Here is a 57,671-nt window from a genome sequence, read left to right as displayed (position 1 = left end):
CGAGTTAAATTTTGTACTATAATCCCTTCAAAAAATCTGTTAATTCGTGTTTTAAAAGCATCGGTTTTTGAAATTGGCTTTACCAACACACTCATAACTCCAAGACTTTTTGCACCAAATACATCGGTTAAAACTTGGTCTCCTAAAATAATTGCTTCTTCAGGTTTTCTGTTTAACTTGCTAAGTGCCTTTTTAAAACCATGTGTTAACGGCTTTTTAGCATCTGCAACATATTGAAGATTCAATTGTTTACAAAATTCTTCTACACGTTCTTCATTATTATTTGACACAACGATAATATCAAAACCAGCTCGTTTCATTTTCTTTAACCAACGATTAAGCTCCTTCGTATCTTTTTTGCTATCCCATGAAATAAGAGTATTATCTAAATCTGAAATAATAACCTTCTTATTGTGCATATTCATATATTCAACATCTATAAACTCATACTTTTCTACAAAATCATCTGGTGAAAAAAACTTCTTTAATAACATAACTTACCTACTTAAAAATAGCTTACAACACTGTAGCTATTTTTTCTCCCATCTTGATTTCTCTGTTTTCTAAATTTTCTTCAAGAAGAATGTTATCTTTCTCAAATAATAATACAACTGTAGAACCAAACTCAAAATATCCTAACTCTTCTCCTTTTTTCACATAGATATTATCATAAGTCGGTACTATTGAATTTACATTTTGTGCCCCCACAGGTATTAGTGTATAGTTAATTTTTCCTGTTAGCTTATACACTTGACGATAATTGTAGCTCAAAATATTATCCCCTAATTCTAATCCTAAATTATTAACTGGATAAGAATATTTCCCAAGACTATATGCATCTTTTATTTGTGAATTCATTGGAAAATGAATACGATGATAATTTTTAGGACTCAAGTAAATAATAATATATGTACCCTCTTTGTATTTGTCAGCTAAGTCGCTATCACCAACTAATGTTTGAATATTATACGTTTGACCTTTTACTACAAAAGTTCTATCTTCCTTAATAGTTCCTACTTCCGAAATAACACCGTCAGTTGGGCTTACAAGACTATCCTCACCTTGGTCTATTGGTCGTGCTCCTGGACGCAATTTTCTTATAAAAAAGTCATTTAGGTTTTTAAAATCATCTATCTCATCTAAAATTTCATCAGTGTTTATATTATAAATTTTTGCAAAAGGCTGAATCATCAATCTGCTCAAATTAGATTTTGTTAATTTTTTTAAAGCTTTTGAACTTAAATTTCCATTCGTTAATTCAACACAAAGTTGAAACATTTTTTTCTTTAACATAGCCATCTCCTTACTAAATATCATGTTATATTGTACTATAAAAAGCCTTTAAATACAAATATTCGACAAGAACTAGTTAAATAAAACTATACACTATTAAATTTTATTTACTAATAAAAATTAATAATATTTTATCAATAATAAACTTTATTCAATCAAAAATATAAACCTAAAAGACCTATATTATCTATATATTATTATTAAAATTTATTATTTCAATTATAAATTTTTAAAACTATCTTCTCTAACTAGAAAAAATGTTATCCGTTATCATATGCTATTTAAAAGCCTTTCCACTAAATATTTTCAAAAAATTTATTATAAATTGTTGATTTTTCCTATATAAATATTGTATAATTAGAATATAAAAATTAACAAGGGAGTGAACGACATGACTCTAAATAATAAAGTAAAAGAAAATATTATTTTAACAACTGTCCAAAACGTTTGAACTAAGGGCTATTCTCTGACAAGTGTTCAGGATATAATTAAAAAAGCTAAAGCCCCTAAAGGAAGCGTTTATTATTATTTTCCAAAAGGAAAAGATGAAATTTACATTGAGGCATTGGATAAAATAAATTGCAATGTAAAAAAAGAATTCAGAACAATTTCTCCAAAATTAGGGACTTTAGAGGAATATTTAACTGCTGTTTTTGATCTTTTTATATCTAAAGGAAGAGCGTGCAAACATAGTGGATTTTCGTTAACTTTATTAGCTATGGAGACTTCAGAACTTTCACCGATTATCGCTGAAAAATGCAGCGATATATTAGAAAATTGGCGTTTACTTCTTGCAGATGGATTATTTGATAGAGATTTACCGGAGGAAGTATGCAATCCTGTTAGTGAATGGTTGTTTACTAGTATCCAAGGGGCAATTTCTGCACATAGAATCCATAAAGATGAAGCATTTTTATATAATATAAAGGCATCTATAAGATTTATCTCTACAGCAACACCTGAAACTCTAAGAGAAATTTTTTCTAGAAATGACGGAGATGAAATTGTCGCGTAAAAATAATTAAAACGGACTAAGAATGTTAATCATTTTTAATCCGTTTTTTTATTAAATGGTATTTATCATTTGCATAGTCAATGAATTTATCTTTTGACTAAAAAATTTTTTTATTGATGGATCTATATCGAGTCTTTCCAATGCTAACTCAAAGTCTTCCAGCCAATATTTAGCTTCTCTTATAGATATTGGTAACTTCATATGTTTTCTCCTCAAGTCGGGTGTAGCAAAAATAGAATGGCCTGGCTCTCCTAAAAATAATCTAAAAAATTTTTTTTGTTCTATTTTTATCTTATCAAAGCCATTTGAAAACAATAAATTTATTCTATCATCATTAGGGATTATATCATCATACATATAGCTTACCAAAAGATCAATATTCTCTTCACCAATTTGTTCATATAGATTCATAACTACCTCCTACATACTTTCTTCACCGCATTCACTTGTTTATATTAAACACCAATATCAGCCTTTTTTCAATCAATATGCAAAAATATAATCCGAATAGTATGTATAATACTAGTCGGATTATATTTTTATATCTTATTTCAATAATTTTTTAAATGCTTCTGTTTTATCAGTTCTTTCCCATGTGAAATCTTCATCTTCACGACCAAAATGTCCATAAGCTGCTGTCTTTTTGAAAATTGGTTTTCTTAGGTTAAGTGTTTCTATTATTCCATTTGGAGTTAATTTGAATTCTTTTTTGATTGTTTTAACAATTTCTCCCTCATCTACTTTTGAAGTCCCAAATGTTTCTATAAAAATAGATACCGGATGTGCTACTCCAATAGCATAAGCAAGTTGAACTTCTACCTTATCACAGATTCCACTAGCTACGATATTTTTCGCAATATAACGTGCCATATATGCACCCGAGCGGTCAACTTTTGTTGCATCTTTACCACTAAATGCCCCTCCACCATGACGTGAAAATCCTCCATAAGTATCGACAATAATTTTACGTCCAGTAAGTCCAGCATCTCCTACCGGTCCACCAATTACAAAACGACCCGTTGGGTTGATAAAATATTTAGTGTTTTCATCTAGTAATCCTTTATCTAAACATGGAGTAATAACATATTTTTTAATATCTTCATGGATTTGTTCTTGAGAAACATCTGCATCATGTTGAGTCGATACAACAATAGTATCTATACGTTTTACTTTATGATTTATATCATATTCAACAGTTACTTGAACTTTACCATCTGGTCCTAAATAATTCAATGTTCCATCTTTTCTTACTGTTGCAAGTTGTTTTGCAAGTTTATGACTTAAATAAATTGGTAATGGCATATAAGACGACGTCTCGTTCGTTGCAAAACCAAACATTAAACCTTGGTCTCCTGCACCTACTTCATTTTCTTCTTTTTCTTGTTTTGTTTCTAATGAAGTATCTACTCCTAGTGCAATATCTGGAGACTGTTTATCTAACCCTACCAATACAGAAATATGATCTCCAGAATATCCTTTATTTGGATCATTATACCCAATCTCATTAATTGTATCACGAACTATTTTTTGGAAATCTACATTTGCTGTTGTCGAAACCTCTCCAATCAAAACAGCAAGTCCTGTATTTACACATGTTTCACATGCTACTCGCCCGTATGGATCTTGTCTCAAGATTTCATCTAGTATTGCATCAGATACTTGGTCTGCAATTTTATCTGGATGCCCTTCTGTTACTGATTCTGATGTAAATAAATATGTTTTAGCCATTTTTTTCTCCTAACTCTTATTTGTTTTGTCTGATATTAATACAAAACTATCATTTTTATCCTTACTATTTTGTCAGCTTTGCCAGCACAAAATAAAAGACCTTATCATGTTAGATAAGGTCTTTTTATATACCTCATCGTTCAAAGTAAACTTTGCTAAGGAAAGCACCTTAGTCAAATGACTAGGTTGCTGGAGATCATCGGGCCTTATCCCTCACTCACTCTTGATAAGTATTTATATTTCTTTTATCAGTATAGTAAATTCTAATACAGTTCCATTCTTTTGTCAACAAAAAAGAACTATAATGTAGAATATTACTTGTCCTGCTCTTATTTGTCAATTCATTATTTCACAAAGAGTATTATCTTTATAATTTTTTCGGACTAAAATACCAATAAGAGTATTAAAAATACCCCTCCTATCAGTATATCTACTATACGATTAGATACTTAAACCTGCAATACTATCAATATTTAAAAGCATTAATAATGCATAAATGCTTCCAATCAAAATTAAACCGAGCCATAAAACATTAAAAAATTTGTAATATATAAACCATTTTCCTACGTACTTTTTCACAATTTTACTTAACCTTTTACTTATTTTTATTCTATAATTGTTAATTTCCTATTAAATTAAAATGACGTTCACGTCCTATTGTAGTATCATCTCCATGTCCAGGATAAACTATTTTTTCTTCATCCAGTTTAAATAAAACATTATGTAGTGAATTTTTTAAAGCATTAAAGTCCGAACCATAAAGATCATAACGTCCAAATCCATTTCTAAACAATGCATCTCCTACAATAATGAATTTCCCAAAATCAAAAGATACTCCACCTGGTGAATGACCCGGAGTTGGTAAAACTGTAAAGCTCATTCCTGCAATTTCATATTTTTTATTTTCCTCAAACTCGAATTCTGCAACTTCTGTCATAGGTGCTCTTCTCAATCTAAACATTGTTGAACCATTAAAATCAGGATTACTTAACCAATCCCTCTCATAAGGTGAAATATATACTGGAACATTATAATACTTTCTACATTCATCAAGAGACATAATATGATCAAAATGTGCATGGGTTAAAAGAATTGCTTCTATCTTAACACCTAGTTCTTCTACAGTTTTTTGTATCTTTTCGAATCCTTCGCCTGGATCTATTATAAGTCCACGACCATCTTTATATACTATATAGCAATTTTCTTCTACCATATCCATTACTATTCTTCTTACTTCTACTTTTGCCATTATTTTTATATCCCTCCATAAATAATATTATTTATATTTTATCTCATTATAAAGTTAATAACAAGACTTGATTTAAATTGTTTTGTATTAATTTCAACATAGTATGAAAAAATAATAATTTATAAAATCACATAACTTTTACTGAATTTTATTTCTATCTACTAAAACTTGACCTTCAGTATTATTTTTTTTATACTTGTATGGTATATTTATTAATATAACATTCTAAGGAGAATACAATGAAATTAAATCTGACAGCTAAGTTTTCATTACTTAGCATATCTATACTTTTGATGTCCCACTTAGCAATTTCTCCTGTTATCCCAAGTCTTTATAATTTTTATAATGAACAAAATTCTAATATTGGGCTAGCATCTGTAGAGTCACTTGCAACTATACCCGCTATGATGATTACAATTTTCGTTTTACTTAGCAATGTAGTCATAAAATTTTTAGGGAAAAAGAATACTGTTTTACTGGGACTTATTATAATATTTATTTTTGGATTAGTTCCTGTCTTTACATCTAATTTCAAATTAGTTTTAATTAGCAGATTGTTTCTTGGGGCAGGAATTGGACTTTTTAATTCATTATCAATTAGCTTAATCAGCGACTTTTTTGATGATAGTACTCGTGGTACTATGATTGGTCTTCGTACTGCATTTTTAAATATTGGTAAAGCATTAACAACATTTATTTCAGGGTATCTAGTAATACTAGGTATGCAATATACCTTTTTAGTTTATGCCTTAGCTCTACCTATATTTATATTATTTTTATTTTTTGTTCCGAACTCTGAAAATATCTATAATAAAAAAGTAAGTGTTAAATTTCACAAAGAAACTATTTATTTAACAATACTTACCTTTTTTATCGGTATTTCTTATATGGGGGCTACAATTAAGATTCCTACATTATTGATTGAAAAATATTTCTATCATCCATCCACAGCAACAAACTTATTAACTATTCTTGCAATTAGCGGTATCTTCTCTGGTTTATTATTCGGCTTTTTAGTAAAAAGAGCTAAAAACCTGACATTAACTATTATGCTAAGCTTTATGACTTTGGGGAGTATGATATTTTCATTTTCTAATAATATAGTTCTATTTTTTGTTGGTGCTTTTTTTATTGGAATTAGTTTTGTTGGTGCTATGTCATTCAACTTCTTTTACATTTCTAATAAGCTAGAGAATAAATTTATTAACTTTAGTACGAGCATCATGTTAGTCGGTGGCAATATCGGTGTTATTTTAACTCCTATTATTCTCACTAAACTACCTGAAGCCCTACATTTAGAGAAATTCTTAACTCCATTTTATATAACTACACTTATTATGCTAATATGCACTATTATTAGTTACATTAGTTTAAAAGATGATAACTAAAAAAGAATGTTCTTAATGAACATTCTTTTTTTACTAGTTCTATAATATATATCCTAAACTAGTCGTATATTAACAAAATCTGTTGGTGGTACATTATCTTTACCTAAATCTGGTTGCCCAGCAGTAATTAAGATATAGTTACCTTCTTTTGCCAACCCTGATTCTTTTGAGTATTGTGTAGCATTTTCTAACATTTCTTCCATTGTTAATGTTTTCGGCTCTATAAACGCTGTAATTCCTCTAGTTAGTGCTAATTTGCGTGCTTTTTCCTTCGTCGGTACAACTGCAAGTACTGGTACTTTCGGTCTATATCTAGCAATAAACTTAGCAGTAGTTCCTGATTTAGTGTAAGTTACTATATTGTTCACATCAATAGCATCTAGTAAATGTTTTGTTGATAATGAAATGGCATGCGCAATATCCATTTTATGCTTTCTATATTCTCCATCTTCCTCTCCAGCAATAGTTTGTTTCTCAATATACTTTATAATTCTGTCTACCGTCTCAAGAACTTCTTTAGGATAGTTACCTGTTGCTGTCTCCTCAATAAGCATAATAGCATCAACACCATCAATAATTGCATTGGCTACATCTGATACTTCTGCTCGAGTTGGTCTCGGATTATAAATCATTGAGTGTAACATTTGAGTCGTTAAAATAACTTCTTTAGTAGAATCATTAGCTTTTCTTATTATTTCTTTTTGGATACTTGGAAGATTTTGATATGGCATTTCCATACCTAATTCATCACGATTAATCATAATAGAATCTGCAAAACTAATTATTTCATCAATATTCTCATAAGCCTCTTTACAGTCAATCTTCACAATTAAGCCAATATCCTTTTTACCACGGCTAGTAAGGATGTCTTTAACCTTACGAATTTCATCAATATTACTTACAAATGGACAAGCGATAAAATCTACATCATGTTTACATGCAAAATCTACGCTCTCTTCTTCTATCTTGATAAGTTTATACTTACTTTGAGCATAAATATGATCAATATCATATATTATAGCTGTATTTTTATTCAGCTTTTCTCTTAGTTCTTTTATTTTCTCTATTCTTGAAATATTTTCTTCTTCTTCACCATAATAAGTATCTATTAAAACAGCATCAGCTGCACCAGCTACAATCAACTCTAAAATACTTTCTGTACTATTGCCTAGTGTTGCGATAACTTTTGATTTTCTATTCATAAATTCCTACCTCCTCACAACAATTTCTTCTAGTTAATTATAACACATTAAATTGGCCTTGCCTATACTTTATTCTAAGTTCTAACCACCATCTATTTTATGGTTAACTATTTTTAAAATAAAACAGTCACTACTTTTATTTTGTATCTAAGATAATTTTCTATCTTTCAACTTAATCAAAATATCAAGAATTTATAAAGTTTTTTATTTTATAAAAATTAATACATTAAATTATAATTTCCTTCTTCTCCGTAACTATCCCATTTTCTAAATAATCAAGAAACTCACCAAATAAGTTTTCCATTTCTGAATAGGTATTTAATTGATTTAGCTCTTTTTTTACTTTAGCTCCTCCTTTAATACCTTTCATATAATATGATGCGTGTTTTCTCATTTCATGAACAGCTACCCTTTCTGGTTTTATTTCCATAAGTCGTCTTAAATGTAATAAACAAACATCTATTTTTTCTCTTGGTGTAGGTTCGTCGCTCAACTTACCTGTCTCCAAATATTTAACTGTACGATACAACATCCAAGGATTTCCTAAAGCCGCTCGTCCAATCATAACAGCATCACAGTTTGTATCATCCAACATTTTTTTAGCTAATTCAGGCGTAGTAACATCTCCATTCCCAATCACAGGAATTTTTAACTCTTTTTTTACATCACGAATTACATCCCAATTAGCTTTCCCACTGTACATTTGCACTTTCGTACGCCCATGGATAGTTATGGCGCTAGCCCCTGCTCGCTCAGCATTTTTTGCATTATCCATAATATAGATATGCTCATCATCCCAGCCCATACGCATTTTTACAGTGACAGGTTTAGATACCGCATCTACCAATCTAGAAATAACCTCATAAACCTTATCCGGATCTAAAAGTAATTTACTCCCTGCATCTACCTTTGTTATTTTTGGTACTGGACACCCCATATTCAAATCTATAATATCCGCCTCTGTATTCTTGTCTACATACTTTGCCGCTTCTACTAATGTATCTATTTCCCCACCAAATATTTGAAGACTAAGTGGACGCTCCCTCGGATCTATGTATAACATATTCATAGTCTTTTGATTATTAAATAAAATGGCTTTGTCACTAACCATTTCCGCACAAACTAATCCCGCTCCAAACTCTTTAGCTGTTAAACGAAAAGCCGCATTACAAACCCCTGCCATAGGGGCTAAAACTACCTTATTAGGTATTTCTACTTCTCTTATTTTAAACATTCTATATCCTTTCTTCTATATCTTTTCTGAATATACTTCTATAGGACTATCAATATTTTCTAACGATGTCTTTATACTTTTTCCACCTATCTTCACATCACCATATAATTCATAAATAGGTAATAATACAAAGTTTCTATTATGAAGATATTTATGAGGAACAATTAATCTTTCATCATTAAACTGTTGTCCATTATATTCTATAATATCAATATCTATTGTTCTATTGCCCCAGTGTTCGAGACGTATACGTCCTAAATCTAATTCTATATCTTGGATTATATCCAATAATTCATAGGCTTTCAAATCACAATCAATTTCTATACACATATTTAAAAAGTCATGATTAGCTACACCACCCCAGGCCGGTGTTTGATAGATTTTACTTTGTTTAGTTATGTCCAATCCTCTTTGAGATATTTCTTCTAGTGCTTTTTTTAAATACCTTTCACGTGGTTCTATATTTGTTCCAAGTCCTAAAATAATCATTATAAATTTAGATACTCCTCACGCGTTATAAGTAACTTTACACCACATTCTTTAAAGTGGTATTTTATTGGAGCAGAAGGTTTATTAATTGCCAGCTTTATTTCCTTTATTTCTGGAAAAGTATTAAAAATATTTTTTACTATTTCTTCTGCCAAGCGTTCTAATAAATTAAAAGTATTTTCTGTAGAAGTTTTATAAACAATGTCTGCTATATCTGCATAGCTCACACTATCCGTCATCTCATCGCTAACCATTGCTTTACTGTAATCTACTAAACATTCTATATCAAAAATAAACTTTTGTCCTAATCTTTTCTCTTCAGCAAACAATCCATGATTAGAAAAAACTTCAAGACCATTTATAAATAACTTTGTTTCCATGGCTAAACTCCTTAATAGTTATTTTGCTTAACTATAAAATTCTATCATATTTCTAATTATTTCTCTATTAATTAGTATTTTAAATTGTAAACTATATCAAATAAAAACCCTCAGTATACTCATATATACTAAAGGTTTTCATAATCTAAATCACTTTTTTATAAAATTATTGACCTAAGACGAATACATCGTCTGCTTGTTTTTCTTCTTTTTTAGCAGCTTTGCTCAAAAATGAAACTTTATTTGCGATAATAGAAAGTTGATAGTGATTAACTCCATTTTTATCTTTATAAACATTATTATTAAGGCTGCCCACTACGTTTAATAAACTACCCTTATCACAATATTTTGAAGTATTTTCTGCCAACTTACCAAAAGCTGTAAACTCTAGAAATTCAGTATCATAGTCTCCATCTTTGTTCTTGAACTCCGACTGAACTGCCAACGTTGCTTTTATATAATTTACCCCGCCTTCACTAACTCGTAGTTCAGGTTTTTTAACTAATCTGCCAATTAAAATTACTTGATTTAACATATTTTCCTCCCTAAAAGTAATTTAGATTTTTCTACAGACCATATTAATTACTTTATTTATTAACTAAAGTAACAAAAAATTCACCATCAGTTAAGAATTCAGCATTAATAAAGTTATCTCCATCAAAGTGAAGAACTTTTCCAGGCTCTACAATATGGACTTCATCATCATTTAAATGTACTTGTACTTTACCTTTTACTACTGAAAAAAGGACCAGTGCCTCTGGATGATTATGTTTAGCTATTAAATCACCCTTTTTACCTACTTTTTTAACTAATTTAAATCTATCATGGTTTTTTAATAACCCTGCTTCTTCGAAAATTATTCCTACTTTCATTTTTATTTCTCCTTTAAATATTATTAAAACGCTATCAGCATTCTTCTATTACTATTATAAAACTTTTTTATTAACAAAACAAATAAAATTCATATCTTTTTCCAACTTTTTAAAAGTTAACCCCATTTTAAAGAACTGTTTTCGATTTTCTTTCTTAAGACCATTCTTAGTAATTCGCAGTGAATTTATAACCCCTTCATCAGCAATTAATCCTGAAACAGTCATAAGTGTCAATTTATCATGTAGTAAATTTACCGTACTAAAATTTGTCTCTTTAAACAAGTTCAACCATTCATCTTTAGATAATGGTGATACACTAACATTAATAGCATCAGATAACTGTTTTCTTGTCTCTTCATAATTATTTAATAATAAAATATCGTGAGTTAGTAATAATCCACCTGGTTTTAGAACACGGTAATACTCCTCTAAAGCCTTAATCTTACTCTTATTACTAAACATCGTTAACATTGCTTCATTAATTATATAATCAAAACTTTCATCAGCAAATTCCATCCTAAAAGCATTATCACAGATAAACTTAACATTTTTTAAATCTGTTTTTTCTAATTCATCATTTGCTTCTTTTATGACATCCTTATCGATATCAATACCTATAAATTTAGCCCCCGGATTATTCTTAGCTAGATTCAGTAAATTTAATCCTTTGTTACATGCAACTTCGAGTATCACTTGCCCTTCATTTATATCAACATGTGCCAGCAAAAAACTTGTTCCTTTTATTCCTCCAGGTCTAAGTCTAGTTTTTCCTAATTTCTTTAAAAATTTATGTCCCATTTCTTTTTTCATGATATCGCCCCTCCTTATTGGCTTCTATAACAATATTGTATCCTATTTTAAGATATAATTCTACTAATAACTGATAATAATTATCGATTAATTATACTAAGTCATAAATTTCAAATTCTAATTGTAGGTTAAATTATTCATAAATAAAATTTATGTAACAGTTATTAATTAGTTTCCAACAAGAATTTTAGATATGTAAGATATGTAATAATGAAAATACATATTTTGTAAAAAAACTATTCATAAATTTGAATAGTTTTCTCAATATTTCTTACAAATATTTACTAGCTTCCCTTATGCTCAATGAAGCCATATTTTCTCTATGGCTCTCAATAAAATTGCGAACCCACAAAGGATTTGTCTTCGAATAATCTCGTAACGCCCATCCTATCGCTTTATTTACAAAAAATTCTTTATGATTAAGATTATTTATTAATATTTTTTCTAAAAGTTTAATATCAGTATGTTCTTTTCTCAGCAACTGGTGGTCTATAGCAACTCGACGCAACCAAATATTATCATCTTCACTCCACTCTAACATAATAGAATATAATTTTTTATTATTATAAATTATACTTCCTATAACTTTGTCAAGTATATCAACTGTATCCCACCAACTTTTGGTTAATACTAATTCTTTCAATTTTGGAATATCATCTTCTGATAAAGAATTTTGCATATATTTTAAGTAATATGCAGCCGTATATTGACATTCTCTTTTTTCATGCTTAAAGCAAATTTCTATAAACTCCCAATCAATTTTCTTAGTTTTCTTCGCTTCTTTAAAATATGGTTTCCAAATCTCATTTCTTTCTTTTGCACCCACACCGAAAAACTCGAATTTGTTTTTCATATACTTAGACATATCTAAAGCACGAGCATTATCTGCACGTGCTTCAAGACAATCTATTATTTCTAATAAATTCATAGTTATTTCCTATTTTCCAAACTTGCTTTAATGAATCCTGCAAATAATGGATGAGCTTTTTCTGGACGTGATTTAAATTCTGGATGGAATTGCCCAGCAACAAACCATGGATGTTCTGGTAGTTCCAAGATCTCTACTAATCTTCCATCTGGACTAACACCAGATAATACTAAACCTTTATCCGTTAGGCGTTCACGGTAATAGTTATTAAATTCATATCTATGGCGATGACGTTCTGTTATATTAAGCTCTCCATATTCTTTGTGAGCTACACTTCCTTCTGTTAATGTACATGGATAGCTTCCAAGACGAAGTGTTCCTCCCATTTCTACTACATCTTCTTGATCTGGTAATAAATTAATAATCGGGTACGATGTATTAGAATCTAACTCTGAAGAATGCGCACCTGTTAGGCCACAAACATTACGTGCAAATTCAACAGCAGCTAATTGCATTCCTAGACAGATTCCAAAGAATGGTACCTTATTCTCACGAGCATATTTAATTGCTGTGATTTTACCTTCAACACCTCTATCTCCAAATCCTCCCGGTACTAGTATTCCATCTGCATCTTTTAAGTAATCATTAACATTCTCTTCTGTTATATCTTCTGATTGAATCCAGTCAATAGTTATTTTTGAATTATATTTATATCCTGCATGTTTAAGAGATTCTACTACTGAAATATATGCGTCATGAAGCTCTACATATTTACCAACTAAAGCAATTCTTACATTTTCTTTTAAATTATCAACTCTATCTACCAATGCTAACCATTCTGTCATATCCGCTTCTGGAGCTGAAAGTCCAAAATGTTTTAGAACGATATCGTCAATCTTTTGAGCTTTTAGGTTTAATGGTAATTCGTATAGATTACTTACATCACGGCTTTCAATAACATTTTGTTTTGGAATATCACAGAATAGAGAAATTTTTGCACGCAGCTCATCTGTTAATGCAAGTTCATTACGAACGACAATAATATCTGGTTGAATACCTAATCCACGTAATTCTTTTACAGATTGTTGCGTAGGTTTAGTTTTCATCTCTCCTGCTGCTTTGATATATGGTAGTAATGTACAGTGAATATAACATACATTTTCGCGCCCTAAATCGCTTCTAATTTGTCGAATAGCTTCTAAGAATGGTAGTGACTCAATATCACCTGTAGTTCCGCCAATTTCTGTAATTACTACATCAGCGTCACTAGATTCTCCGGCTAAAAGAATGCGCGATTTTATCTCATTTGTTACATGTGGAATTACTTGTACAGTTCCTCCTAAATAATCTCCACGACGTTCTTTTTCTATAATTGAAGAATAGACACGTCCTGCAGTTACATTTGAGTATTGGCCTAGATTTACATCAATAAATCTTTCATAATGCCCTAAGTCTAAATCCGTTTCTGCTCCATCTTCTGTAACAAAAACTTCTCCATGTTGATATGGGCTCATAGTTCCTGGATCAACATTTAAATATGGATCAAATTTTTGTAATGTCACTTTTAATCCTCTATTTTTTAATACTCTTCCTACTGATGCGGCTACAATACCTTTACCTAATGATGATACAACCCCACCTGTTACAAAAATATATTTCGTCATGTCTATCTCCTTCTTTAAAAATATAAAACCCCCTACGAAAATCCGCAGGGGGTAGTTTCTTCTTTCACTCACTTAGAGTGCCCGTATATTATACTAGCATAATTTTGTATTTTTATCAACTAAAATATTCTTTAGCTAAGAACATTTTTAGAAAACTTTAAAGGTATTAAATGGATAATATCTAAGACTAACTTTCCCAATCATTGCTTCTTTTTTCACAAATCCAAAAACACGGCTATCAGTACTATGTTGTCTATTATCTCCTAGTACAAAGTATGTTCCTTCTGGAACTGTTTTTGATTTTGTACTACTTAAATACTCTATATTAAAATCTGGAGTTAATGGAGAGTTTCCTGACGCTTTTGCTTCTTGAATTTTTTTCGTTAAGTACGGTTCTTCTACTACTTGGCCATTAACATATAGTACATCATTTTTATACTCTATTGTATCACCTGGAATCCCAATAATACGCTTGATATAGTCATCTGTTTCGTTAGCATGAAATACTACTTCATCTCCACGTTCAAAAGTTTTACTGAATTTATTTACAAATACTCTATCATTATCAGCAAATGTATAATCCATTGAGTGCCCTTTTACTGTAAAAGGAGCTATAACATATGTGCTTAATACTAAATAGATAGCTATTGATGCAACAATAACAACTATCCATTCAAAAATATCTTTTAAAAGTTTCACGTTAAAATCCCTCGTTATTATTTTATTATTTATGATGTTTAATTCTATCATATATTAAAATAAAAAGCAAAAAAGATATACAAATACAATTTACCTTTATACTTATTATTTTATCTTTAGTTACATATTATAATTTTCTTACATTAAGCATAGTTAAAAAACTTTCTATTCAATAAAATTCTCATTATATATACTGTGTATATCCGCTCTTTTTCTTAAAAATTGCAAACGTCAAACAGATATATTGCTTTTATATTTAGGTATGCTATAATCATAGGTACGGGAGTCTGTAAACAGTCTGAGAGGAAATATTTAATTTCGACCGAACCTGATCTGGGTAATGCCAGCGTAGGTATATAATCTTAAAGACCTAACTTAGACCCCCTTAAAATTGTAAGGAGGTTTTTTATTTTGATAAATTGCAGTATTGCATTGCAAATTCTTCCATTAAGTGATAATACACCTGGGAGAATAAAAACTATAGATAATGTTATTTATTATCTACAAAAAAAACATTCTAATGTTGTGGTCACCCCCTTTGAAACTGTAATTGAAGGTGAATTCAATGAACTTATGACTACTCTTAAAGAATGTTTAGAGCTAGCGGGTGAAGGCTCTAACAATATATTCGCTAACGTGAAAATTAATTATGGAGATGTATTAACTATAGATGAAAAAATTAGCAAGTTTAATTAATAAATATGCCGCTACTATCTCGATGGCTATTTTACTTATTATTTGGCAAGGGGCTGGGTATTTGAATCTACTCCCAAAATATATTATTCCAACTCCAGTTGAGATAGCAAAAGCATTCGTTAAAAATTATCAATTATTAATTTTTCACAGCAAAATCACCCTGCTTGAAGCTATTATAGGCCTATCTTTAGGCATAATCATAGCTTGGATTCTTGCTTTAATTATGGATAGTATCCCTTTATTTAATAAAGCTGTCTATCCTTTATTGGTTTTAACACAAACTATTCCAACTATTGCCATTGCGCCTATTTTAGTTCTATGGCTTGGATATGGATTAACTCCTAAAATCGTCTTAATAGTAATTACGACCACCTTCCCAATTGTCGTTAGTATTTTAGATGGTTTTAGAAACTGTGACAAGGACATGATAACCTTATTAAAACTTATGAAGGCTAGTAAATTCCAAATTCTTTGGCACGTAAAAATACCTACAAGTCTTAGTTATTTTTATGCTGGACTACGCGTAAGTGTTTCATACGCATTTATCGCAGCAGTCGTGGCTGAATGGCTTGGAGGATTTGAAGGTCTTGGTGTTTATATGATTAAAGCAAAAAAATTATTTGAGTACGATACTATGTTTGCAATAATTATTCTAGTATCTGTTATTAGTTTACTAAGTATAGAATTAGTTAAACTAAGTGAAAAAAAATTTATTAAATGGAAATATATAGGAGATAACCATGAAAAAGATAATAATTAGCTTATTTGCAGCTATTCTTGCAATATCACTTACAGCATGTGGCACAGCAAATAAAAATACAGAAGAAAAAAAATTAAAAAAAGTAGACTTTATTCTGGATTGGGCTATTAACACCAATCATACAGGACTTTTTGTAGCTAAAGAAAAAGGCTATCTAGCTGAAGAGGGTATTGACCTTGATATTAAACCAGCTCCAGAAGATAGTACATCAGATCTTATTATTAATAATAAAGCTCCATTTGGAATCTACTACCAAGATTCTATGGCTAACAAACTTTCTAAAGGTGCTGGTATAACTGCTGTAGCAGCTATTATCGAACATAATACATCAGGTATTATTTCTTTGAAAAAAAATAATATCAAAGAACCTAAAGATTTAATAGGTAAAAAATATGGGACATGGAATGATCCAGTTGAACTTGCTATGGTAAAATCTTTAATCACAAAACAAGGTGGCGATGCAGGTAAACTTAATCTTGCTCCTAACACAGATACTAATTCAATCACACCATTAGAAAACGGACTTTTCGATGCTGCTTGGATTTACTATGCATGGGATGGTAAACTAGCAGAGAGTATGAATCTAGATATTAATTATTTCTATCTAAAAGATTTCAATAAAGATCTTGACTATTACTCACCAGTAATTATTGCTAACAATGACTACTTAAAAGAAAACAAAGAAGAAGCAAAAAAAGTACTTCGAGCTATTAAGAAAGGATATGTCTACGCTATGGAACATCCTGAAGAAGCTGCTGATATTTTAATTAAAAATGCTCCTGAACTAAAAGATAAACGTAATTTTATTGTTGAATCACAAAAATACTTATCAAAACAATATGCAACAAATAAAGACCGTTGGGGTGAATTTGATGCTAATAGATGGAATGCATTTTACCGTTGGATTAACGATAATAATATCGTTGAAAAACCTTTAGCAGACAATACTGGATTTAGCAACGACTACATAAAATAATGAGCATTTTATCAATAAAAAACTTATCTTTCAATTATCCAAACAACTACATACTTAAAGATATAAATATTCATGTCGATAAAGGAGAAATAGTTTCTATACTTGGTGGAAGTGGTGTCGGAAAAACTACACTTTTTAACGTTATCGCTGGAATTAATAACCTTCAAACTGGTGAAATAACTATCCAAGGGGATAAAAACTTTAAAGGAAAAGTTAGCTATATGCTTCAAAAAGATCTACTTTTAGAACATAAGACAGTTATACAAAATATAATACTTCCACTTCTTATAAAAAAGGTAGGAAAAAAAGAAGCGGAAGAAGAAGCTATCAAAAATCTAAAGTTATTTAATCTATATGAATATAAAGACAAATATCCTAGCGAACTAAGTGGTGGAATGCGTCAAAGGGTCGCACTTCTTAGAACTTATATGTTCAAAGAAGAACTCTTCCTTCTTGATGAGCCATTTAGTGCTCTGGATGCAATTACTAAAATTTCATTACACTCTTGGTATTTAGAAATTAGCAAAAAATTAGAATTAACAACACTACTTATTACACATGATATAGATGAAGCTATAGAATTAAGTGACAGAATATATATTATCAAAAATAAACCTGGTGAAATAGTATCTGAAATTAAAATTGTTCTTGATAATGAGAACAGAGAAGAAAATAAATTGAAATATAAAAAAGAGATATTAAATATCCTAGGTTTATAACAAAAAACAGAGTCGATAATTATCGATTCTGTTTTTTTTGTTTATACATTTAATAAGGTATTCAAACATGTAAATCTTTCTTTTATTATATTTTATATATGATATAATAAATTTATAGATAAAGAAAGGAAAAAATATTATGAAAAAATTTATAGGAATACTAATCGCATTATTAACTACAACAACACTTACGGCTTGCCAGTCAAATACCACACAAAATAAAGAGACAACATCAACTAAAACTGAATCAACTTCTACATCAGACGCTTCTAATAAACAAAAATCTGAAACAAATAAAGAAACAGAAAATACACAAATAATTGGTTCTGATGAATATGGTTATGTTAAAGTTCCTAAAAACTGGTTCCGTTTCAAAGATGTAAAAGGTGGAAATGATATTCAGTATAGTGATGGATCTTCATATAATATTGTTACATTAAACATATTCCGTCCGAGTCAACTTGGAATATCTGAAACAGAATATGCATCTATCGATCCTATCTATGTAGCAAATTCTGTACTATCTGGTCAAAAAAACACTTCAGCATTCCAAAAGGTTTGGGGTGCTAAATCAAAAATTGGCGAATATGACGCTTATGTTGTTAATTCTATAACAACAAGTGGAAAGTACTTTGTTACATGGGTTTTCAGAGCGAATGATGGAAAAATACACTATACATCTCTTGAAGGTAATGAAGCTACTATAGAAGAATTACTTCCAATGATTGAAAAAAGTTGGACACTAAAAAAATAGGTGATTATCTTTTTCGCCTAATAACATAATAGGTTATCATATCATAGAAAATAAAGTAATACCAAGAGAAAATAAAATCTATCTTCTATTGGTATTTTTTTTACTTAAAATATTTTTTTCAACTCACATAAAGTTTTAAACAAACTACTTATAAATACTATATTTTCTATTCAAAAAATAAATTAATGCTGCTGGTAATATTGTTAGTATAGCTGTCGTACTACCAAAAACTTCTAATGCTAAAAATATTGGAGTTACGAATGTTTTTGTCGCTGATGAAAAAACTAAACAATAACCAAGTGCAGCAGTAAATATGATTGGTAAGCCTATATATCCAGCTAGTACTACTCCTAAGCTAGCTCCTATTGCAAATAATGGTGTTACTTCTCCACCACTAAATCCTATAGCTGTGCAAAGAGCAGTCAATATAAGTTTCAATATAAAATCATAACTAAATGCCAAGCCATTTTCTAGTGAAAGTTCAATTAAATTTGTTCCTAACGAACTATAACGAAAACTTGCTAATACACTTATTAGTATAAATATAGTTAGTAATATCCAACGCCATTTTTCAGTATTTGCTACTATTTTTTTGAAAATCTTTTGACAAGTAACGAAAACTACTCCAACAAAAATAAAACAGATACTTACAAGTAATGTTTTTATAAGTAATATGTAGTCAATTTTTTCAACCTTCACTAAGACAAAAAACTTTTCTAATCCTAAAAAATTAGAAGCTTCGGCAGAGAAAAAACTAGCAATTAAATATATAATGAATTCTATTACAGTATTCAAATTAATTTTTACTTTTTTAAATGTAATTTCTAAAACAAAAAATAACGCTGCTAATGGGGTCTGAAATAGTGCAGCAAATCCACTAATCATTCCTAAGCGTATTAAAAAAGTACATTGTTTTTTACTGAATTCAACACTTCCTAGATTTTTTCCTATTGCTCCCCCTAACTGAACAGCAACCCCTTCACGACCTACGCTAGCTCCAAACCCGTGTGCTAACAACGTATTTAAGGTTAATAAAATAGGAAAGTACCAACTAATTTTTTTCTTATCTTTTATTGCTTCTTCTATAAAATATTTCATACTAATACTAGTAGTTTTGGCATACTTATTACTGTATTTTGTAAATAACAAAATTAATGGTGTAAAATAGATTAAATAATTCCAATAGTCTTTTGTTTTAGAAATAATGAATAATAACACTTGCCCAAAGTACGAACAGCATATCGATGCTAGTAAAACCACTATTACACTTCTTATATAAAAATTATTAACCATGTCCCCTCCTTTCTAGGATAAAAGAACAACATTTATTCGTATATTACTTACGATTAAACGTTGCTCCCTTTATTATTTTTCCTTTTTAAAAGTAAACTTTATTCTTTTCGGTTGATCAAAGCTAAACCCTTCTCCCATAATATCATGCACTTCTGTTATAGTTAAAAAGGCATTTTGATCTATTGTATAAATTAATGATTTTAGTTTGCTAATTTCCGTTCTTGACACAACACAATAACCTATATTCATATCCTTACGTGAATAACTTCCTTGTCCTTTAATAAATGTTAATCCACGCCCCATATCATCAGACACTTTTTGAGTAATTTCCTCAATTTTAGGCGACATTATCATTACAGCTTTTCCTGGAATACCACCTTCAATTAGATAATCTATAATTTTTGTACAAATATAAATATAAATTAATGTATATAAGATTGCTGGAAAACTTTTTAATACCATAAAAGATAATAGTAGGATAAATCCATCCAAAACTTGAATTATTCTTCCAATCGAAAATCCAAAATATACATGGACTATTTTGGCAACAATATCCACCCCACCAGTAGTTCCTCCAAAAACAAAAACCATTCCAAGGCCGATTCCTGCAATAATACCCCCAAAAACAGATGCAAGAAGACGATCTCCACCTATATCAATAACAACATGATATATTTCAAAAATTTTAATCCAAAATGTTAGCATTAATATTCCGTAAATTGTATAAATCATCGTTTTTTTATCTAACATCTTATACCCAAGTATAAGCAATGGAATATTAACTAATAATGTTCCCATAGATACAGGAAGTCCAAAAGCATATAACAGGAATAGCGCAATCCCTGTACCACCACCTTCTGCCAGTTGATTAGGAACATTAAAATGTAATAATGCAAATGAGTAAATTGCACAGCCTAAAGATATAAAAAATAATTCTTTAGCTATTTTTTTTATACTTTGTTTTTTTAATTTTTCGTTCATGATACCCTCCCATAATTAATTACAAATTTATTATAACAGCTTCTAGTCTGTTAAACAATATATAACTGAGCAAATAATAAAGTTTACTATAGTTTTTTACAAATTATCCTTCTCATTTCTTTAGACATTCTTTCTATTTTGTAATATAATTAGGAGTATCAATATTGGAGGATAACTTTAATGAATAAAAATTTCATACCAAATTATCTTACCCTTTGTAATATTTTCTGTGGTTTTTTATCAATATTAACTACAGCTCATGGGTATTATGTCTGGGGCACTGTCTTTATTTTTTTAGCTATGCTTGCTGATAGATATGATGGTATCGTCGCAAGAAAACTTGGTGTCGTTTCTGAAATTGGTCACGATTTAGATTCTTTATGTGATGTTGTTAGTTTCGGTGTTGCACCAGCTATGCTTATTTTTGAAAAAGTATTATTTTATGATAACCCGAGTATTACTGTAACTGTCGTAGTTGCATTATTATGTGGTATCTACACTTGTTGTGGAGCCTATCGCCTTGCTAGATTTAACGTTACTAAAATGAAAAACGGTTATTACCAAGGTGTTCCTATAACAACTTGTGGTACAATATTAGCTATTATTGCACTTTTCAAATTACCTAGTATAGTTATGCTAATATTATTGATAGTATGCTCTTACCTAATGGTAAGTAATATTAAAATTAAAAAAATGTAATTATTAAAAGCATGGTAAATCCATGCTTTTTTATCTATATATAACTATAAACAGCTAGCTATTGTTTCCGCTAGTCCTTCCGGATTTTCCCACGCCATAGAATGCCCTGCTTCTTTTACAACTTTTACAATGATTCCATGTTTAGGTAATTCTTCATAATCTGGACTTGGTAAAGTTTTTTCTCCAAAAATAAAGTACTTTGGAACATCAAAACTATAAAACATATCACGCCATGAATTTTCTCTCACAACAACTGCATCACGCGAAATTTGGTACGCTGCTTCTGGTAACCAATTACGTAAAGTTGCCGCCCACATAGTATTTCTTCCACTTTCGCATAATTCTATTAAACTTTTTATCCTTTCTTTATAATTATCTTCTGTATATTGTGCTACTGCCCAACTACTACGCCCTTTTTTCGCAGGATCTAAATTAGGTTCTGTCAAAATAAGTTTTTCTACTTTTTCCTGACATAATGAACACAACTCAATGGAAGTAGCTCCCCCAAGACTATGACCAAAAAGAACTATTTTATCTAAATTTAAATCTTCTAAAAACTCATTTAAATACTTAGCGTGATTTTTAACCTCATAAACAAAATCTAAAGGTTTATCACTATAACCCGCCCCAAGTAAATCAATTAATATTCTTCTATGATCTGCGAATTGCTTTTTCATCGCTATTTCTACATAGTCAAATGATCCCGCACAGCCTAATCCATGAATAAAAACAATAGGTATTTTTTCTCCTGGAAAATCATTATACCTAATCTTATAATTTTGCCCTCTAAGTTGATATTCTTTCATAAAATGTCTTGCCTCCCATTTAATTTAATTCAATTCTATTATATCATTTATTAAGCATTTCATCATTTTAAAAAAGGTTATTTCTTTTTTTTTTTTCATTTTTGTTATATAATTTTATAAGTAATTTTGAACTTGAGTAAAAATTAGTAAAGGAGAAATTTTTAATGATATTTACTGAAATTAGTAATGAGGAATTAGAGAAATTTCAACAAAATAACAATGAACGTTATTTTTTCCCTCAATCAGCTGAATATAGTAAAATGGCAAACAGCAATGGTTTGAAAACTACAATACTTGCTGTTAAAGAAGATAATAAAATACTTGCCTATGGTTTATTTATTTATTTTCAGTACAAAAAATACTTTTATAAAGTAACAGCTCAACATGGGCCAATTATGGATTATTCAAACATTGAATTGGTAAACTTTTATTTTAAAGAATTAAAAAAATACTTCGCTAAAAATATCAGAGTCTTATGTGTTCGTGTTAATCCATTTCTTAATGAGAAGTTTTACAATGATATAGAATTTGTAGGCGAAAACGGCCTGGCGATAAATACAAATAATGCGTTATTAGAGCTTGATTATCATCCCCTTAATGATGATTTATTTACCAATCCAACACTAGCATCACGTTGCGTATATTCTAAATATCTAGATGAAGATATAACAGAAAATAATCTACTAAAGAATGTTTCTCAAATTGCACGTTATACAATTAATAGAACAGCTAAAGAAGGTGTTCTTGTCCGCGAAATTGACATTTTCAATGAAGAAGATGCGAAGATTTTCGATGAAATTAATCGTGATACAGAAAGTAGAATTGACTTTGTAATTCGTGACAATGATTATTTTAAATCACTAAAAAATAACATTGGTAATAAACTTCATCTATTAGTTTCTTATATTGATTGTGACTTATTCGTAGAAACTACAACAACTACAATTGCTAATCTAGAAAAAGAACGTGAAGAACTTAATGAAAAACTTGAACAAGGCAAAGTTAATGCAAAAAAAGCAATTAACCGTCTTCGTGAATACGATGAAAATATTGCTATTTGGTATAAAAAAATTGATAAAATAAAAGAATTAAAAGAAGAACACGGCAATATCATTAATTTATCATGTGCAAGTTTTATTGAATCTGGACAAGATATAATTTACTTCACCAGCGGTGCCATGCAAAAATTCCATCGTTATGAGGGACCATATGCGGTGTTGTTCTATATGATGAAATATGCAATTAATAATGGCTTTAAATATTTCAACTTCTTTGGTACATCACAAGGTTTCAACGATGAAAATTCTAGCGATTACGGAGTTCTTCAGTTTAAGCGTAATTTCAATGGTAATATTGAGTACTTTATGGATAATTATGAAGTACGTAATGCCATCGGAAAAATTTGGAAAATATAATTTTAATAAGCTAGGTTTGAAATATTTTCGAGCCTAGCTTTTAGTTTTTAATACTTTATTTTTATATTTTCTATTACCTACATAAAAAAGAAGTTGACAGAAGTCAACTTCTTTTTTATTTTTTATTCATCTGCTTTTTTAGCCACTTTTTTTGCTTGCGTTTTTTTTACTTTTTCTTTCTTTTGCAGTTTACCATTTTCTGGATACATAACCTTATCAACTAATCCGTAAGCACAAGCTTCCTCCGCTGATAAGTAATTGTCGCGTTCTGTATCTCGTTCAATAGCTTTTATTGTTTGACCTGTTCTATCAGCTAAAATTTTGTTTAATTTTTCTCGCGTTCTCAAAATATGTTTAGCTGCTATTTCGATTTCTGTTGCTTGTCCTTGTGCTCCTCCTAATGGTTGGTGAATCATCACCTCAGCATTTGGAAGTGCATATCTTTTACCAATAGTTCCAGCTGCAAGTAAGAAAGCTCCCATACTCGCTGCCATTCCCATACAAATTGTTACAACATCACATTTAATATGTTGCATTGTATCATAGATTGCAAAACCTGCCGTTACACTACCACCTGGTGAATTAATGTAGAAATAAATATCTTTTTCACTATCTTGTGCTTCTAAAAATAATAATTGACTTGTTATAGAGTTTGCTACTTGATCATTTACATCAGATCCTAATATTATAATTCTATCTTTTAAAAGTCTTGAATAAATATCATAGGCTCTCTCCCCCTGAGAAGTCTGCTCTATTACTGTAGGAATCAAATTCATGTTTCTTACCTCCTAATTTTCATTTCACTTGATATTATATATCAAAAATGGTCAATAAGCAAATGTTTGTAATAACTATAATTATTTTATTTTTAAACAACTACAAATTTAAATACTAATATTTATTTTTTAATGTATCAAGTAAAAAAGATTTAAAGTAAGGTTATCCATTAAAAATTTAATTTTAATAAAAATATCTTTTATACTTTAAATCCTTTTTTACTTTTTATAGACTATACGAATGCTCTTTAAAATTACCTACTATTGTATTAACTGCTGTAACCGTAATAAAAGCCTCAGGACAGTTTTTTGATACTAGTTTTTTCAATAAATACATTTCATTTTGCTGAATCACAACGACAATCATACGTTTTTTCTCATGGCTATAACCACCTTCTACATCCATAATTGTTGAGCCACGATGTAGGGTATTATTTATAAGTTCAACCATTCTTTCTGGACAATTACAAATAATTGTACATTGAATATAAGCTGAGAAAAACTTTTGAACTCCTTTCATAGTTTGATTACGCACAAAACTCATAACAAGCGCATACATAACATATTTTATATCAAAGAAAATCCATACTATTGTATAAATTAATATATCTTGAACTAGAAAAACGGTCGGTAAGTTAAACTTCATCTTTTTCGAGATAAATTTACCTGTAATATCCGTTCCCCCTGTTGAGGCTCCTCCTACTAAAAGACAACACATTGCAAGACCTGATATTATTCCACAAAATATTGCTGCAACTAAAGAATCCCCTAGATAAACAGGTTTTATAATCTTTGGAAGATTATTTATAAGAAATGATGATACACTGATAACAAATATAGTTAATAAAACAAATTTTCTACTTATATATCTATACCCAATATAAAATAGAGGTACATTCAATAAAAATTGAGCTGTCCCTATTTCTATCCCTATTACCTTATTTAAAACTAAACTTAACCCTAATGCTCCACCTGTACCTATATTATTTACTGGAATTAATAATCCGGCATAAATAGCAAATAAAATTGTTCCTATTATTAAAAGAAAAATATTCTTAAACCTTTTATGAACTTCAATTGTATATATAGTATCTGATAATCTCATCTATTTTTACCCTTTTTAATTTTGTCTACTTATATTTTAATACAAAATAGAAATATTTCAAGGAAAACCATTGTTATTAGGTTTTTATTTTTTTACTTTCCGTTTTGTTTCAGTTATCTTTACATAGTCATGAATTTACTTAATTGCTTTGTAACATCTTTCTTTTTATCTTCCGTGATATGAGTATAAGTATTCAGTGTCGTAGTGATATTAGCGTGGCCTAGTCTTATTTGAACATCTTTTGCAGTAACTCCACTTTCAAATAATAAAGTAGCGTGTGTGTGTCTGAACCCATGTATATTAATTTTTTTTAATTTAGGGAAATTATTAAAAATACATTTTAACTTCCATGTGAAATATTCAAGATTTTTTAGGTTGAAAATATTCTTCTCTACTTCAAATACTTTATTTTGTGAGCGATATTCTTTCAAAATATCCAATGTTTCATCATCAATATAAATAATTCTATTACTAGTTTGTGTTTTGGTGTCTGAAATAACAATTTTTTTATTTATCTTTACAGCATTCTTGTTTACTGTTAAAGTTTTATTCTTAAAATTTATATCTTTCCAAGTTAAAGCGATAAGTTCACCACGTCTAAGGCCAGTAAAAGCAAGTAATCTAAACATTACAAAATCTTTAAAATCATAGTTGTTTTTAACTATCTGAAGAAATTCTATTAATTCTGGTTTAGTGTAGAAATTATCTTTTTTTATTTCTTGCTTATTAGGTACTTTGGTATATTTCAGATAATTTACTTTAATTACATCCATTTTAACAGCATAATCTAAAATCATACTAGCTTTTGTTTTATATTCTCTTATAGTACCCTTTTTGTACTTCTTTGATAATTCATTAATAAACTTCTGACAAATTGGTAAATTTATCTGATTAACTTTAAAATTTCCAAAATAAGGTAATACTATATTTTTTATATGCACATTCATCATATTGAAAGTGGTTTGCTTAACTTGTGGTTCGTATTCTTTAACCCATACATCATATACATCTTGAAATGTATAATCTTGATTAGGCTTGAACCCACCATTTAAAAACTCACTCTTTGCATTAATTATATATTGCTCCGCTTCTCTTTTAGTTCTAAATCCTTTCTTACTTATACGCTTTTCTTTTCCAGTAAAAATATCTTTTCCTATATAGTGATTTTTAATCTCATAATATTTTTTAGTGTCTTTTTTATTTACATATTGATTTATCATTTTTATCAATCCTTTCACTAGTGCCAGTAGTTTTATAAATTAATAAATGATTATCTAGTAAATAGACAGAAAAGGCTTTGTATTTTAGATGTGAGCGTGTCTGAAAATATTTTTAATGTAATTATATCAAAAGAATAAACTAACGCTTAGAAGCGGTTTAAATACATATTGATTTTAAGTAAACCTATAAACGTTGATATTATAAGGTTTACATGATATAATATTAGTATAGTCTTAGAATATTTTTATATAATTACATATTTATGTATATTTTCATTTTTATTAAAGCGCTGGTATTTTACTGGTGCTTTTCCTTTTTATAAAAAGTAAAACACTATAGAGCAGCTAAGGTTTAAATATCTCCGCTTCTCTAAGTGGTAGTAAATCATTAGTTGATAACCAATAAGTAGTTTTGAACTGCAAACTATTAGTTGATGGTTGATTAATATCTAAAGTTTTATTCTAGCTTACCAATAATAGGAGCTATATATTTGCAGTTAGGTATTTCAGTTATCTTAGTTATGAAGTAAGAATTATCATGATTTAAGATAAAGTATTGAGCTTCTGTATTTAGTGGTACATCTTCTATACATGTATAGTTAGCTAAATAATACAATGTTTTTTCTTCTTCTATCTTTAAACCAATTACAATATCATATTCACTTAGATTATACTTATCTAAAACAAAAGTATTTTCTTTAAATATAAAGTCAAAACCTATGTAATTATCTGTATGTAAGTTTATATTATTTTGAATAATATCCGATAACGTAATAAACAATGTTACTCTTTCTTGTAAATAAAAACCATCATTCTTCACCTTCACTATTACTAAATTACAAAGATACTTCAACATGAAATAATCTTCAACTATACCATCTTCATTTATACATGCTAAGTAACTAATTAAATTATCAACAGTAGTTAATTTCTCTAATGTTTTACTAGAAATATTAAATCTCTCTATATCCTCTTTTGTAGGAAATATTTTTAATATTTCTCCTGTTTCCCTACTGTATTGTGAAAACAATTCTAAAAACATATCAATATCATTATCGATGTACTCACTAACAAAACTTGAAGCCTTACTAGAAAAATAATCAATATTTTCTAAAGGATTTTCATTTTGTTGATAATTACTATATTCTTTAAAACTAAAAAAGATATAATCAAGAACTTCTTTTTTAAATTGCTCACTTAGTTTACCATCTTTTAAATTAATTGGATAATTACTTTCTTTTATTAGTTCCTCTATATTATTCTCTAAAAATTCATTAATAGAACCATATAACAATTGATTTAGCGTTAATGCGCCTAGTTTTGCTATGGAAGATAGTCTTTGTTTATTAGGCAGTGTTTTACCTTGTTCCCATCTTAGTATATTACTTTTATCAGCATTGAAACGTTTCCCGAATTGTTCAAGTGTGTCAGTTAATTTTAATCTTATATTTTTTATACGTAAGCCTACACTGTGCTTATCTATGTTTATTTTCATTTGTTTCAGTCCTTCCTAAAATAGATTATAACATTGTTTTTTCAAAAAGTACACAATAAAGTTGCAAAATATTGCACTTTAAAGTGTTGACTTTTTTATTTTCTTAGTGTTATACTATTAATATAAAGTTGTTGCAAAATATTGCTTAAATAAAAGTGGGTAATCTGCTTTTGTTTTTAGTTGATAAGTTGCAAAATATTGCTTTTAAAATTCAAAGAAAGGAGATTTAACTATGAAATTTAAAGTAAACGTTAAAAAATTAACTGAAACACTTGCAATACAAGGTTATAATAAAACATCTTTTGGACGTGCTAGCGGTATTAGTGATGAGACACTAAGAAAAATTTTAAGAGATGAGATATCAAGCCCTAAAATGGCTAAACGTATTTCAGAAACTTTAAACGTAGAATTGACTGAAATTTTTTCTTTAGCATAATAACTATATTATAAAGGAAGTGAGAAAATGGAATTAACTCAAACTAATTTTTCCGATTTAGTTTTACTAAGTGATAAGAAAGAGCCGTTTACATTGTCTTCAATTATTGCTAAAGGTTTAAATATGAAACATCATTCTATAACTAGAATTATAAGAAGACATGAAGCGGATTTTTTAGAATTTGGAAAGGTTGGACATAATGTCCAAGCTTTAAGGAGTGGTCAAAATGAAAAAGTATATATTTTAAATGAAGAACAAGCTACATTATTGGTTACTTATTTAAGAAATACACCTAAAGTAAGAGAGTTTAAAAAGATGTTAGTAAAAGAATTCTATAAATTAAAGGATGAGGTATCTAAGTATAGAATTCAAAGACAACTTGAAAAACCAATAAGAAAAAGCTTGACAGAAGCTATAAAAAATTGGAGATACTGTAATCAGTGGGCTTACAAAAACATTACAAACCTACTACTCAAAACCATTACTGGTAAAAATGCACAACAATTAAAAATAGATAGGTTTATAACCGCTTATGATGTATTAACTAGCGAACAGTTAGAAGAATATAAATCATTAGAAAGCAATGTAATTTCTTTACTTGAGCTAAATTTTACATATGAGAAAATAAAACAAGCTATAAAACAAAAAACCTTTCAAAGTGCTCTAGTTGGTAGCCGTACACTTTAAAGGTTTCAAAGAAAGATATTTTACTAAAAATACTTTCTTTAATTATAACATATTTCAAAAGAAAGGAAAATAGAAAATGCTAAGTAGTGAAATTAAAACATTTAGAATTGAATTTAAGCTAAAACAAATAGATTTAGCGGACATTATGGAAGTAGACCAAAGTACAATAGCACGTTGGGAAAACGGAACAAGAAAAATTTCAAAGAGAAATTTAAGTAAATTGATTGATGTAGTCTATAGTTTTAAAGGTAAGATTTTCCCAACAGAAGATAAAGCTTTGTTATTAAAGCAAAGAGAAGAAGCAATAAACAAGGTTAATGATTTACTTACTGCATGTATTAACTACACAAATATAAAAGACAAGAAAAAAATACTAAAAGTATGTTTGTCACTGTTAAATGAAGCAAATTAAGGAGATGAAGAAAATGAGTGAAGAAAATAAAGAGTTATTTATAAATACCTTATCTTTCGCAGTTGTGTTTATACCTTTCATAACAGCGTTAGTATACATAACAGCATTGTTTATGGACAGTATCTATAAAGGAGTATGATTATATGGAAGTAGTACTATCAGAAGCACAAAGTATAAAAATTAAAGAGCAGATAAGCATTTTAATAGATGAAGTAATAACAGAACATATTGAAAAAATAAAACCTTACAAACGATACTTTACACGTATTGAGCTACAAAAATTTATTGGTATAGGTGCAAGTAGCATGGAAATACTAAAACAGCATGGTTTAAAATATGCAATGTTAGGAAATAGACATTTATTCGATATTGAAGATGTTTATAAAATATTAGAAGATTTAAAGAAAAGATAAAATCTAGTGTCAGTAGTTTTATAAATTAATAAAGGCGGTTATAGTACCGCTTCTTAAAATAAAGATTAGGAGATAATAAAAATGGAACTAAACGAAGTTACAAGCAATTCAGAACAAATAAACGAAGTTATAGAGAGTATTGAGGAAATAATACAAAGGTTAGCAAGTTTACAAGTTGCAATGCAAATATTATCTACACATTGCGGAACAATTCAAACACTCTCAACAGATGAGTTTAAAAGTTTAAAAATAACAGAAGAAGAATTGCGGAAGTATTGGGATAAGGTAAGAAACGGTAAAAATTTACACTTATTAACAGAAGACTTTGCTATACATTCATCAAATGAGTTAAGTTATTTAGTATATGACGCTCTAGAAGATGTGAAAGAAGCACTACAAAATATTAATAACTCATCAAACAATATTATTTAATAGATGTAGACCATTTACGAGATAGAACAATTTAAAAAATAAAACAAAGTGCCAGTAGTTTTATAAATTAATAAAGGTGATAATTAAACCGCTTCTTAACAAAGAATACAGAGAATACAAAGAAAACATGGAGAAAGCAAAATGAAAATAGAACAATATAAAAATGAAATTAAGACTGAAGAACTTTATTTATTAGAAGAGTTAGCAAATGAGATAATTAACAAAGAAAACACCAATGAAGTAACATTAGAAACTTTGCTTCATGATAATACATTGTTATTATCATTTGTTAAAACTTACTTAACAATAGCACCAACCTTAAAATATATGGTTGAGGAGTGCCAAAAAATAAAAGATAGTGAAACCTTTAGAAACAAAATTATTGATGTAGAAATTGGGATTTTAACAAAGTATCAAGAAATGTTAGAAGTTGGAAAAATTATCGATAGACCTACTGACTTAGAGATTTTAAAGATACAAACCCAAAGTGCTTTTGAAACAACAGTTAAAATATTAGAAAAACTAAAAGATACATATAAGAAAGATGAAACTACCTTGAGAATTGAAATGTAAGGGCGGTGGTATAATTTGATATACAGACAAACAGGCTATAAAACCAATAAACTAACAGCATTTAATAGCGAAACACCGTTACAGACCCTTTCTAATACCCTTGTACCTACTATTGAGCAAGATACTAATATTAAGAATTATAAAGCTAGTAAGATGTTGTATTTTCTTAGTGGAGATATTACACCAAATGCGGACGGAAGCTACACAAGAAACGATAGTAATTTAAATTCAAGGGATTTAATAGTAATCGATATAGAAGATACAGGGAAAACATCTGAAGAAGCGGTTAACACAATACAAGGCCGACTACAGAAATATAAATACTTACTTTACTCTAGTATCTCACACAAGCCAAATAATCCACGTTTAAGGCTTATATTAGAACCTAGTAGGAAAATACTCAAAGATGAATACAAAGCGACTATACAACATGTTATGGCATTGATACAGCTTAATTATGATACTAGCAGTTATACATGGTCGCAAGCACAAGGTTTACCTATTGAAGTACGTGGTAATGAGTATATATTTGTTAAGCATTTAGACGGGAACCCTTATCCAGTACAAGAAGCGCTTAAAGAAGAGAAGAAACATCCGATTAAGCCTACCGAAACATTTACTAAGGTATCACATAATCAAGCTATTTCTATAATGAAAAAGTATATTGAGAATGAACAAGACAAGTTACAAGAAAGAAATAAATATTACTTATCTTGTTTAACAGTTATAGCTAAAAGCGTGGTTAGTGGTGAAATAGAGTACGATACAGCCATTGATTGTATAGAGTTGTTAGCTTTAAACAATAATGAATGGAGAGAGAATAATTTAAAAGAACTTAACGGAGAAATAGCCCGAGCGAATGGCAATATAGACTATTTTAAGAATAGGTATACCTTTTTAAGTAAGTTTCAAAAAACTCAACAAAAAATAACTCTACCTTATGCAGTTAATAACGATAGCTTAGAAATAACAATAGATGAAAGAGGGAAAGTAATTAGAACATTAGAAAATCTTGAAAAAATTATATTATCTATTGTAGCTATTAAATACAATGAACTAACTGATGTTATAGAGATTATAGATAAACACGGAAAAATTAAACCTTTAGAAAAGAGAGATAAAGAATTACTTAGAATGGATATAGAAAAAAGGTTTAATTTAAAAGCTAAACCAATTGACTTAGAAACAGCAATAGTTAGTGCTAGTGAAGGTTTTAAGTATCACCCTATTAAAGAAAAGATACTTGCTACTAACTGGGATGGACAACAAAGGGCAGAAAGTTTCTTTATAGATGTGTTAGGTGTAGAAGATAATATTTATAATCGTGAATGTACTAGAAAATGGCTACTAGCAAGCCTTACAAGATTATTTGAAGCTGGTACTAAATTTGATGAAATGATTATTTTACAAGGTGGACAAGGTTTAGGAAAGAGTACCACCTTACAGCGTTTATCGTTAGGTCATTACACTGATATAACTGATAAATTAAGTGATGAAACAACATTCAAAGTTATGAGAACATGGCTAGTTGAACTATCTGAACTTAGTACAATGATAAAAACTGATAGTGATAGCTTTAAAGCGTGGTTGAGTGCTACAAAAGATACAGTACGTAAAAAGTATGCAACAGACCCTGTAGATTATCCTAGAGTTTTTACAGTCTTAGGCACTACTAACAATAAAGAAATACTAAAAGATAGGACTGGTAACCGAAGATATTGGTTAATGTATTGTGATAAAGATAGAATTAAAAAGCCAATATGGGAGATAGAAGATGAATACATATTGCAGTTATGGGCTGAAGTCTATCAATGGTATTTAAACAAAGAAACATTATTAATATCAGATGAAACAAAGTTGTATATGGAGAAATTAACTAATGGAGCATTAGAGTTTAACCCTTTAGAAGAAAGAATAATAGATGTTCTAGATATGCATGTGCCTAATACCTGGAAAGAGATTATAAGTAATAATAATAGCCGATTTATGTTTTATAACCATGTAAATGATTATATTTCATATGGTAAAGGAGATAGTGCATTTCCAGCCCAGACTAAAATAATGGATATCACAACTGGTGAATTACATTTTCTACTGGGAGATGGTTCAAGCTTCCATACAGATTTAAGAGGTAACACGTTAGCTAAAGAAATTAATAAGGTGATGAATAATCTACCTAATTGGGAAAAATCCGAAAGTATAAAACGTACATATAGTAAACGAGGTTTAAAAGGTTTTGTTAGAAAACTTGAGTAACGCTTTTAAAATCGCTTTATATAAAGGTTTACGCTTTATACGCTTTTACAAAGAAAAATAAAGCGTACCTTTAAAAACCTTGATACAACTGGTTTTATAATAAAAAATACGCTTTACTCTTTATACACTAACTAAATATAATATAATATGTATATAGTTAGTATAGTGTATATTATATATATAAGAGTTTAAAAAGAATTAAAGCGTAAAGCGTGAAAAAACTCAAAAAATACTATTATATCAACTTTTGAAGCATACACTTTTTAAAAAATAAAAAAGAGTTATAAAGCGTATAAAGCGTAAAATATAAACTTAGAAATTAAATAAGTATTTCTGTACAGTAAACTTCAATTAAAACATCTTATTTTAAACGCTATAGCCTTTTAAAAGTTAAACCAATACAAATATAGTATTTGAAATATACAACGCTTAGAAGCTGTTTAAATGGTTAATATGAAGAAGCGGAGAATATAAAAAGAACTTGCTAATAATTAATTAGTAAGTTTTTTATTTTGTACCCCTAGAAATATATTAGTATAGCATACACCTAATAAGTGAACATCTACTTTTTATACGCAAATTGCACCTATTTATTTTTTAATAGTCTAGATAAATATTAAATGAAAACATTGATAAATAAACATTCTTACTTTTATGAACTATTTATATTTATTGAAAATCTTTTTATCTAATAAAATCTTATACAAAAAACTGAAGCTATCTAACATATCTTATGAGGTTAGAAAGATAATAATCAGAAAGAAAATAAATTGAAGGAAAATAAAGTAACATTTTAATTTGAAGTATCTTTAAACTAGTTTAGTGAGATACAGCAAGTTTTACAACTGATTTACATACACAATAATATCAAGTTAATCTTAAGTACAAAGACAATATAGGAGTATTCTTATGTAGTATCTATTAACCACTAATTCCATGAAGTCTACAAACTGTATATACATTAGTATTTAGTAGATAATATTATATTATATTGTTTTAATTAATTTAATTAGTTAAGACGAAAAAAAAGATTTATAAAAGTATAAACAAAAGGTAAGTGTAAATAAAAAGATAATGCAGAAGAAAACAGAAATAACTATTGTTTTATATTAATCAAATAATTATTAATTTTTTTAATAAAACAAATAATTAGTTTAATTCATTTTGTTGTTAAATGTTTTAAAATAATAAAGGCAATGAGCTTTTATAATTAATTAGAGTTTTTATTTTAGTTAGTTAAATTGAGATGAAAAATATATCCTTTTTGTTGGATACACTCCCCCCCTATAAAATAGTATGAAATTTAGCTTTTTCTATCGACCAACCTGCCCCCCTCTATTCTCAATTTTTTTCCGCTACTAATGATTATTGGAAAAAAAGGGTATAAAAAAAGGACTATCCATTAAAATTTTGGATAGCTTTTTTAAAAGACAAAACTATTTATATCAATGATTATAGCATATCGAAAAATAAAAATCAATATGAGAGTTTAACATAAAAAAGCAATTAGAAATCAACAAAAAACTTATAAAAATTATATATTTTTACTTGATAAATACTTATAATCATTATATAATTGTATTACAAAAGTAACACATGTAAAGGAGAAATAACAATGACTACTTTAACTGTAAGATTAAATCAAGAAGAAGAAAAAATATTTAATTCAGTAGCAAACCTTTATGGTGGTAAACTTTCAACAGCAATTAAACAATTAGCACTTGAGAAAATAGAAGATGAATATGATATGCAGTTAATTAAAGATTTTGAAGAACGTGAAGAAAGAAATGAAGTTAACCTAATTTCTTTTGATGAACTAAAGAAAGAGTTAGAAATATAAATGTATAAGGTTGTATTTGATGATAAGATAAAAAAAGATTTAAAAAAACTAGATAAACAAACCTTAAAAGCTTTATTTAACTGGATTGAAAAAAATCTACAAAATACCACTGAACCTAGAATAAAAGGTAAAGCACTGATAGGAAATAAAAAAGGCTATTGGCGATATAGAATAGGTGATTATAGATTAATAACTAAAATTGAAGATGATAAACTTCTAATAATTGCTATTAACTTCAAACATAGAAAAGAAGTATATAAATAATTATAATTAAAGTCTGAACTACTACAAATGTTGTATATGTTCAGATTTTTATTATATAAAATTTAACTACAAATAGTTTTTTATATTAGTTATTTTAGGATAAAATTTAAAAAATATCTTAAGGCAAAAAAATACCGCTTCTTAATTAAAAAGCCCTTATTAACTTATAAAACTACTGGCACAACATTTATTTTTACTCCCCGAAACTACTCCGAAAACTTGTTATATTATGTATATATTTAGAAATAACCAAAAACATAAAATCTTGTAATACTAACGGTTTAAAACGTTTAGTATCATATTAAAAATATTTTTCGATTTTAATACAAAATAGAAAAATTTCAAGGAATATGAGGATATAAATTTATAATTTAATTTATTCTGATTTTGTGTTAAAATTTAAGTAATGATTTTTTATATTAATTATTTTTTTATTAGTCTTTATTTTTAAAAATAATTACTACTTGGCAAAGGAGTTATGTATGATTAAACTTTATAATACATTGACAAAACAAAAAGAAGTTTTAAAAACAATTGAAGAAAATAAAGTAAGAATGTATGTATGCGGCCCTACTGTTTATAATTACATCCATATAGGGAATGCTCGTCCTATAATTGTATTTGATGTTGTTCGCAAATATTTAGAACATAGTGATTATGAAGTAGAATTTATTTCTAACTTTACAGATGTTGATGACAAAATTATCAAAGCAAGTAATGAAGAAGGAATTTCTACTTCTGAATTAACTGATAAATATATTACCGCCTTTTTTAAAGATTATGATGCTCTTGGTTGTAAACGCGCAACTAAAAATCCTCGTGTAACTGAATACATGCAAGAAATTATTGATTTCATCGCCAAGCTTATTGAAGAAGGTTTCGCATATGAATCTAACGGTGATGTTTATTTCAGAACTCGTAAAAAAGAAGATTATGGCAAACTTAGCAAACAATCTATTGATGATTTAATTAGTGGCGCACGCATAGAAGTTGGTGAACATAAAGAAGATCCTCTTGATTTCGCCCTTTGGAAAAAAGCAAAGCCTGGTGAAGTAAAATGGGCTAGTCCCTTTGGTGAAGGTCGTCCTGGTTGGCATATCGAATGCTCTGTTATGGCAAAAGAAACTCTTGGAGATACTATTGATATTCATGCTGGTGGACAAGACTTAACTTTCCCACATCACGAAAATGAAATCGCACAATCTGAATGTCACAATCACGCTCCATTTAGCAATTACTGGATGCACAACGCATTTATTAATATTGATAATGTTAAGATGAGTAAAAGCCTTGGTAACTTCCGTCTTGTTAAAGACATAATCTCTGAAATTGATCCAATGGTTCTACGTTTATTTATGCTAACTGTTCACTACAGAACACCAATCAACTATACATTAGAAAATATTGAATTAGCTAAAACTAACTTTGAAAAACTAAAAACTTCATACCAAAATTTAGAATTTAGATTAAATAATGAAATGACTGTTGAAAAATTAGATGATGAAGTTGTTGCTTTGGTCTCTAATGAACTTGCAAAATTTGAAGAATATATGCAAGATGATTTCAATACAGCAAACGCGCTATCATCTTGGTACGAAGTTGTTAGAATAACTAATTCATATACAGCACAAGATGAAGTTAATAAAGAAACCCTTGAACTTCTGAAAGCTGCTTTTGATACATATAGCTCTATTTTAGGAATTAATGTTAAAGACGATAACTCTTTAGAAGATAGTCACATAGAAAAACTAATTGAAGAGCGTGAAAATGCACGAAAAAATCGTGATTTTGCTCTAGCTGACAAAATACGTGATGACCTTAAAGAACAAGGAATTATCCTTGAAGATACAAAACAAGGAGTAAGATGGAAAAAAATATAACTTTTAAATTTACTGAAAAAAACTTCTCATCCCCTGAACAAATGCAAGCATTAGCACTTGCATATATCGGAGATAGTATCTACGATATTATGAGTAGAGAGTACGTTATGAAAAATCATCTTGGTAAAATTAATGATCTTCATCGTACAGTTTCAACACTAGTTTCTGCACGTGCTCAAGCTAGTTTTATGAAAAATATTCTGGAAAATAATATTTTAACAGATATTGAAGAAAGCATATATATTCGCGGGAAAAACCAAAAAAATAATTCTAAAGCAAAAAATGCTAGCATTATGGAATATAAGCTTGCAACTGGTTTAGAAGCTGTTTTTGGTTACCTATATTTAGAAAAAAACTTTGAAAGATTGGAGGAAATGTTTAATTACATCATAAATCTATATGAAGAAAAACAATAAATACTACAAAGAATTACGTTCTAAAAATAAAGAAGAAAAGAATAATCAAAATATAGAAGTAGACGCCGACAAAGAAGTTATCGCTGGTCGAAATGCAATTTTGGAAGCAATAAAATCTGGGCGTGAAATAAATAAAATTCTTTTCCAAGAGGGAATTGAAAAAGGACGTCTTAAAGCTATTTTCTCCATTGCTAATGAGAAAAAAATTGTTTGTCAAGAAGTACCAAAAAGAAAACTTGACAACTCTACAACAGAACGCCATCAAGGAGTTATAGCTTTCGTCGCTCCTTACAATTATTTTGAATTGGATGAAGTTTTAAATAAAATAGAAATCAATAAAAATACTACATTGTTACTATTAGACCATATTGAAGACCCACATAATCTTGGAGCAATTATTAGATCTGCAGAAGCTAGTGGGGTTAAAGGTGTAATTATTCCAAAACGTCGTGCAGCCGTAGTTAGTCAAACCGCTGTTAAAGCATCAGCCGGAGCAATAGAACATATGCCTGTCATCCGTGTTTCTAGTCTTATTGATGCAATTAAAAAATTAAAAGAAAAAGGATTTTGGATTGCAGGTACTACCCTTACAGAACGTTCAGAAGACTATACTAAAATTGCAAAAGATGTACCATTAGTTATTGTTGTTGGTAATGAAGGAGAAGGAATGAGTAAAGTTGTAACTAATGAATGTGACTTCTTATATCATCTTCCTATGTTAGGAAAAGTTCAAAGTCTGAATGTATCTGTAGCAGCTGGAATAATAATGTATGAAAGAATTAAATTCAATGATTAAAATTTTAAATAACGAAAAAGATTTAAAACTCGGTTTCGCTCTTCGTAAAGAAGTTTTTGTAAAATAGCAAAACGTTCCGTTTGAAATAGAAATTGATGAAAAAGATTATCTTAGTAGTACCGTTCATATCGGTTACTACGATAATGAAAAACTTGTTGGTGTCGCTCGTATTACCGATTTAGATACAAATGTTATTCATATTAAGCGCGTTGCAATAGCTAAACAGCATCGAGGTCTAGGATTAGGAGCTAAACTTATTTCTGCTTGTGAAAGTGTTATAACATTAATTGCAAGTAAATCTACTGTACCTGCTCCTTTCACTATAGAACTTAGCTCTCAACTTCATGTTGAGAAGTTTTATGAGAAGCTGGGTTATACGCGCGCTAACGACACCGTCTACCTAGAAGCTGGAATACAACATATTGATATGAAAAAAACAATCTCATAGGAGGTGTTTATATGAAAAAACAATATTTATTTATCGATGGTTACAATCTCCTTTTTCGTATGAAAGAATATGGGCTTATAAAAAGTTCTACTTTCCCTACTGAACGAGATATGCTTATTGATATTTTGCGCGAATACGCAGGAGGAAATAATTATATTGTTTATTGTATTTTTGATGCTTACTTAACAAGATCAAAAGAATATATAAAAGAAGAACCTCCTATTACTATTGTTTATACAAAAACTGGAGAAAAAGCTGATCAATGGATTGAGAAAAAAACAAAAGAACTTAGAATTGAACATTTTATTGATATTATTGTTGTAAGTGATGATAATGATGAACGAGATATGGCGCTTGGTTATGGAGCAATACTTCGTGACTGTCATAGATTCATCAAAGAGTTAAAAGAAAGAAAACAAACTGTTTCAAAACTAACTAAAAATCACAATTCCAGAAATTTAAAAAATCGACATATAAGAATGAGTGAAGAAACTCAGAAAAAACTGAAAAATTTCCTAGAAAATGGTGAATTTTAACCCTATCTCTTATCTGCTTTTAGATACTATAGATAGGGTTTTACTTTATACTAAAATAAATAAACTAACTATTATAGTTAAAACTAAAACAGTTAGTTTATTTTGTTATTTATCTCATTGTTACAAATTCCTCTGAACCTGTTGGGTGGATTGCTACCGTATTATCAAAATCACGTTTTGTTGCCCCCATTTTAATAGCAACAGCAAACCCTTGAATCATTTCATCAACACCATATCCTATCCCATGAAGTCCAATTACTTTTTCTTTTTTTCCTAAAGTAACAAGCTTCATAACACTTGGCTGACGGTTAGACGTTACTGCTGAGTACATTGGAGTAAATGTAGATTTATAAACCTTAATATTTTCTTCTCCAAACTCTTTTATTGCTTCTTCCTCTGTATAACCTATTGATCCAATTGCTGGATGTGAAAATACTACAGTTGCAACATTAGTATAATCTAAATGTTCATCTGTTTTATCATTAAATAATCTTTCTGACAATCTGCGACCTGCTGCTACAGCCACTGGTGTTAATGCAAGACGTCCTGTAACATCTCCTACTGCATAAATTCCTTCTACATTTGTATTTTGATATTTATCAGTCGGAATATATCCTCGTGAATCTACTTCTACTCCTGCAGCTTCCAGATTAAGTTCAGCTGATAGTGGGCTTCTTCCTATCGCCCATACCAACATATCAACTATAGTTTCACGATCATCTTCAAGAACTAATGTTAAACTATCATCTTCATTTTTAATCACTTTTTTAGGGATTGCTTGTGTGTGGAGTTTTGGTCCTTCTTTTTCCATAACCTCTACCAAAGTATTAACAATATCACGATCAAATGTTCTAAGTGGTCGATCACGTCGAACAAACAAGTGTGTATCTACTCCTAATCCATTAAATACTCCTGCAAGCTCAACAGCTATATATCCCGCACCAACTACTGCTATACGGTTTGGAAGTTTTTTTAAAGCAAATACTTCATTTGATGTAATACCATACTCCGCTCCCTCAATATTAGGAATTGTTGGTTTCCCACCTGTAGCAATTAGTATGTGATCTGCACTATATTGTTCACCATTTACTTCAACAGTGTTTTTATTAACAAACTTAGCGTAGCCTTTTACTACATCTACCTTATTGTTACTAAGTCCTCGTTCATATGCACCATGAATACGGTCAATATACGCCGAACGATTCCCTATTAATTTTGAAAAATCAAATTCAACATTATCAAAACTAAAACCATAATCAGCTGCATAAAGATTTAAACTCTCTGATATTTGTGAGGCATGCCACATAACTTTTTTAGGAACACATCCAACATTTACACATGTTCCACCAAGTTCATTACCTTCTACTAATAATCCTTTTGCGCCATATATTGCCGCACGATTTATAGAAGCGATACCACCGCTTCCTCCTCCTATTGCTATATAGTCATAATGTTTAACCATATTTTTCACCTCTTTTGTTTAATCTGTCTCTTTATACCCTCTATAAACTATTACATTTATATTTAATATATAATAGTATTATATTTATTCATAACAATTTTATAAAGTAGAAGATTAGAAACGTGTCCAATCTTTATACGATTATTATGCATTATTCAGTGTATTAATTCAATAAATCTGCTTAATTATAAAATTAAAATCAGAGTACATCCTTTCTCTGATTTTAATTTATATTATATCTATCTTAAATAATAAAATGGCCCTAATATATTTCTTATATTCTCGGCTGATTCTAACTCTAAATTAAGTGCATCTTCCACTGTGTTTATTTTATTATTTTCTATCATATCTTCTAATTTTCCAGAAGATAATGTCCATTTAAAAATAGGTGTTATTTTCAAGTCTGTTGTTGGAACTATATTATAAAGATCTTTTTCTTCTATTCTTTGTCCTGCGAAAATTTCTTTCGTCCCATTACCTACATTAACCTTAACATTTTTATCAGCAACGAAATATGATAAACTATAACCCGCTCTCGGTACTACTATTATTTTATTATTTTTAGTAGCATCTCCAATACTGTTGAATTCATCAACTTTTAACATATTTTCCGTTTCTTTGGATAGGGTAATACTTCCCACCGGTGTTTTTTCAAATTCAACATTAAACAATTTTCTATATACAGCTGTAAATTCTAAATTTTTACCTTTTTCTGTAATCACTGAACCTAATTCATTTGTTTGAAGCAATGCATTTTTTGAAACACGATGTTTGATAGAATCTTCACCCACAATTAAATAATCACTATTAGCTTGCCATCCCAAAAATTCTCTCGAAGTTTCTCCGGTAGCAGTAGGTAAATTAATCATACTATCAATCCTAGAATTTACAAGAACTTCCTGACCATCAGATAAAAATTTATCAATTCCTTTTCCTAAGAACTTAACAGTTACCCATTCTTCTTCTATTTTTTTAAAATATATCTCTAGAACAACATCATTTGTTAAATATTCTTCTTCATTTACTATTTTTTTACTTATTCTGAAAAATACTTGATATCCTGTATTAGGCTTTATTTTTTCCCTAAGTTGTGTTAATAATTCACCAATTTTTTTGGTTTGAGTCCACTCTATATCTTTATCTCTAATAGAATCATCTACTTTTCCAAAGCGCTTGTTATATTCATCTTGGCGAACACTAACAATATTAGTATTTTCTTTGTAATTTGCTTTGATTATTACACTCTCATCAACAACTTCGTCATTTAATTTTTCTATATCTTTAATTTTCTTATTGTCTTTTTTACTGTAAATTGTATAGTTTTCTACATGATATTTAGGCTTATCAAAAAAGCTTTCATCTACACCTGACAACTTGTCACCAGTTAACAATATCGATTCTTTTTTACTTTCACCATTATCTAATATTATTTTTGTCTTAAATTTAGCATTTATCTCTATATCATCTGTAATTTTTGATTTAAGTACTGTTTTAAGCTCCTTATTATTCATGTAATATCCAATAAACTCATAGTCATTATTACTATCAAATTTTTCTTTTAGAGCATTCTCTTTTAAAAATTCACCTAAACTAGTATCTTTCTTAACATCATATGTAGTATTTTCTTTACTATATTCTGTTGGGTATACTATTTTCACATTTTTCCAATACTCTTTGTTTTTACTAAGACTTACTTCTATCTTTTTAGCTGTATATCCTACCTCTAATTTATTTGGCTCTTTCTGCTCTCCATCAACAAATATCTCTTCATTTGTATATGAATAATATTTATTAGGACGATAATATTGTTCTAGTTCATAAGGATAAACAAGAACTTTATTATCTTTTGCTTCATTCCCTAAACTTATGATTCTATTGACTACCTCTTTATTCCCCTCTTTTACAACTAAATTTAATGTCTTTTTAGTATAATATTCTTTACTAGTCGGTGAATGTTTCAGATTTTCTATATTTCCCTTATCATCAATATCAAAACTCATAACATTCATTATTATAGTATTATTAGGTTTCAAAAGTTTTTTTAATAACTTCTTATCTACTATTTTTCCATCTCCACTATTAACTATTGGAACCCTAAAAAGCTCATTTGGTATATTATTATCATCCAATGAATAGAATATTAAATAATTATAAGAATTTTTCTTATAGCTAAGTAACTCTGCATTATAATCAATTTCATTTATATTTTCTGAGTACATACTATTTTTTATTTCAGGAGGAGTGTATCTACTACTTTTAGAGAAAATATCAAAGTCAAAAATATTTGGCTTCATAATACTGTCTAAAACAGTTGTATTATAATCTGTAAAGTAATCTGCTTTTATAATATGGTTATCCGAAAGTGATATAAAACCGCAACACATTAAACATCCTACCAAAAACTTTTTACAACGCATGTTTCTCCTCCTTTCTTTTTATATCTATTTCTATCATAGTTTATTTATAATCTATTCTGCAATAAAATTATACTAAAACTTGCTAAAATTAAACTTAATTATCGTATATTTTCTACAAAAAATTGACCTATAAGGAAAAACTTTTTTAAAATTTTTGCTTATAAGCCAATCTCCTTTTTATTATTAATGTTAACTAAATCTCACCGATATTTTCTAACATTATTTGATCATTAGATATACTAACTTCATCATATTCGTAGTCATCTGCAAAATCATACGAATATTCCTTATAAAGGAACATCTCATTAGAGTAATCTAAAAACTCCTCATCTGGAGTAGAAAATTCTATCTCATTATATCCTTCATCTGCATAATCTGATAAAATTTCGTTTTCATAGTCTATTTCTGTATTGAAGTCCTGGGAATATTCATCGTCTTGCGAGAACCTGGGATCCGGGGACTCCAAACTAGATAAGTTCATTGTATACATAAAAATCTCCTTTAAATTCTTTTTATTAATTATACAAAAAAGTACATTATTTTACAAGAGAAAACTATAAGCTTTTTAAAATAATTTTTCTCAATTCATCTAACGCTCTAGTACACGTTCTTGTACGTATTAATTCTCTATCTCCGGTAAATAGACATTCTACCACATCTACTTTTCCTTTACTATATAATCCAATATACACTAGTCCTACTGGTTTATTGCTAGCATCCCTATTTGGTCCAGCTATACCTGTTGTTGCTACTGCAAAATCACTATTTAAACGGCGAGCAACACCTTCAGCCATCTCACGAACCGTTTGCTCACTTACTGCACCAAACCTCTCTAGTGTTTGCTCTTTAACACCTAAGGCAGTAATCTTCGAGTCATTAGAATAACAAACAATTCCCTCTAACAACGAATTTGAGATACCACTCTTTTCCACTAACATTGATGTCAATAATCCACCTGTTAAAGACTCTGCAATTGATAATGTTAAATTATTTTCAATAAGTAGGTTCGCAACAACACTATGTAATTCAGTTTGGCTACTAGATATATCTTCATCACCAATTAAATAAATATATTCTCCTACAAGTTTTTCTATTTCTTTTAACTGTTGCGTTATTAGTTCTTCTGCCTCTTCAAAAGTACTTGCACTGGCTGTGATTCGTAGTAATACCTCACCAGTTTTTGCATATAATGCCAATGTAGGATTAGTTTGATTATCTAAAATATGTTTAATTTTAGTTTCTAATAATGATTCTCCTATGCCATAAAATCTTACATATTTAGAGACAAATTTGTTGGTACTTAATTTTTGTAAATATGGGCGAACACTTTTTTCAAACATATCTTTCATTTCGCGCGGTGGTCCTGGCATTAAAATAATCCTTCTATTATCTTCTTCTATTATTATACCTGGAGCTGTCCCACAAAAGTTTTCTAACACAATTGCTCCTTCAGGAATCATTGCTTGTTTTTTATTATTGTCTGTTATTATATTGCGGCCTGAACGTGTTAATCTTTCTAATATTTTAACCCAAGAATATTCATGAAAATAAAAATCACGTCCAAAATACTGAGCTGCACATTCTTTTGTAATATCATCATCAGTTGGCCCCAGACCGCCAGTAATAATAACAGTATCATTTTCTGAAAATGCCGTATCTAAAGTTTGTAACAAACGTTCACTATTATCTCCAATTGTTGTTTGACGATAAACTCCTATTCCTAGAGCTGCTAGTTCTTTAGATAGATAAGCTGTATTTGTATTAACAATATCACCTAGTAAAAGTTCTGTTCCCACTGATATTAGTTCGACTCTCATAATAATCTCCTCACATACTGAAATTAAACGCACTTTTCTCATTACCTACTATTATTCTACATCAAAGTATAAAAAAAATAAAGACCACAATCTCGTGATCTTTATCAAATCTTTACTACTTATTCTGCATTCTTCTTCCTTTTTTATCGAAGAATTTTTTATCTGGGCTACGACGTTCATTACGAGGCTTTTTATCACGATTATCTCGGCGTCTTCTGTCATTTGAGCGACTGTTTCTACGCGTTTTTTCCTGTTTACGTGGAAGAGGTTTTTCAAATGATAATTCGATATCCACATCTTTTTTATCATTAATCAGCTTACTTAAAAGCACGGTAATAATTTTTTCAGCATTAGCTTCTGCCATTAATTTATTTGCTAAACTATTAAACTCAACATGATTATTACCTAATTCTGAAACTACTTCTTCAAACATTTTGTTGTAGCGCGCTTTTTTTACTTCTTCATTAGTATAAGGTCGCAACATTTTCATTCTTTCGCCACGAGAAGCTTCTATATCTTTTAAATATGGCATTTCTATTGGATTTAAGAATGTCACAGCTACTCCTGATTTCCCCGCACGTCCTGTACGACCAATTCTATGTGTATAACTCTCTGTATCTTGAGGGATATCAAAGTTATAAACATGAGTTACATCACTGATATCTATTCCTCTTGCAGCAACATCTGTTGCTACTAATATTTGTAATGAATTATTTTTGAATTTACGTAAAATTTCTAAACGTTTTGACTGTGTTATATCTCCATGTAAACCTTCTGCTAAATATCCTTTTGCGATTAATGCACTAGATAATTCATCAACACGACGTTTAGTACGACCGAAAACAATAGCTAAATTAGGATTTTGGACATCTAGGAATCCTATTAAAGTTTCTAATTTTTCGTTTTCTCGCGCTATTGTTGCAAACTCAGTGATATTCGGATTAAGATCCTCATCACTCATCGTTTTTATTAGTTTATAATCTTTCATAAAGTCTTTTGAAAGTTCCATAATAGTTTTGGGCATAGTTGCTGAGAATAATAGCGTTTGGTGGCGTGATGTTATTTTTGATAAGATAAATCTAACATCTTCGATAAATCCCATATTTAGCATTTCATCTGCTTCATCTAATACTAAATGGGTCAGTGTTTCTAACCTTATAGTTTTTCTATTAATATGATCTATTACCCTGCCAGGTGTTCCTACTATTATTTGAGGGCGTTTTTTTAAATCTTGTATTTGTCTTTCAATACTTGTGCCACCAAAAATTATACTAACCTTAAGCCCCTTAACTCTCGACATTAGACGTAGCTGCTCTCCTACTTGCTGAGCTAATTCTCTCGTTGGTGCCAAAATCAACGATTGTAATTCTTCTGTTTTTCTTACTGTATCCACTATTGGTATCCCAAAGGCTCCTGTTTTTCCTGAGCCTGTTTGTGCTTGTGCTAATATATCAACTCCTGATAATACATATGGAATTGTTTCTGTTTGAATACCAGTAGGAGATACAAAGTTCATATTAGTTAGTGATTCTACTATTTCTCTACTAACTCCTAATTCTTCAAATGTTGTCATTTGGTTCTCCTTCTATCTAGTTGTTCTACCATTTTTATGTAACTAAAATATTATATCATATTTGTTTCCTCAAGTACATTATAAATACATCAAATAAAAAGAATAATCAGAAATATTATTTCTATACAAACCTAGAGCTAGTTTTATAAAAATAATTCCTAATTATTCTTTTCAACTTTTACATATTATTTTCTGTTAACTTATTTATTTCTTTTGAAATATCTATTATGCTATTTGCAGAATTTTTAAGATTATTTGTGTATATTAACAACATATAATCTTGATCGCCAAAAACAATGGCCGTATCATGCATATTAGCATCTATTCCACCGTATTTGCTTGCAATTTTCTTATCTGGAATCCCTTGTTTTATCCATTCATTATCACTAGAAGCTTCCAAATATTTTATTAAATCTTGATACTTGTCTCTTTCATTATATAATTTTGTCCATACAGCTTCCATCATTCTTGGAGTTATCCTATTTTGGGCAGCCTCTGCTGGAGGTAGTGTTATTCCTAACTTAGCAAAATACTTTACAAGAATATCTGTTGCAGTCGCAGTATTTCCTATTAACATTTTAGTTGCGGTGTTATCAGAATACTGAATCATATTTTGAATAACATAATCAAGTTTGTAACTATCTTTCTTCTCTTGATTAGTTATTTCTCCAGCTCCCTCTTCTAAATATTTAGAATCGTATTTAATATCATCATCTTTGCGTATTTCTCCTGCATTTATTCGATCATATATTTTCATCGCATAGACTACCTTAATAGTACTTGCTGCTGCAAAATAACGTTCATCATCTTCTGAAAACCTATATCCCGTTGAAAAGTTTTTATAAACTATTCCTATCTCATTATTTGCTTTATACTTAGATATAATATTTTTCATAGCCTTATCTAGCTCAATAGTATCTAATTTTTTCTTCTCTTCTTGTTTTTGTTCTTTGTTTTCATTTTGTTCTATTTGCTGAGTGGTTTCTTTGTTTTTCACGACTTTCTTCGCTTTTAAATAACCACCCGCTGAAAATACTCCATAAACAATTAAAACCACTGCTAGTGATTCAATAAAAAACTTTAATATTCTTTTCATTATTTTTTTCAATTTCTTATTCACATCCTTTTCACGAACATTCCCATATTTAGTTTACTACACATCTTACAATTCATCAATATATTTATCACTAATAATATACAACTTTATAAATTGAAAACAGAAAAGAGCAGATTCCCCTTTCCTGTTTAATTTATTTAAAATTTTGTTTTTAAATAAAAGTCTTGTTCAGAGTTTTTCTTAAAACCAATTTTTTCATACATATATTTAGGTGTATCATTAGCATCTGCAACTAATAAAACATTTTTCTTCTGTTCATTTTTCACCGCATAGTTAATTAAATGCATAGCAACACCTTTTCGTCTATATTCATGTGCTACATATAAATTATCAATTTCAAAAAAATCTGTTTTTACAATAATATTAGCAGTTCCAATAATTTTATCTCCATCTTTAGCAATTAGTTGTTTTATATTATCAGATCTAATATCTTCATAAAGAAGATCTTGATTATGCTCTGCCCACTCCTCATCACTAGATTCCAAGTCTACTTTATATTGGAATTCCAAATAATTATTCAAATCTTTTCTTGTCAAATAACTTATATTATATCCACTATCTTTTTGTTCTATAAAATCATCAACATCTAAATAGTATAAATCTAAATTTATCTCTGTATAATTCTCTTTTTTCAAATATTTTTTTAATTTTCTAGAGAGTGTCATATTTTCTTGGGAAGCCAAGTGAATAAAATTCACACCTTTTTCCCTAAAAAAATTCCTACACGCAGAAACATAATAGTCTAATTCTTCGATTGTTTCTGGTATTTTCTTCATAAGTAGGTAATTTCCACTAAAATACAGCTTTGATTTTAATGTTTGGTATATCACATACTTATCTGTTTCAATTGCTACTCGAGCCCTTGAATGAATATCTTTAAAACTGTAATTCAATATACCTACCTCCTTTTTTGTATTCTTTAATGACTATGTCCGTGGGGACCATGATGATGTTCAAAATGCTGAATTATTTCTAATACTCTTTTGCTAGCTGTTAAATCATAAACATTTCTCAATGTCTCTAAATACGTAGGTTCATCATGAAGAACATTAAAATAAGTCACCGCTTCTTCTTCAACAAAATCAATATAATCTTCTTCCTCAGATAATGCATTAAGTGCCGCTCCTAAAAGGATAGGATCATCCTTAATTAACGAATGTTCATTGTATAATTCATAGATTTTATCATATTCATACAAAGCTTTTAAAGCATTTATTGTAATAAATAATGTTTCTTCTGAGATCCCCAAAGTCTTCAAAATATTTTGCATCATAACGCGAATCTTATCATATTCTTCATCATCTTTATAAAGAGAAATTAAATGTAAATATGCACTCATAGCCACACCTTGAAGTTCCAGATATTTCTCAAGATAATTTTTTGCTTCTTCACCTTTAGACATGTGACCTAGATGTAAATAGGCTTCAGTAAAATCTGAATCTAACACAATAGTTTTTAATAAATGCATCTTAGATTTTTCTAAGTTTTGTGTTTGATTATATGCAAATGCTAATGCGAATAATATTCCAGCATCTTCATATCCTTTTCCGTATTGGTCGTAAAACTCAATAGCATCATCAAAACGTCCTAAAGCAAATAAATTATCAAAAGCTATTTTGAAATTTTCTAGCGTTTGTTCTTCATGGAAAATTCTTTCACTTAAATCTTTTGCCTTTTCTTCTTGACCTGTTGTTAAATAAATCGCAACAAGTTCCTTATCGATAGCGCGAATTGCCTCATCAAAATCTGTTCCACGACGAGCTTGAAGAAATTTTTCTTCGGCAATTTCATACAATCCATCTTCCATATAGATTAGCCCTTCTTGGTATAAAATAGATGGTGTCTTCGGAGCATTATATAATACTACTAAAGCATCATCTTTTTTGTCCAAGTACTGTAAATTGTGTACATATCCTTCTATTGCAGCATCGTCTTCTTTATTTTGTTCATAAATTATTTTAGACAGCTCCAAGCACTCTTCAAATAATCCATTGTCAAATAAGATAGAACGAAAATTTTCCTGTTGTTCTCTATCTAAGACACTAAAGTCTATCTCTTTTAATTCTTCTAAAAATTGTTCAATATCCATTTAATTTTCTCTCCTTGCTAGCTTATCCATAACGAATACTAATTCTTCTTTTACATTGTCATTTCCTAAATTTTCTATATTAAGCAATGCTTTTTCTAAATAACGTTGACTTATCTCTAAAGTTTCATTCAAAATACTTCCAGTATTTTTTATAAATTTAATTATATTTTGTTTTTCTTCTAAACTAGAATCTTTCGAAAAATTTTTAAACAAAGCTGAGTTATGTTCTCTTGCGATAATTGCTGGTAAAGTTATATTTCCGTTTATTAAATCTTGACCTATTTCTTTACCTAAAGTTTCACTTCCCCCAGCAAAATCTAAATAATCATCAATTATTTGATAGCTCATACCTAAATAATAACCAAAAGCATAACTACGTTGAATATTTTCATTAGATGCACAAGAAACTATACTACCTGCACTTGTGGCAAAAGCAATAAGAATAGCTGTTTTCCTTTTTATCTTCTTCAAGTAATCTATTCTTCTTGTTCTTATATTATATAACCCTTCTTCTTGAATAATCTCTCCTATACAAAGCTCTTTCAAAGTATTAGATAAATACATATGCAGTCTTTCATCCTTAAATTCTGCAATCTCTCTTAGCGCCGTTGCAAATAGATAATCACCTACGTAAAGAGCATATTCTTCTCCATAAGCCCTACTCATAGTTGTCTGTCCACGACGAGTTTTCGCTTTATCAATAATATCATCATGTATAAGACTAGCTGTATGAATAATCTCAACTATGCTTGCTATTCTTATAATATTTTTTTTATTTTTTTCAAAATCACCTAGATTTGAACATATCAAAAGTAGTAATACACGTACTCTCTTTCCACCATTTAAAAAATATTCCTTAATTATTGTATTTAGTTTCTTATCATCACTGCGAGTGATTTCGAAAATATCTTCTAGTACCTCTTGTACTAAAGTATCATATTGTTTTAACATTTTTTTCACCATCACAAACTTATAAGAGCTTGGCTATCTTTTTCATCAAAAGTTAAGTTATAAAAATCAAACCATTGACTTATAATAGTTCTATTAAAAGAGTTTATATCTATAGTTAATTTTGTCAATCCTAGGTAGCCTGTTTTCATCACATCTGTTAATAATATTAATTTATCCAAATCATACTTTAATAAACTATAATAAACAAAGCTATAATAATCACCAAAAAGAAGATTTTTAGTAGGTATCTTTTGCTCTATTCTACAATGATGCTCATAAATCGAGCTGAGCGCATAAAAAATTGCCAAATTATGCTTCTCATTGTTTAAATTATACTTTTCAATAAAGTATTTTATATTCAATTTTTCTATTAATTCTTTATTATAAGTATATCTTTCCATAGCATGTCCTTTGCAAATTGTCTGTTACAATTATACCACATTATGAAAATTTATAAAATCTTCTCACCTTGCTTTCACATAAATTATTTAAAAGAAAAATGAAGTTAATTAATTTTTACTACTTAATTAACCTCATTTTATAAATAATTTTATAGATAACTTATTGTTTCTTGTTGTCCCTGTTGTTCTGGAAACTCTGTTGTTGGTTCTTTTCTAACAAATAACATAATTGCTACAATTAAGTGCAACAGGTATATAGGTATTAACAATCCTACAGAAGTCACCCCAACAGCTATTGCAGCTAGTAAGAAAAATACTCCTGATAAGACAGGCTTCTTCATTAAAAATGCCCCTAAAATAGTTAATATTGTCACAATAATATAAATAACAACATAAGTTATAAATGATGCTATCATTAAATCCATGCGTTGTTCTGGTGTTAAATTTGCTGTTTTCGGATTACTAGCAAAAATTTGTTCTGCTTGCTGAATTATATCTGGATTATTTCTTATTAACTCTGTTTTAAAAAATACAATATACACTAGAGCTCCTGTTAAAAGTATTAATAAAACATTAGCAATCCACGCTAAAACCTTCTCTACCGTTCTACTAAATGGCTTCATAAATAACTCCTCCTAATTTCATAATAAAGACAAGATAAAATTTATCTTGTCACTATTATATCATAAGTTTATCTTTTTTATAAATTTTTAATTAATCTCGTACTATCCCTTCGCTAGCTACTTCTTCTCATCTAGTGTAAAACGCGTTTCTATACTGAAAATTCCATCTTTAGGAGCATACGCTTTTATTACTTCTTTATGTTTTTCAGCAATTACTTGAGCCATAGATAAACCAATACCGTATCCTTTAACGTGGCTATTTCTTGATTCATCTAAACGATAAAATCTATCGAATACTTTTCGTAAATCTCCTTTTTTTACATTAGCTTTATTTGAAATTTTCATAGTTGCATAGCGGCGATTTTTTTTAAGACTAATATTTATATCACTATTTTGCGGTGCATATTTTATCGCATTTTCCAATAAAATATCCATTAGTTGAATTATTGCTTGTTGATCTCCGTTATAATAAAGATTACTGTCAATATCTGTAGCAATGAATTTCTTTTGGAAATTAGCTAATTCATTAAAATCATTTATACGAGATTTTAACGTATTTGTCAAGTCGAACTTCACTCTTTCTACTGTATCTTTTTCTTCCATTCTACTAAAAGCGACTAAGCTATTAACAAGACTAGTTAAACGTTCTACTTGATTTTGAATATTTTTAGTCCATTTAGAATTGCCATGCTCAAGTTCTAATACATCGGTATTGGAACTAATAATAGCTAATGGTGTTTTTAATTCATGACTAGCATCTGTTATAAATTGTTTTTGCTTTGTATAACTCTGTTGAATAGGAGCTATTACTTTCTTCGATACCATTACAATAATTATAAGTACAGATAAGATAACTATAGAAGATATAATTATTGTGCTCTTAACAAATGAATAATAAGAAGCTAGATCACGCTGACAATTTAAAAATAATATAACATTCCCAGATTTAGTTTCTGCTTTTAAATATCGATAACTTCCTATAAAACCACTTTCTTGTCCACTGTGATATATTTTATCAACATAGCTTTGCAAATCTTTCTGTGATGAAATCAAAGCATCATCTCGATAGGACTTTTCTATCTTCCCTTCAGAATTTACTTTCGCTACAGAAAAACCTGTTGAATCAGTAGCACTAGATGTATTTTTAGTTATCACTAAATCATTTTCTGCACCTTCTTTGAACAGGGCAACTAATGTTTGTGATTTTGCCGTTTCATATAGTGTTTCATCTATTCGTTGCTCCAACTTATAATAGTTAATAAAATTTAGAGTTACTGCCATTAAGGTTATAACTACTGCAACACTAACTACTGCCGAAGCAACAAATTTTCTTCTAAGACTCTTGAACATCGACTATCTCCAATGTATATCCAACATTTCTAGTTGCTTTAATTTGAATATTAGCATCTAATGCTTTCAGTTTTTTTCTTAAGTAAGAAATGTTAACCCAAACTACATTAATCTCTGAATCACTATCATAACCCCAAATTCTTTCTAGGAATTGTTCTGTTTGAATAACATTCCCTGGATTACGCATTAGCATTTCCATCATTTGATATTCTTTATTTGATAGTCTTACTTTATCTTTATCAGTAGACAACTCAAAAGTATATTTACTCAAACTAACATTTCCTAATTCAAGAACATTACTTGTAAATGTTGCCTGTCTTCTTGTCATAGATCTTACACGTGCTAGTAATTCTTTAATAACAAATGGTTTTGTTAAATAATCGTCAGCCCCGCTGTCAAGACCATATACTTTATCTTCTACTTCTGATTTCGCCGTTAATAGTAGTACAGGTGTATTTTTTTTATTTTCTCTCAATTTTTTAACTACTGTTACTCCATCCATCTTCGGCATCATAACATCCAATATAGCTCCATCATAGTCATCAAGCATCAGATAATCTAATGCATCCTGACCATTATCAACTGTATCTACCGAATAATTATTATGCTTTAGCATTGCTTCTAGAGCATCTGCTAAGTCTCTTTCATCTTCTGCTAGTAATAGTCTCATTTCTCAACACTCCTTACTTTAGTTTATTTCATCATTAATTATATAAAAAGTAACTAAAATCTAGTTTAAACATAGACTTTAGCTACTTTTATTTTTGACATTATCTAATTTATATTGCTTATAAAAAATTTTAAAAGTTGGTTTATTATTTAGATACTGCTTTATATTATTTTCTACCTATTAATAACCCGCTTTGTATATAGTCTTTCATTCCCTTACCATAACCCCATTTTTCAGCATATTCTTCTGTAACATCTGAACTGATAACTTGAAATTTTGTAAAACCTGCTTTTTTTATAATATCGACCATCTCTTCTTCCAGAAGAGCCCCGGCCACTCAAGTACAATATAGTTTTTCAGAATTTTTCCACTTTTCTGGTAAGCTTTGTTTTAAAATTATATCAGAAATAACAAACATACCATCATCTTTTAATATACGATAGATTTCATTGTAAACTTGTTGTTTATCTGGTTCAAGGTTAATAACACAGTTACTAATAACTCTATCCACCGATTTGTCCTCTAAAGGAATATCGATTAGTTCACCCTTAATAAATTCTATATTATCAAAGTTCTTGCTTTCAACTACTTTACGAGCTTTTTGCAACATAGAGTCCAATCTATCTAAACCGTAAAGAGTTCCGACTTTTGGATTTTTCATCTTTGTAACGAAAATATCCATACCTGCGCCACAACCTAAATCAATTAGAGTTTGTCCTTCTTTAATTTTTAAGTGGTTAATTGGATTCCCACAAGAAAGCCCCATATTTATTTCATCAGGAAATACATTGATAATATCTTCATCATAACCTAATAACATACTAAGTGCTTTAGAATCTACTTTTGTTTTCTTTTTATTTTTTGATATGTCATCATAAAATTTCCCTACAGAAACTCTTATTTTAATATTATTTAGTGACACCTTGCTCTTTCCTTTCATAATTTTTCTAAAAATTTAGTTGCTTGAATTTTACAACTCAAGCAACTAAGTTCATATTTATTTTATCATAGATTAATAATTTTTACTAAAATTATAGTTTTACGATTTCTCTGTATCTAAATGTTGGATTTGGTCTTCCTGGAATTAAAGCATTTAATTTTTCTTCTTTGTATCCAACTTCTTTAAATACTCTATCAATTTCCTCTTTAATAATTTTAGTAAGATTATCTGGATGTACTTCTACACGAGCATTTACAGTTAAGAAAATAGGTGCAGTATTATCATTAGGTCTTCCAACATTAGCACCTTCAGTAAATAAGAAAATAATAAGTACTAAAAATAAAAAGTAACTTTAGACCTGCTAAAATTACTTTTTATGAGAAATTATATTAAAGCTTTATACTCTTCTTCTGTAAGATAACTAGAAATAGCTCCTGTTTTTGTAGTTGTAAGACTTGCATAGTTTGTCGCAAATGTTGCCATCTCTGACAATTCTTCAGTTGATATATCATCAATATTTTTTTGATTTAATAACTTAGATACGAATGAACCTGCAAAAGCATCTCCTGCTCCAGTTGTATCTACTGCTTTTATATCAGGAGTTGTTGTTACTACTTTTTTATCTTTGTAGTAAACTTCTGCCCCATGCTCACCTTTAGTATAAAGAACAACTTTTAAATCTTTAAAATCTTTTTCTAAAGCAACATTAATATCTATTGTCCCCGTTAAAAACTCAAGCTCATTATCCGCTACTTTGATAACATCTACATAAGGAAAAAATTCTTTTATAGTTTCTAAATAAACTTTATGGTCATCCCAAAGGTTAAAGCGCAGATTTACATCAAATGATATTAAAGCTCCTGCTTCTTTTGCTTTCTTCAAAAGAAGGTGATGACTATCTTTTGATTCTTCTTGAATAGCAATACTTGCAAAGTGAATAGCATTAATCTCTGATAAATCTACCTTTTCTACATCTTCTTTACTGATTCGTAGTGCTGATGACCCCTTAAAGTAAAAACTAAATGAACGGTCTCCAGTTTTATCTAAAGAAACAAATGCTAATGGTGTAAAACTGTCTCCTTTTCGTGACACATATTTACAATCTACATCTTCTTTTTTCAAAGTATTTTCTAGGAAATCTCCAAAACCATCTTGTCCTAATGAAGTAAGCAAATAACTTTTATGTCCTAATTTTTGTGTAACACAAGCTACATTAGCAACACATCCTCCTGCTTCTTTTTTAAATGATTTTACTGTGTCAATTGTTCCAACACCTTCTCCGATAAAATCTATTAGCATTTCTCCTATACATAAAACTGCCATTTTAGTTCTCCTCTCTTACGTTAATTACTCCTAATTTTTTCACAACAAACTTATTCGCTGAAATTTTTACATTATGATTATTTGGGTAAAATCTATTAGAAATAACAAAACTACCATCGTTCGCAAATAGTTCTACTGATGAACTATCAAAAACTATTTCAACATTTTCTAAATCTAATTTGTACTTTCTATTGTCTCTACCATAACCCGTTGTGCCGTAATCAACTTTAAGTTCACCTTCTAAATAGCTTAGTCTGAAATCATCTACAATGATTTCAAAACTTTCACCATCTTCTTGTTTATAGTACCACGTTTTTTCATTAAATTCACTTGCTTTTATTTCTTCTCCAAGTAATGATTGAACGGACTTATGAAGTGTTTGACATAGCTTCCCATCACGATAATTTACAACACGTGGGATAGTTAAACAATTTTGGTAACCGAAGTTCGTAGTTGGGTTTGTATAGCTACTATCTGGCACTGCCATCCAACCGATTAGCACACGCTCACCATCTTCATCAACAAAAGTTTGAGCCGCATAAAAATCATGACCATAGTCTAATAGACTATAATTATTTATCTTTTCTACATTCTCTATTCCATCTTCAACAACCGAATACACTATTTGATACATATTTTGGAAATTAGCGTACATTCTTGATATACCTTGTGGAGAGAATATAAATATTTCTTTACCATCTACTTCAAAATAATCTGGACATTCCCACATAAAACCTAGATTTTTTTCAGAGTAGATTGTTTTATAGTGATTGAGCGTGTCTTTATCATAGACGACTAGACAACCATAATCATTCTTATCACGAGCACCTAAAACCAAGTAACTCTTTCCATTTTTTTCAAATACTTTTGGATCTCTAACATGATTTGACATATTAGGATACTCATCTGTTGTTAGTAGACATTTCTTCTCAGTAAAGTTGATTCCATCCTCTGTCGAGAATG

64 protein-coding genes, 1 pseudogene and 1 riboswitch (2 of these 66 cut by a window edge) are annotated in these 57,671 nt (G+C 29.1%); of the genes and pseudogenes, 26 read left to right on the top strand and 39 right to left on the bottom strand.

Annotated elements, in window-relative coordinates; translation table 11 throughout:
- Together O3802_RS04990 and O3802_RS04985 are read right to left on the bottom strand one after the other, a co-directional pair.
- A protein-coding gene (locus O3802_RS04990) for a YqeG family HAD IIIA-type phosphatase (RefSeq protein WP_371458553.1) crosses the window boundary here: on the bottom strand, positions 1-494 show its 5' portion. 82 nt of this gene lie to the left of the window's left edge; only the first 494 of its 576 coding nucleotides appear in the window; the start codon lies at positions 492-494; the stop codon falls past the left edge of the window.
- A 22-nt stretch (positions 495-516) separates the two neighbouring features.
- Positions 517-1,293: a phosphatidylserine decarboxylase gene (locus O3802_RS04985; RefSeq protein ID WP_371458552.1), complete on the bottom strand. Its 777-nt coding sequence runs from the start codon at positions 1,291-1,293 to the stop codon at positions 517-519.
- 466 nt (positions 1,294-1,759) lie between these two features.
- On the opposite strand from O3802_RS04985, the pseudogene O3802_RS04980 reads away from it, so the two are divergent.
- Both O3802_RS04980 and O3802_RS04975 read left to right on the top strand, forming a co-directional pair.
- Positions 1,760-1,843, top strand: a pseudogene (locus tag O3802_RS04980) (TetR family transcriptional regulator); the annotation flags it as partial.
- 15 nt (positions 1,844-1,858) lie between these two features.
- Complete coding sequence (locus O3802_RS04975; RefSeq protein WP_371458551.1) at positions 1,859-2,308, top strand: LmrA/YxaF family transcription factor; 450 nt, start codon at positions 1,859-1,861, stop codon at positions 2,306-2,308.
- 51 nt (positions 2,309-2,359) lie between these two features.
- Here O3802_RS04975 and O3802_RS04970 read toward each other — a convergent pair whose 3' ends face one another.
- The 3 genes from O3802_RS04970 to O3802_RS04960 form a co-directional block, all read right to left on the bottom strand.
- Entirely contained in the window at positions 2,360-2,719 is a 360-nt protein-coding gene (locus O3802_RS04970; protein WP_371458550.1) for a truncated hemoglobin, read from the bottom strand.
- Between the two features lie 135 nt (positions 2,720-2,854).
- Complete coding sequence (metK, locus tag O3802_RS04965; protein WP_371458549.1) at positions 2,855-4,036, bottom strand: methionine adenosyltransferase; 1,182 nt, start codon at positions 4,034-4,036, stop codon at positions 2,855-2,857.
- Positions 4,037-4,166: 130 nt separating this feature from the next.
- Positions 4,167-4,269: riboswitch (SAM riboswitch) on the bottom strand.
- Positions 4,270-4,655: 386 nt separating this feature from the next.
- Positions 4,656-5,285: an MBL fold metallo-hydrolase gene (locus O3802_RS04960; RefSeq protein ID WP_371458548.1), complete on the bottom strand. Its 630-nt coding sequence runs from the start codon at positions 5,283-5,285 to the stop codon at positions 4,656-4,658.
- Positions 5,286-5,524: 239 nt separating this feature from the next.
- Here O3802_RS04960 and O3802_RS04955 point away from each other — a divergent pair, with 239 nt between their 5' ends.
- Positions 5,525-6,673 (top strand): MFS transporter, encoded by a 1,149-nt coding sequence (locus O3802_RS04955; protein ID WP_371458547.1) that lies wholly within the window; start codon positions 5,525-5,527, stop codon positions 6,671-6,673.
- 53 nt (positions 6,674-6,726) lie between these two features.
- Here O3802_RS04955 and O3802_RS04950 read toward each other — a convergent pair whose 3' ends face one another.
- The 10 genes from O3802_RS04950 to lepB all read right to left on the bottom strand — a co-directional run bounded on the left by O3802_RS04950 (position 6,727) and on the right by lepB (position 14,891).
- Positions 6,727-7,875, bottom strand: a complete 1,149-nt coding sequence (locus O3802_RS04950; RefSeq protein WP_371458546.1) for a pyruvate kinase — start codon at positions 7,873-7,875, stop codon at positions 6,727-6,729.
- Between the two features lie 226 nt (positions 7,876-8,101).
- Positions 8,102-9,109, bottom strand: a complete 1,008-nt coding sequence (dusB, locus tag O3802_RS04945; RefSeq protein WP_371458545.1) for a tRNA dihydrouridine synthase DusB — start codon at positions 9,107-9,109, stop codon at positions 8,102-8,104.
- A gap of 15 nt (positions 9,110-9,124) precedes the next feature.
- Entirely contained in the window at positions 9,125-9,598 is a 474-nt protein-coding gene (gene folK / locus O3802_RS04940) for a 2-amino-4-hydroxy-6-hydroxymethyldihydropteridine diphosphokinase (RefSeq protein ID WP_371458544.1), read from the bottom strand.
- Complete coding sequence (folB, locus tag O3802_RS04935; RefSeq protein WP_371458543.1) at positions 9,598-9,978, bottom strand: dihydroneopterin aldolase; 381 nt, start codon at positions 9,976-9,978, stop codon at positions 9,598-9,600. The genes folK and folB overlap by 1 nt, the downstream gene beginning before the upstream one ends.
- 166 nt (positions 9,979-10,144) lie before the next feature.
- Complete coding sequence (locus O3802_RS04930) at positions 10,145-10,513, bottom strand: single-stranded DNA-binding protein (RefSeq protein ID WP_371458542.1); 369 nt, start codon at positions 10,511-10,513, stop codon at positions 10,145-10,147.
- 52 nt (positions 10,514-10,565) lie between these two features.
- The gene (locus O3802_RS04925; RefSeq protein ID WP_371458541.1) at positions 10,566-10,850 is read right to left on the bottom strand and encodes a cupin domain-containing protein; all 285 of its coding nucleotides are present in this window, start codon (positions 10,848-10,850) and stop codon (positions 10,566-10,568) included.
- A gap of 54 nt (positions 10,851-10,904) precedes the next feature.
- Positions 10,905-11,660 (bottom strand): class I SAM-dependent methyltransferase, encoded by a 756-nt coding sequence (locus O3802_RS04920; protein ID WP_371458540.1) that lies wholly within the window; start codon positions 11,658-11,660, stop codon positions 10,905-10,907.
- Positions 11,661-11,931: 271 nt separating this feature from the next.
- Positions 11,932-12,588 (bottom strand): DNA alkylation repair protein, encoded by a 657-nt coding sequence (locus tag O3802_RS04915; protein ID WP_371458539.1) that lies wholly within the window; start codon positions 12,586-12,588, stop codon positions 11,932-11,934.
- A gap of 2 nt (positions 12,589-12,590) precedes the next feature.
- Complete coding sequence (locus tag O3802_RS04910; RefSeq protein ID WP_371458538.1) at positions 12,591-14,192, bottom strand: CTP synthase; 1,602 nt, start codon at positions 14,190-14,192, stop codon at positions 12,591-12,593.
- Positions 14,193-14,339: 147 nt separating this feature from the next.
- Entirely contained in the window at positions 14,340-14,891 is a 552-nt protein-coding gene (gene lepB, locus O3802_RS04905) for a signal peptidase I (protein WP_371458537.1), read from the bottom strand.
- 411 nt (positions 14,892-15,302) lie between these two features.
- Here lepB and O3802_RS04900 point away from each other — a divergent pair, with 411 nt between their 5' ends.
- The 5 genes from O3802_RS04900 (at position 15,303) to O3802_RS04880 (ending at position 18,796) form a co-directional block, all read left to right on the top strand.
- Positions 15,303-15,587 carry a thiamine-binding protein gene (locus O3802_RS04900; RefSeq protein WP_004633052.1) on the top strand — a complete coding sequence of 95 codons (285 nt, stop codon included), beginning with the start codon at positions 15,303-15,305 and terminating at the stop codon, positions 15,585-15,587.
- A complete protein-coding gene (locus O3802_RS04895; protein ID WP_371458536.1) occupies positions 15,562-16,347 on the top strand; it encodes an ABC transporter permease in 786 nt (261 codons plus the stop codon). Before O3802_RS04900 ends, O3802_RS04895 begins: the two co-directional genes overlap by 26 nt.
- Entirely contained in the window at positions 16,328-17,323 is a 996-nt protein-coding gene (locus tag O3802_RS04890; protein WP_371458535.1) for an ABC transporter substrate-binding protein, read from the top strand. The genes O3802_RS04895 and O3802_RS04890 overlap by 20 nt, the downstream gene beginning before the upstream one ends.
- Positions 17,323-18,042, top strand: a complete 720-nt coding sequence (locus O3802_RS04885; protein ID WP_313990647.1) for an ABC transporter ATP-binding protein — start codon at positions 17,323-17,325, stop codon at positions 18,040-18,042. Before O3802_RS04890 ends, O3802_RS04885 begins: the two co-directional genes overlap by 1 nt.
- A gap of 139 nt (positions 18,043-18,181) precedes the next feature.
- Positions 18,182-18,796, top strand: a complete 615-nt coding sequence (locus O3802_RS04880; RefSeq protein ID WP_371458534.1) for a hypothetical protein — start codon at positions 18,182-18,184, stop codon at positions 18,794-18,796.
- 144 nt (positions 18,797-18,940) lie between these two features.
- Here the strand turns inward: O3802_RS04880 and O3802_RS04875 are convergent, their stop codons facing one another.
- Positions 18,941-20,089 carry a chloride channel protein gene (locus O3802_RS04875; RefSeq protein WP_371458533.1) on the bottom strand — a complete coding sequence of 383 codons (1,149 nt, stop codon included), beginning with the start codon at positions 20,087-20,089 and terminating at the stop codon, positions 18,941-18,943.
- Positions 20,090-20,161: 72 nt separating this feature from the next.
- Positions 20,162-21,070 (bottom strand): YitT family protein, encoded by a 909-nt coding sequence (locus O3802_RS04870; RefSeq protein WP_371458532.1) that lies wholly within the window; start codon positions 21,068-21,070, stop codon positions 20,162-20,164.
- A 180-nt stretch (positions 21,071-21,250) separates the two neighbouring features.
- Here O3802_RS04870 and pssA point away from each other — a divergent pair, with 180 nt between their 5' ends.
- Positions 21,251-21,769, top strand: a complete 519-nt coding sequence (gene pssA, locus O3802_RS04865; protein WP_276767468.1) for a CDP-diacylglycerol--serine O-phosphatidyltransferase — start codon at positions 21,251-21,253, stop codon at positions 21,767-21,769.
- A gap of 44 nt (positions 21,770-21,813) precedes the next feature.
- Here pssA and O3802_RS04860 read toward each other — a convergent pair whose 3' ends face one another.
- Complete coding sequence (locus O3802_RS04860; protein ID WP_371458531.1) at positions 21,814-22,575, bottom strand: alpha/beta fold hydrolase; 762 nt, start codon at positions 22,573-22,575, stop codon at positions 21,814-21,816.
- Positions 22,576-22,739: 164 nt separating this feature from the next.
- Between O3802_RS04860 and O3802_RS04855 the strand changes: the two genes are divergently transcribed.
- Positions 22,740-23,990 carry a peptidoglycan bridge formation glycyltransferase FemA/FemB family protein gene (locus O3802_RS04855; protein WP_371458530.1) on the top strand — a complete coding sequence of 417 codons (1,251 nt, stop codon included), beginning with the start codon at positions 22,740-22,742 and terminating at the stop codon, positions 23,988-23,990.
- Between the two features lie 122 nt (positions 23,991-24,112).
- On the opposite strand, the gene clpP is transcribed toward O3802_RS04855, so the two are convergent.
- From clpP to O3802_RS04835, 4 genes are all read right to left on the bottom strand, one after another.
- Positions 24,113-24,766 (bottom strand): ATP-dependent Clp endopeptidase proteolytic subunit ClpP, encoded by a 654-nt coding sequence (gene clpP, locus O3802_RS04850; protein WP_371458529.1) that lies wholly within the window; start codon positions 24,764-24,766, stop codon positions 24,113-24,115.
- Between the two features lie 226 nt (positions 24,767-24,992).
- Complete coding sequence (locus O3802_RS04845) at positions 24,993-25,871, bottom strand: YitT family protein (RefSeq protein ID WP_371458528.1); 879 nt, start codon at positions 25,869-25,871, stop codon at positions 24,993-24,995.
- Between the two features lie 119 nt (positions 25,872-25,990).
- Complete coding sequence (locus O3802_RS04840) at positions 25,991-27,091, bottom strand: tyrosine-type recombinase/integrase (RefSeq protein ID WP_371458527.1); 1,101 nt, start codon at positions 27,089-27,091, stop codon at positions 25,991-25,993.
- Between the two features lie 457 nt (positions 27,092-27,548).
- Complete coding sequence (locus tag O3802_RS04835) at positions 27,549-28,586, bottom strand: helix-turn-helix domain-containing protein (protein ID WP_371458526.1); 1,038 nt, start codon at positions 28,584-28,586, stop codon at positions 27,549-27,551.
- A 232-nt stretch (positions 28,587-28,818) separates the two neighbouring features.
- On the opposite strand from O3802_RS04835, the gene O3802_RS04830 reads away from it, so the two are divergent.
- The 15 genes from O3802_RS04830 (at position 28,819) to O3802_RS04760 (ending at position 39,975) form a co-directional block, all read left to right on the top strand.
- Complete coding sequence (locus O3802_RS04830) at positions 28,819-29,022, top strand: helix-turn-helix domain-containing protein (protein WP_371458525.1); 204 nt, start codon at positions 28,819-28,821, stop codon at positions 29,020-29,022.
- A gap of 27 nt (positions 29,023-29,049) precedes the next feature.
- The gene (locus tag O3802_RS04825) at positions 29,050-29,709 is read left to right on the top strand and encodes a Rha family transcriptional regulator (RefSeq protein ID WP_371458524.1); all 660 of its coding nucleotides are present in this window, start codon (positions 29,050-29,052) and stop codon (positions 29,707-29,709) included.
- Between the two features lie 76 nt (positions 29,710-29,785).
- On the top strand, positions 29,786-30,121 hold the full coding sequence (locus tag O3802_RS04820) for a helix-turn-helix domain-containing protein (protein WP_371458523.1): 336 nt from the start codon (positions 29,786-29,788) through the stop codon (positions 30,119-30,121).
- 13 nt (positions 30,122-30,134) lie between these two features.
- Positions 30,135-30,260: a hypothetical protein gene (locus O3802_RS04815; RefSeq protein WP_343012039.1), complete on the top strand. Its 126-nt coding sequence runs from the start codon at positions 30,135-30,137 to the stop codon at positions 30,258-30,260.
- 4 nt (positions 30,261-30,264) lie between these two features.
- Entirely contained in the window at positions 30,265-30,534 is a 270-nt protein-coding gene (locus O3802_RS04810) for a hypothetical protein (RefSeq protein WP_371458522.1), read from the top strand.
- Between the two features lie 81 nt (positions 30,535-30,615).
- Positions 30,616-30,966, top strand: coding sequence for a hypothetical protein (locus O3802_RS04805; protein WP_371458521.1), 351 nt, complete (start codon positions 30,616-30,618; stop codon positions 30,964-30,966).
- Between the two features lie 141 nt (positions 30,967-31,107).
- Entirely contained in the window at positions 31,108-31,539 is a 432-nt protein-coding gene (locus tag O3802_RS04800) for a hypothetical protein (RefSeq protein ID WP_371458520.1), read from the top strand.
- A 15-nt stretch (positions 31,540-31,554) separates the two neighbouring features.
- Positions 31,555-33,795: a VapE domain-containing protein gene (locus O3802_RS04795; RefSeq protein WP_371458519.1), complete on the top strand. Its 2,241-nt coding sequence runs from the start codon at positions 31,555-31,557 to the stop codon at positions 33,793-33,795.
- A 1,615-nt stretch (positions 33,796-35,410) separates the two neighbouring features.
- The gene (relB, locus tag O3802_RS04790; RefSeq protein ID WP_343012033.1) at positions 35,411-35,635 is read left to right on the top strand and encodes a type II toxin-antitoxin system RelB family antitoxin; all 225 of its coding nucleotides are present in this window, start codon (positions 35,411-35,413) and stop codon (positions 35,633-35,635) included.
- Complete coding sequence (locus tag O3802_RS04785; RefSeq protein ID WP_343012032.1) at positions 35,636-35,899, top strand: type II toxin-antitoxin system RelE family toxin; 264 nt, start codon at positions 35,636-35,638, stop codon at positions 35,897-35,899. It begins immediately after the preceding gene.
- Between the two features lie 482 nt (positions 35,900-36,381).
- Entirely contained in the window at positions 36,382-37,779 is a 1,398-nt protein-coding gene (gene cysS, locus O3802_RS04780; RefSeq protein ID WP_371458518.1) for a cysteine--tRNA ligase, read from the top strand.
- Positions 37,764-38,195, top strand: coding sequence for a Mini-ribonuclease 3 (locus tag O3802_RS04775; RefSeq protein WP_276686356.1), 432 nt, complete (start codon positions 37,764-37,766; stop codon positions 38,193-38,195). The genes cysS and O3802_RS04775 overlap by 16 nt, the downstream gene beginning before the upstream one ends.
- Positions 38,179-38,991: a 23S rRNA (guanosine(2251)-2'-O)-methyltransferase RlmB gene (rlmB, locus tag O3802_RS04770; RefSeq protein ID WP_276767272.1), complete on the top strand. Its 813-nt coding sequence runs from the start codon at positions 38,179-38,181 to the stop codon at positions 38,989-38,991. Before O3802_RS04775 ends, rlmB begins: the two co-directional genes overlap by 17 nt.
- Before the next feature lie 85 nt (positions 38,992-39,076).
- Positions 39,077-39,439, top strand: coding sequence for a GNAT family N-acetyltransferase (locus O3802_RS04765; protein ID WP_371458591.1), 363 nt, complete (start codon positions 39,077-39,079; stop codon positions 39,437-39,439).
- Positions 39,440-39,450: 11 nt separating this feature from the next.
- Positions 39,451-39,975 carry an NYN domain-containing protein gene (locus tag O3802_RS04760; RefSeq protein WP_276686359.1) on the top strand — a complete coding sequence of 175 codons (525 nt, stop codon included), beginning with the start codon at positions 39,451-39,453 and terminating at the stop codon, positions 39,973-39,975.
- 109 nt (positions 39,976-40,084) lie between these two features.
- Here the strand turns inward: O3802_RS04760 and gorA are convergent, their stop codons facing one another.
- From gorA to O3802_RS04685, 15 genes are all read right to left on the bottom strand, one after another.
- Positions 40,085-41,437, bottom strand: a complete 1,353-nt coding sequence (gene gorA, locus O3802_RS04755; RefSeq protein WP_371458517.1) for a glutathione-disulfide reductase — start codon at positions 41,435-41,437, stop codon at positions 40,085-40,087.
- Positions 41,438-41,676: 239 nt separating this feature from the next.
- Positions 41,677-43,854, bottom strand: a complete 2,178-nt coding sequence (locus O3802_RS04750) for a hypothetical protein (protein ID WP_371458516.1) — start codon at positions 43,852-43,854, stop codon at positions 41,677-41,679.
- Between the two features lie 193 nt (positions 43,855-44,047).
- The gene (locus O3802_RS04745) at positions 44,048-44,344 is read right to left on the bottom strand and encodes a DNA topoisomerase IV (protein ID WP_371458515.1); all 297 of its coding nucleotides are present in this window, start codon (positions 44,342-44,344) and stop codon (positions 44,048-44,050) included.
- 64 nt (positions 44,345-44,408) lie between these two features.
- Positions 44,409-45,671 carry a competence/damage-inducible protein A gene (locus O3802_RS04740; protein ID WP_371458514.1) on the bottom strand — a complete coding sequence of 421 codons (1,263 nt, stop codon included), beginning with the start codon at positions 45,669-45,671 and terminating at the stop codon, positions 44,409-44,411.
- Between the two features lie 115 nt (positions 45,672-45,786).
- Positions 45,787-47,244: a DEAD/DEAH box helicase gene (locus O3802_RS04735; protein ID WP_371458513.1), complete on the bottom strand. Its 1,458-nt coding sequence runs from the start codon at positions 47,242-47,244 to the stop codon at positions 45,787-45,789.
- A gap of 178 nt (positions 47,245-47,422) precedes the next feature.
- Positions 47,423-48,340 (bottom strand): serine hydrolase, encoded by a 918-nt coding sequence (locus O3802_RS04730; RefSeq protein WP_371458512.1) that lies wholly within the window; start codon positions 48,338-48,340, stop codon positions 47,423-47,425.
- Positions 48,341-48,498: 158 nt separating this feature from the next.
- Positions 48,499-49,254 carry a GNAT family N-acetyltransferase gene (locus O3802_RS04725; protein ID WP_371458511.1) on the bottom strand — a complete coding sequence of 252 codons (756 nt, stop codon included), beginning with the start codon at positions 49,252-49,254 and terminating at the stop codon, positions 48,499-48,501.
- 26 nt (positions 49,255-49,280) lie between these two features.
- Positions 49,281-50,450, bottom strand: a complete 1,170-nt coding sequence (locus O3802_RS04720) for a tetratricopeptide repeat protein (RefSeq protein ID WP_371458510.1) — start codon at positions 50,448-50,450, stop codon at positions 49,281-49,283.
- Positions 50,451-51,401, bottom strand: coding sequence for a polyprenyl synthetase family protein (locus O3802_RS04715; protein WP_371458509.1), 951 nt, complete (start codon positions 51,399-51,401; stop codon positions 50,451-50,453).
- An 11-nt stretch (positions 51,402-51,412) separates the two neighbouring features.
- The gene (locus O3802_RS04710) at positions 51,413-51,802 is read right to left on the bottom strand and encodes a hypothetical protein (protein WP_371458508.1); all 390 of its coding nucleotides are present in this window, start codon (positions 51,800-51,802) and stop codon (positions 51,413-51,415) included.
- 149 nt (positions 51,803-51,951) lie between these two features.
- A complete protein-coding gene (locus tag O3802_RS04705; protein ID WP_371458507.1) occupies positions 51,952-52,425 on the bottom strand; it encodes a DUF4064 domain-containing protein in 474 nt (157 codons plus the stop codon).
- 117 nt (positions 52,426-52,542) lie between these two features.
- Complete coding sequence (locus tag O3802_RS04700; RefSeq protein ID WP_371458506.1) at positions 52,543-53,775, bottom strand: sensor histidine kinase; 1,233 nt, start codon at positions 53,773-53,775, stop codon at positions 52,543-52,545.
- Positions 53,759-54,445, bottom strand: a complete 687-nt coding sequence (locus O3802_RS04695; protein WP_004633111.1) for a response regulator transcription factor — start codon at positions 54,443-54,445, stop codon at positions 53,759-53,761. Before O3802_RS04695 ends, O3802_RS04700 begins: the two co-directional genes overlap by 17 nt.
- A 166-nt stretch (positions 54,446-54,611) precedes the next feature.
- Positions 54,612-54,782 carry a class I SAM-dependent methyltransferase gene (locus O3802_RS04690; protein ID WP_371458505.1) on the bottom strand — a complete coding sequence of 57 codons (171 nt, stop codon included), beginning with the start codon at positions 54,780-54,782 and terminating at the stop codon, positions 54,612-54,614.
- Positions 54,783-55,367, bottom strand: coding sequence for a methyltransferase domain-containing protein (locus tag O3802_RS04685; RefSeq protein ID WP_371458504.1), 585 nt, complete (start codon positions 55,365-55,367; stop codon positions 54,783-54,785). It lies immediately after the preceding gene.
- 185 nt (positions 55,368-55,552) lie between these two features.
- Here O3802_RS04685 and O3802_RS04680 point away from each other — a divergent pair, with 185 nt between their 5' ends.
- On the top strand, positions 55,553-55,735 hold the full coding sequence (locus O3802_RS04680; RefSeq protein ID WP_371458503.1) for a hypothetical protein: 183 nt from the start codon (positions 55,553-55,555) through the stop codon (positions 55,733-55,735).
- A 34-nt stretch (positions 55,736-55,769) separates the two neighbouring features.
- On the opposite strand, the gene O3802_RS04675 is transcribed toward O3802_RS04680, so the two are convergent.
- Both O3802_RS04675 and O3802_RS04670 read right to left on the bottom strand, forming a co-directional pair.
- Positions 55,770-56,708, bottom strand: coding sequence for a carbohydrate kinase family protein (locus O3802_RS04675; protein ID WP_371458502.1), 939 nt, complete (start codon positions 56,706-56,708; stop codon positions 55,770-55,772).
- Between the two features lies 1 nt (position 56,709).
- A protein-coding gene (locus O3802_RS04670) for a GH32 C-terminal domain-containing protein (protein ID WP_371458501.1) crosses the window boundary here: on the bottom strand, positions 56,710-57,671 show its 3' portion. It continues 349 nt past the right edge of the window; only the last 962 of its 1,311 coding nucleotides appear in the window; the start codon falls outside the window, past its right edge; the stop codon is at positions 56,710-56,712.

The organism is Gemella sp. 27098_8_92, assembly GCF_041433685.1.
GTDB lineage: Bacteria > Bacillota > Bacilli > Staphylococcales > Gemellaceae > Gemella.
Note: the sequence above shows the minus strand (reverse complement) of the source record. Positions and strands in the feature narration are given on the sequence as shown.

Coding starts and splice junctions, on each gene's coding strand:
- O3802_RS04870 (WP_371458532.1), bottom strand. CDS start 21,070: ATGAACGAAAAATTAAAAAAACAAAGTATAAAAAAAATAGCTAAAGAA.
- O3802_RS04750 (WP_371458516.1), bottom strand. CDS start 43,854: ATGCGTTGTAAAAAGTTTTTGGTAGGATGTTTAATGTGTTGCGGTTTT.
- O3802_RS04925 (WP_371458541.1), bottom strand. CDS start 10,850: ATGAAAGTAGGAATAATTTTCGAAGAAGCAGGGTTATTAAAAAACCAT.
- O3802_RS04710 (WP_371458508.1), bottom strand. CDS start 51,802: ATGGAAAGATATACTTATAATAAAGAATTAATAGAAAAATTGAATATA.
- O3802_RS04855 (WP_371458530.1), top strand. CDS start 22,740: ATGATATTTACTGAAATTAGTAATGAGGAATTAGAGAAATTTCAACAA.
- O3802_RS04955 (WP_371458547.1), top strand. CDS start 5,525: ATGAAATTAAATCTGACAGCTAAGTTTTCATTACTTAGCATATCTATA.
- O3802_RS04675 (WP_371458502.1), bottom strand. CDS start 56,708: ATGGCAGTTTTATGTATAGGAGAAATGCTAATAGATTTTATCGGAGAA.
- O3802_RS04715 (WP_371458509.1), bottom strand. CDS start 51,401: ATGTTAAAACAATATGATACTTTAGTACAAGAGGTACTAGAAGATATT.
- O3802_RS04830 (WP_371458525.1), top strand. CDS start 28,819: ATGAAATTTAAAGTAAACGTTAAAAAATTAACTGAAACACTTGCAATA.
- O3802_RS04735 (WP_371458513.1), bottom strand. CDS start 47,244: ATGACAACATTTGAAGAATTAGGAGTTAGTAGAGAAATAGTAGAATCA.
- O3802_RS04805 (WP_371458521.1), top strand. CDS start 30,616: ATGGAACTAAACGAAGTTACAAGCAATTCAGAACAAATAAACGAAGTT.
- O3802_RS04895 (WP_371458536.1), top strand. CDS start 15,562: ATGAAAAAATTAGCAAGTTTAATTAATAAATATGCCGCTACTATCTCG.
- O3802_RS04915 (WP_371458539.1), bottom strand. CDS start 12,588: ATGAATTTATTAGAAATAATAGATTGTCTTGAAGCACGTGCAGATAAT.
- O3802_RS04950 (WP_371458546.1), bottom strand. CDS start 7,875: ATGAATAGAAAATCAAAAGTTATCGCAACACTAGGCAATAGTACAGAA.
- O3802_RS04800 (WP_371458520.1), top strand. CDS start 31,108: ATGAAAATAGAACAATATAAAAATGAAATTAAGACTGAAGAACTTTAT.
- O3802_RS04825 (WP_371458524.1), top strand. CDS start 29,050: ATGGAATTAACTCAAACTAATTTTTCCGATTTAGTTTTACTAAGTGAT.
- metK (WP_371458549.1), bottom strand. CDS start 4,036: ATGGCTAAAACATATTTATTTACATCAGAATCAGTAACAGAAGGGCAT.
- O3802_RS04840 (WP_371458527.1), bottom strand. CDS start 27,091: ATGATAAATCAATATGTAAATAAAAAAGACACTAAAAAATATTATGAG.
- O3802_RS04700 (WP_371458506.1), bottom strand. CDS start 53,775: ATGTTCAAGAGTCTTAGAAGAAAATTTGTTGCTTCGGCAGTAGTTAGT.
- O3802_RS04845 (WP_371458528.1), bottom strand. CDS start 25,871: ATGAGATTATCAGATACTATATATACAATTGAAGTTCATAAAAGGTTT.
- folK (WP_371458544.1), bottom strand. CDS start 9,598: ATGATTATTTTAGGACTTGGAACAAATATAGAACCACGTGAAAGGTAT.
- folB (WP_371458543.1), bottom strand. CDS start 9,978: ATGGAAACAAAGTTATTTATAAATGGTCTTGAAGTTTTTTCTAATCAT.
- O3802_RS04875 (WP_371458533.1), bottom strand. CDS start 20,089: ATGGTTAATAATTTTTATATAAGAAGTGTAATAGTGGTTTTACTAGCA.
- O3802_RS04730 (WP_371458512.1), bottom strand. CDS start 48,340: ATGAAAAGAATATTAAAGTTTTTTATTGAATCACTAGCAGTGGTTTTA.
- O3802_RS04745 (WP_371458515.1), bottom strand. CDS start 44,344: ATGTATACAATGAACTTATCTAGTTTGGAGTCCCCGGATCCCAGGTTC.
- O3802_RS04720 (WP_371458510.1), bottom strand. CDS start 50,450: ATGGATATTGAACAATTTTTAGAAGAATTAAAAGAGATAGACTTTAGT.
- O3802_RS04785 (WP_343012032.1), top strand. CDS start 35,636: ATGTATAAGGTTGTATTTGATGATAAGATAAAAAAAGATTTAAAAAAA.
- pssA (WP_276767468.1), top strand. CDS start 21,251: ATGAATAAAAATTTCATACCAAATTATCTTACCCTTTGTAATATTTTC.
- O3802_RS04695 (WP_004633111.1), bottom strand. CDS start 54,445: ATGAGACTATTACTAGCAGAAGATGAAAGAGACTTAGCAGATGCTCTA.
- O3802_RS04760 (WP_276686359.1), top strand. CDS start 39,451: ATGAAAAAACAATATTTATTTATCGATGGTTACAATCTCCTTTTTCGT.
- O3802_RS04815 (WP_343012039.1), top strand. CDS start 30,135: ATGAGTGAAGAAAATAAAGAGTTATTTATAAATACCTTATCTTTCGCA.
- dusB (WP_371458545.1), bottom strand. CDS start 9,109: ATGTTTAAAATAAGAGAAGTAGAAATACCTAATAAGGTAGTTTTAGCC.
- O3802_RS04740 (WP_371458514.1), bottom strand. CDS start 45,671: ATGAGAGTCGAACTAATATCAGTGGGAACAGAACTTTTACTAGGTGAT.
- O3802_RS04810 (WP_371458522.1), top strand. CDS start 30,265: ATGGAAGTAGTACTATCAGAAGCACAAAGTATAAAAATTAAAGAGCAG.
- O3802_RS04910 (WP_371458538.1), bottom strand. CDS start 14,192: ATGACGAAATATATTTTTGTAACAGGTGGGGTTGTATCATCATTAGGT.
- O3802_RS04960 (WP_371458548.1), bottom strand. CDS start 5,285: ATGGCAAAAGTAGAAGTAAGAAGAATAGTAATGGATATGGTAGAAGAA.
- cysS (WP_371458518.1), top strand. CDS start 36,382: ATGATTAAACTTTATAATACATTGACAAAACAAAAAGAAGTTTTAAAA.
- O3802_RS04775 (WP_276686356.1), top strand. CDS start 37,764: ATGGAAAAAAATATAACTTTTAAATTTACTGAAAAAAACTTCTCATCC.
- O3802_RS04930 (WP_371458542.1), bottom strand. CDS start 10,513: ATGTTAAATCAAGTAATTTTAATTGGCAGATTAGTTAAAAAACCTGAA.
- O3802_RS04880 (WP_371458534.1), top strand. CDS start 18,182: ATGAAAAAATTTATAGGAATACTAATCGCATTATTAACTACAACAACA.
- O3802_RS04835 (WP_371458526.1), bottom strand. CDS start 28,586: ATGAAAATAAACATAGATAAGCACAGTGTAGGCTTACGTATAAAAAAT.
- gorA (WP_371458517.1), bottom strand. CDS start 41,437: ATGGTTAAACATTATGACTATATAGCAATAGGAGGAGGAAGCGGTGGT.
- O3802_RS04920 (WP_371458540.1), bottom strand. CDS start 11,660: ATGAAAAAAGAAATGGGACATAAATTTTTAAAGAAATTAGGAAAAACT.
- O3802_RS04705 (WP_371458507.1), bottom strand. CDS start 52,425: ATGAAGCCATTTAGTAGAACGGTAGAGAAGGTTTTAGCGTGGATTGCT.
- O3802_RS04860 (WP_371458531.1), bottom strand. CDS start 22,575: ATGAAAGAATATCAACTTAGAGGGCAAAATTATAAGATTAGGTATAAT.
- relB (WP_343012033.1), top strand. CDS start 35,411: ATGACTACTTTAACTGTAAGATTAAATCAAGAAGAAGAAAAAATATTT.
- O3802_RS04970 (WP_371458550.1), bottom strand. CDS start 2,719: ATGAATCTATATGAACAAATTGGTGAAGAGAATATTGATCTTTTGGTA.
- O3802_RS04985 (WP_371458552.1), bottom strand. CDS start 1,293: ATGTTAAAGAAAAAAATGTTTCAACTTTGTGTTGAATTAACGAATGGA.
- O3802_RS04885 (WP_313990647.1), top strand. CDS start 17,323: ATGAGCATTTTATCAATAAAAAACTTATCTTTCAATTATCCAAACAAC.
- clpP (WP_371458529.1), bottom strand. CDS start 24,766: ATGAATTTGATTCCTACAGTAATAGAGCAGACTTCTCAGGGGGAGAGA.
- O3802_RS04890 (WP_371458535.1), top strand. CDS start 16,328: ATGAAAAAGATAATAATTAGCTTATTTGCAGCTATTCTTGCAATATCA.
- rlmB (WP_276767272.1), top strand. CDS start 38,179: ATGAAGAAAAACAATAAATACTACAAAGAATTACGTTCTAAAAATAAA.
- O3802_RS04820 (WP_371458523.1), top strand. CDS start 29,786: ATGCTAAGTAGTGAAATTAAAACATTTAGAATTGAATTTAAGCTAAAA.